Origin of the sequence: Bacteroides sp. RTP21281st1_H5_RTP21281_210402 (genome assembly GCF_040918965.1) — a bacterium.
In the GTDB taxonomy this organism is placed as follows: Bacteria; Bacteroidota; Bacteroidia; order Bacteroidales; family Bacteroidaceae; genus Bacteroides; species Bacteroides congonensis.
In genome coordinates, this window is sequence record NZ_JBCOWR010000021.1 from 1 (window position 1) to 57,671 (window position 57,671).

General features: G+C 44.1%; 59 protein-coding genes. 2 read left to right on the forward strand and 57 right to left on the reverse strand.

Going from position 1 to position 57,671, the window contains the following annotated elements:
- Positions 1-675 precede the first annotated feature (675 nt).
- The 10 genes from AB5443_RS21675 to AB5443_RS21720 form a co-directional block, all read right to left on the reverse strand.
- On the reverse strand, positions 676-3,000 hold the full coding sequence (locus AB5443_RS21675; protein ID WP_368114402.1) for a beta-galactosidase: 2,325 nt from the start codon (positions 2,998-3,000) through the stop codon (positions 676-678).
- A gap of 40 nt (positions 3,001-3,040) precedes the next feature.
- Positions 3,041-4,441, reverse strand: a complete 1,401-nt coding sequence (locus AB5443_RS21680) for a Gfo/Idh/MocA family protein (RefSeq protein WP_195408714.1) — start codon at positions 4,439-4,441, stop codon at positions 3,041-3,043.
- A 27-nt stretch (positions 4,442-4,468) separates the two neighbouring features.
- Positions 4,469-6,613 carry an alpha-N-acetylglucosaminidase gene (locus AB5443_RS21685; protein WP_368114401.1) on the reverse strand — a complete coding sequence of 715 codons (2,145 nt, stop codon included), beginning with the start codon at positions 6,611-6,613 and terminating at the stop codon, positions 4,469-4,471.
- Between the two features lie 36 nt (positions 6,614-6,649).
- Positions 6,650-8,230 carry a right-handed parallel beta-helix repeat-containing protein gene (locus tag AB5443_RS21690; protein ID WP_073347371.1) on the reverse strand — a complete coding sequence of 527 codons (1,581 nt, stop codon included), beginning with the start codon at positions 8,228-8,230 and terminating at the stop codon, positions 6,650-6,652.
- Positions 8,231-8,283: 53 nt separating this feature from the next.
- Complete coding sequence (locus AB5443_RS21695) at positions 8,284-9,960, reverse strand: right-handed parallel beta-helix repeat-containing protein (protein WP_073347370.1); 1,677 nt, start codon at positions 9,958-9,960, stop codon at positions 8,284-8,286.
- A gap of 21 nt (positions 9,961-9,981) precedes the next feature.
- A complete protein-coding gene (locus AB5443_RS21700) occupies positions 9,982-11,292 on the reverse strand; it encodes an IPT/TIG domain-containing protein (protein ID WP_229088309.1) in 1,311 nt (436 codons plus the stop codon).
- An 8-nt stretch (positions 11,293-11,300) separates the two neighbouring features.
- Positions 11,301-12,929 (reverse strand): IPT/TIG domain-containing protein, encoded by a 1,629-nt coding sequence (locus tag AB5443_RS21705; RefSeq protein ID WP_044654127.1) that lies wholly within the window; start codon positions 12,927-12,929, stop codon positions 11,301-11,303.
- Between the two features lie 37 nt (positions 12,930-12,966).
- Positions 12,967-14,835 (reverse strand): RagB/SusD family nutrient uptake outer membrane protein, encoded by a 1,869-nt coding sequence (locus AB5443_RS21710; RefSeq protein ID WP_368114400.1) that lies wholly within the window; start codon positions 14,833-14,835, stop codon positions 12,967-12,969.
- A gap of 21 nt (positions 14,836-14,856) precedes the next feature.
- On the reverse strand, positions 14,857-18,138 hold the full coding sequence (locus AB5443_RS21715) for a TonB-dependent receptor (RefSeq protein WP_368114399.1): 3,282 nt from the start codon (positions 18,136-18,138) through the stop codon (positions 14,857-14,859).
- A gap of 329 nt (positions 18,139-18,467) precedes the next feature.
- On the reverse strand, positions 18,468-19,448 hold the full coding sequence (locus AB5443_RS21720; RefSeq protein ID WP_277135279.1) for a FecR family protein: 981 nt from the start codon (positions 19,446-19,448) through the stop codon (positions 18,468-18,470).
- Between the two features lie 167 nt (positions 19,449-19,615).
- Here AB5443_RS21720 and AB5443_RS21725 point away from each other — a divergent pair, with 167 nt between their 5' ends.
- Complete coding sequence (locus AB5443_RS21725; RefSeq protein ID WP_195661635.1) at positions 19,616-20,173, forward strand: RNA polymerase sigma-70 factor; 558 nt, start codon at positions 19,616-19,618, stop codon at positions 20,171-20,173.
- Between the two features lies 1 nt (position 20,174).
- On the opposite strand, the gene AB5443_RS21730 is transcribed toward AB5443_RS21725, so the two are convergent.
- The 15 genes from AB5443_RS21730 to AB5443_RS21800 form a co-directional block, all read right to left on the reverse strand.
- On the reverse strand, positions 20,175-21,185 hold the full coding sequence (locus tag AB5443_RS21730) for an aldo/keto reductase (protein ID WP_277135277.1): 1,011 nt from the start codon (positions 21,183-21,185) through the stop codon (positions 20,175-20,177).
- Between the two features lie 33 nt (positions 21,186-21,218).
- Positions 21,219-22,706 carry an MBOAT family protein gene (locus tag AB5443_RS21735; RefSeq protein WP_073347364.1) on the reverse strand — a complete coding sequence of 496 codons (1,488 nt, stop codon included), beginning with the start codon at positions 22,704-22,706 and terminating at the stop codon, positions 21,219-21,221.
- The gene (locus tag AB5443_RS21740) at positions 22,693-23,610 is read right to left on the reverse strand and encodes an SGNH/GDSL hydrolase family protein (RefSeq protein WP_283140084.1); all 918 of its coding nucleotides are present in this window, start codon (positions 23,608-23,610) and stop codon (positions 22,693-22,695) included. The genes AB5443_RS21735 and AB5443_RS21740 overlap by 14 nt, the downstream gene beginning before the upstream one ends.
- Positions 23,597-24,997 carry an SGNH/GDSL hydrolase family protein gene (locus AB5443_RS21745; protein ID WP_277135284.1) on the reverse strand — a complete coding sequence of 467 codons (1,401 nt, stop codon included), beginning with the start codon at positions 24,995-24,997 and terminating at the stop codon, positions 23,597-23,599. Before AB5443_RS21745 ends, AB5443_RS21740 begins: the two co-directional genes overlap by 14 nt.
- A 115-nt stretch (positions 24,998-25,112) precedes the next feature.
- Entirely contained in the window at positions 25,113-25,406 is a 294-nt protein-coding gene (locus AB5443_RS21750) for a PG0541 family transporter-associated protein (RefSeq protein WP_022136803.1), read from the reverse strand.
- A gap of 30 nt (positions 25,407-25,436) precedes the next feature.
- On the reverse strand, positions 25,437-28,577 hold the full coding sequence (locus AB5443_RS21755) for an efflux RND transporter permease subunit (protein WP_073347362.1): 3,141 nt from the start codon (positions 28,575-28,577) through the stop codon (positions 25,437-25,439).
- A gap of 73 nt (positions 28,578-28,650) precedes the next feature.
- Positions 28,651-29,667 (reverse strand): efflux RND transporter periplasmic adaptor subunit, encoded by a 1,017-nt coding sequence (locus AB5443_RS21760; RefSeq protein WP_277135276.1) that lies wholly within the window; start codon positions 29,665-29,667, stop codon positions 28,651-28,653.
- Between the two features lie 33 nt (positions 29,668-29,700).
- Complete coding sequence (locus AB5443_RS21765; protein WP_277135275.1) at positions 29,701-31,047, reverse strand: TolC family protein; 1,347 nt, start codon at positions 31,045-31,047, stop codon at positions 29,701-29,703.
- Between the two features lie 56 nt (positions 31,048-31,103).
- Positions 31,104-31,751 (reverse strand): TetR/AcrR family transcriptional regulator, encoded by a 648-nt coding sequence (locus AB5443_RS21770; RefSeq protein ID WP_044654056.1) that lies wholly within the window; start codon positions 31,749-31,751, stop codon positions 31,104-31,106.
- A 352-nt stretch (positions 31,752-32,103) separates the two neighbouring features.
- On the reverse strand, positions 32,104-33,603 hold the full coding sequence (gene hutH / locus AB5443_RS21775) for a histidine ammonia-lyase (RefSeq protein ID WP_277135274.1): 1,500 nt from the start codon (positions 33,601-33,603) through the stop codon (positions 32,104-32,106).
- Entirely contained in the window at positions 33,600-34,229 is a 630-nt protein-coding gene (locus AB5443_RS21780) for a cyclodeaminase/cyclohydrolase family protein (protein WP_044654054.1), read from the reverse strand. Before AB5443_RS21780 ends, hutH begins: the two co-directional genes overlap by 4 nt.
- Positions 34,230-34,254: 25 nt before the next feature.
- Positions 34,255-35,529, reverse strand: a complete 1,275-nt coding sequence (hutI, locus tag AB5443_RS21785; RefSeq protein ID WP_044654053.1) for an imidazolonepropionase — start codon at positions 35,527-35,529, stop codon at positions 34,255-34,257.
- Positions 35,530-35,543: 14 nt separating this feature from the next.
- A complete protein-coding gene (gene ftcD / locus AB5443_RS21790) occupies positions 35,544-36,446 on the reverse strand; it encodes a glutamate formimidoyltransferase (protein WP_368114398.1) in 903 nt (300 codons plus the stop codon).
- A gap of 245 nt (positions 36,447-36,691) precedes the next feature.
- A complete protein-coding gene (locus tag AB5443_RS21795; RefSeq protein ID WP_277135273.1) occupies positions 36,692-38,689 on the reverse strand; it encodes a urocanate hydratase in 1,998 nt (665 codons plus the stop codon).
- A 123-nt stretch (positions 38,690-38,812) separates the two neighbouring features.
- Complete coding sequence (locus AB5443_RS21800) at positions 38,813-39,448, reverse strand: DUF6563 family protein (protein WP_195661640.1); 636 nt, start codon at positions 39,446-39,448, stop codon at positions 38,813-38,815.
- A 297-nt stretch (positions 39,449-39,745) separates the two neighbouring features.
- Here AB5443_RS21800 and AB5443_RS21805 point away from each other — a divergent pair, with 297 nt between their 5' ends.
- Positions 39,746-41,560 (forward strand): MutS family DNA mismatch repair protein, encoded by a 1,815-nt coding sequence (locus tag AB5443_RS21805; RefSeq protein WP_277135271.1) that lies wholly within the window; start codon positions 39,746-39,748, stop codon positions 41,558-41,560.
- Between the two features lie 45 nt (positions 41,561-41,605).
- On the opposite strand, the gene AB5443_RS21810 is transcribed toward AB5443_RS21805, so the two are convergent.
- The 32 genes from AB5443_RS21810 to rpsJ form a co-directional block, all read right to left on the reverse strand.
- On the reverse strand, positions 41,606-42,148 hold the full coding sequence (locus tag AB5443_RS21810; protein ID WP_022138338.1) for a hypothetical protein: 543 nt from the start codon (positions 42,146-42,148) through the stop codon (positions 41,606-41,608).
- A gap of 106 nt (positions 42,149-42,254) precedes the next feature.
- The gene (locus AB5443_RS21815) at positions 42,255-42,650 is read right to left on the reverse strand and encodes a hypothetical protein (RefSeq protein WP_022138339.1); all 396 of its coding nucleotides are present in this window, start codon (positions 42,648-42,650) and stop codon (positions 42,255-42,257) included.
- Positions 42,651-42,799: 149 nt separating this feature from the next.
- Entirely contained in the window at positions 42,800-43,303 is a 504-nt protein-coding gene (gene rplQ / locus AB5443_RS21820; RefSeq protein WP_044655934.1) for a 50S ribosomal protein L17, read from the reverse strand.
- Positions 43,304-43,306: 3 nt separating this feature from the next.
- Positions 43,307-44,299, reverse strand: coding sequence for a DNA-directed RNA polymerase subunit alpha (locus tag AB5443_RS21825; protein ID WP_004296325.1), 993 nt, complete (start codon positions 44,297-44,299; stop codon positions 43,307-43,309).
- 11 nt (positions 44,300-44,310) lie between these two features.
- A complete protein-coding gene (gene rpsD, locus AB5443_RS21830) occupies positions 44,311-44,916 on the reverse strand; it encodes a 30S ribosomal protein S4 (protein WP_167959808.1) in 606 nt (201 codons plus the stop codon).
- A gap of 116 nt (positions 44,917-45,032) precedes the next feature.
- Positions 45,033-45,422 (reverse strand): 30S ribosomal protein S11, encoded by a 390-nt coding sequence (gene rpsK, locus AB5443_RS21835; protein WP_004296327.1) that lies wholly within the window; start codon positions 45,420-45,422, stop codon positions 45,033-45,035.
- Positions 45,423-45,433: 11 nt separating this feature from the next.
- A complete protein-coding gene (rpsM, locus tag AB5443_RS21840; protein WP_004296328.1) occupies positions 45,434-45,814 on the reverse strand; it encodes a 30S ribosomal protein S13 in 381 nt (126 codons plus the stop codon).
- 33 nt (positions 45,815-45,847) lie between these two features.
- Positions 45,848-45,964 (reverse strand): type B 50S ribosomal protein L36, encoded by a 117-nt coding sequence (gene ykgO, locus AB5443_RS21845; protein WP_002558051.1) that lies wholly within the window; start codon positions 45,962-45,964, stop codon positions 45,848-45,850.
- Between the two features lie 8 nt (positions 45,965-45,972).
- Positions 45,973-46,191, reverse strand: a complete 219-nt coding sequence (gene infA, locus AB5443_RS21850) for a translation initiation factor IF-1 (RefSeq protein ID WP_002558052.1) — start codon at positions 46,189-46,191, stop codon at positions 45,973-45,975.
- Between the two features lies 1 nt (position 46,192).
- Positions 46,193-46,990: a type I methionyl aminopeptidase gene (map, locus tag AB5443_RS21855; protein ID WP_044655422.1), complete on the reverse strand. Its 798-nt coding sequence runs from the start codon at positions 46,988-46,990 to the stop codon at positions 46,193-46,195.
- A 15-nt stretch (positions 46,991-47,005) separates the two neighbouring features.
- Entirely contained in the window at positions 47,006-48,346 is a 1,341-nt protein-coding gene (gene secY / locus AB5443_RS21860; protein WP_004296330.1) for a preprotein translocase subunit SecY, read from the reverse strand.
- A gap of 4 nt (positions 48,347-48,350) precedes the next feature.
- A complete protein-coding gene (gene rplO / locus AB5443_RS21865) occupies positions 48,351-48,797 on the reverse strand; it encodes a 50S ribosomal protein L15 (protein ID WP_044655423.1) in 447 nt (148 codons plus the stop codon).
- Between the two features lie 32 nt (positions 48,798-48,829).
- Positions 48,830-49,006: a 50S ribosomal protein L30 gene (gene rpmD / locus AB5443_RS21870; RefSeq protein ID WP_002558056.1), complete on the reverse strand. Its 177-nt coding sequence runs from the start codon at positions 49,004-49,006 to the stop codon at positions 48,830-48,832.
- Positions 49,007-49,015: 9 nt separating this feature from the next.
- The gene (gene rpsE, locus AB5443_RS21875) at positions 49,016-49,534 is read right to left on the reverse strand and encodes a 30S ribosomal protein S5 (protein ID WP_004296333.1); all 519 of its coding nucleotides are present in this window, start codon (positions 49,532-49,534) and stop codon (positions 49,016-49,018) included.
- Between the two features lie 5 nt (positions 49,535-49,539).
- The gene (gene rplR, locus AB5443_RS21880; RefSeq protein WP_044655424.1) at positions 49,540-49,884 is read right to left on the reverse strand and encodes a 50S ribosomal protein L18; all 345 of its coding nucleotides are present in this window, start codon (positions 49,882-49,884) and stop codon (positions 49,540-49,542) included.
- Between the two features lie 21 nt (positions 49,885-49,905).
- Entirely contained in the window at positions 49,906-50,475 is a 570-nt protein-coding gene (rplF, locus tag AB5443_RS21885) for a 50S ribosomal protein L6 (RefSeq protein ID WP_044655425.1), read from the reverse strand.
- A 15-nt stretch (positions 50,476-50,490) separates the two neighbouring features.
- On the reverse strand, positions 50,491-50,886 hold the full coding sequence (rpsH, locus tag AB5443_RS21890) for a 30S ribosomal protein S8 (protein WP_004296336.1): 396 nt from the start codon (positions 50,884-50,886) through the stop codon (positions 50,491-50,493).
- Positions 50,887-50,937: 51 nt separating this feature from the next.
- A complete protein-coding gene (gene rpsN, locus AB5443_RS21895; RefSeq protein WP_044656440.1) occupies positions 50,938-51,237 on the reverse strand; it encodes a 30S ribosomal protein S14 in 300 nt (99 codons plus the stop codon).
- Positions 51,238-51,242: 5 nt separating this feature from the next.
- Positions 51,243-51,800, reverse strand: coding sequence for a 50S ribosomal protein L5 (rplE, locus tag AB5443_RS21900; RefSeq protein WP_004310886.1), 558 nt, complete (start codon positions 51,798-51,800; stop codon positions 51,243-51,245).
- Positions 51,800-52,129: a 50S ribosomal protein L24 gene (gene rplX / locus AB5443_RS21905; RefSeq protein ID WP_007747948.1), complete on the reverse strand. Its 330-nt coding sequence runs from the start codon at positions 52,127-52,129 to the stop codon at positions 51,800-51,802. The genes rplE and rplX overlap by 1 nt, the downstream gene beginning before the upstream one ends.
- Before the next feature lie 20 nt (positions 52,130-52,149).
- On the reverse strand, positions 52,150-52,515 hold the full coding sequence (gene rplN / locus AB5443_RS21910; protein ID WP_024988104.1) for a 50S ribosomal protein L14: 366 nt from the start codon (positions 52,513-52,515) through the stop codon (positions 52,150-52,152).
- Between the two features lie 2 nt (positions 52,516-52,517).
- Positions 52,518-52,787, reverse strand: a complete 270-nt coding sequence (rpsQ, locus tag AB5443_RS21915) for a 30S ribosomal protein S17 (protein ID WP_097677816.1) — start codon at positions 52,785-52,787, stop codon at positions 52,518-52,520.
- Positions 52,784-52,981 (reverse strand): 50S ribosomal protein L29, encoded by a 198-nt coding sequence (gene rpmC, locus AB5443_RS21920; RefSeq protein WP_005675431.1) that lies wholly within the window; start codon positions 52,979-52,981, stop codon positions 52,784-52,786. Before rpmC ends, rpsQ begins: the two co-directional genes overlap by 4 nt.
- Positions 52,982-52,986: 5 nt before the next feature.
- Positions 52,987-53,421 (reverse strand): 50S ribosomal protein L16, encoded by a 435-nt coding sequence (gene rplP, locus AB5443_RS21925; protein ID WP_007212073.1) that lies wholly within the window; start codon positions 53,419-53,421, stop codon positions 52,987-52,989.
- 23 nt (positions 53,422-53,444) lie between these two features.
- Positions 53,445-54,176 (reverse strand): 30S ribosomal protein S3, encoded by a 732-nt coding sequence (gene rpsC, locus AB5443_RS21930; protein ID WP_005675430.1) that lies wholly within the window; start codon positions 54,174-54,176, stop codon positions 53,445-53,447.
- A 5-nt stretch (positions 54,177-54,181) separates the two neighbouring features.
- Positions 54,182-54,592, reverse strand: coding sequence for a 50S ribosomal protein L22 (rplV, locus tag AB5443_RS21935; protein ID WP_004296344.1), 411 nt, complete (start codon positions 54,590-54,592; stop codon positions 54,182-54,184).
- Positions 54,593-54,628: 36 nt separating this feature from the next.
- Positions 54,629-54,898: a 30S ribosomal protein S19 gene (gene rpsS, locus AB5443_RS21940; RefSeq protein ID WP_008762037.1), complete on the reverse strand. Its 270-nt coding sequence runs from the start codon at positions 54,896-54,898 to the stop codon at positions 54,629-54,631.
- A 20-nt stretch (positions 54,899-54,918) separates the two neighbouring features.
- Complete coding sequence (rplB, locus tag AB5443_RS21945; protein WP_073347352.1) at positions 54,919-55,743, reverse strand: 50S ribosomal protein L2; 825 nt, start codon at positions 55,741-55,743, stop codon at positions 54,919-54,921.
- A gap of 5 nt (positions 55,744-55,748) precedes the next feature.
- Complete coding sequence (gene rplW, locus AB5443_RS21950) at positions 55,749-56,039, reverse strand: 50S ribosomal protein L23 (RefSeq protein WP_007747932.1); 291 nt, start codon at positions 56,037-56,039, stop codon at positions 55,749-55,751.
- A 16-nt stretch (positions 56,040-56,055) separates the two neighbouring features.
- Positions 56,056-56,682 (reverse strand): 50S ribosomal protein L4, encoded by a 627-nt coding sequence (gene rplD, locus AB5443_RS21955; protein ID WP_277135267.1) that lies wholly within the window; start codon positions 56,680-56,682, stop codon positions 56,056-56,058.
- Positions 56,682-57,299, reverse strand: coding sequence for a 50S ribosomal protein L3 (gene rplC, locus AB5443_RS21960; RefSeq protein ID WP_044655660.1), 618 nt, complete (start codon positions 57,297-57,299; stop codon positions 56,682-56,684). Before rplC ends, rplD begins: the two co-directional genes overlap by 1 nt.
- Before the next feature lie 18 nt (positions 57,300-57,317).
- Positions 57,318-57,623, reverse strand: a complete 306-nt coding sequence (rpsJ, locus tag AB5443_RS21965) for a 30S ribosomal protein S10 (RefSeq protein ID WP_002558075.1) — start codon at positions 57,621-57,623, stop codon at positions 57,318-57,320.
- Between the last annotated feature and the right edge of the window lie 48 nt (positions 57,624-57,671).

Here is a 57,671-nt window from a genome sequence, read left to right on the forward strand (position 1 = left end):
ATATATTAATAACCAATAATATAGAAAAGAAATAGCAAATAAGAATATAGTAATAAATATAATGCGTCTGCCCTGTTGCACTCCAGTACACAGGCTTGTGCACTCTAGTGCACATGCCTAGGCACTCGAGTGAACAAAGCTGTTTACTCGAGTGGAACAAGACAGATGGCTATAGAAAAACATAGCAATGATTAATCAAAAACATAGAGACAACAGGTGAACGACATAAAAACAAGCTATAAAACACAGGAAGTTGATAGGGAGTTGATAGGGAGTTGACAGGGTGATGGATGAGAAATGCGATAAAAAAGAGAAAGAAGCCATGAGAATTATGCTAAAGCCAATGAGAAACAGTTGAAATAGCTATGAGAAACACATGTTTTTTGAGGTAAAATGGCTGAAAAACAATGAGAAATACCGTTTCTTATTTTATTTGTCATGCTGATATATTACTGATTAACAAGAAATTGACTTATAAACAATGAGAACATGAGAAATGAAAATGAAAAATCGTTCCTAGTAGAGATTTAAGTTTTTCCGTAGTCTCCCGCTCTGCCTGAGCCTATCCAGTAAGGAAATAAACTCCAAACACCTACCCTTTCCGCACGCCAATCCCTAAAAACAAAGAGATTAAACGTGGAAAAGGGTAAATGTAATATGATTCAATCCGGCAATCTATTGGCGGAACAAAAAGAATTGCGGACGAGTATATAGCTGTATATCTTTTACTTTACCGGATAAGAACGAGCCTTCACGCACTTTCACCCGTAGGGCAGAAACTTTATATATCTCCTTCATGTCAATAATAATCTGATGAGGATGGGCAGAACCGACAGTCGGATCTGTATGCCAAAATGAGGAGACATCGCCATCGTATAAGTTCTCTCCTACTCCCAAATTTTTATCAGACAGTTCACTACTTACATAGACAACTTCCCATTTTGTCTTATCAATCGCCTGTCCCTTATCGTCCAATAACTCGACTTCCGAAATACAAGCCTGATTGTCATCGGTATAAGAAGAAAGCGTTTCAATGCAAAAATGGCGTAATGTTGTGGCAACGGGAAATTCAAATAGCTGCCAGTCATTGGATTCCTGTACGGTGGCTTTCAGCGCAATATCTCCCTTTTCAAGAATCGGAGTTCCCTGGACGATACGGCGTTGTCCTTGTTGGTAGTTCTTATCCACTCCCAGGCTGTCGAGTATGGGTTGGCCCAAACCTTGCAGGATACGGTTTCCGGTATCTTCCATTTCAAAGACAACGATTTCATTCTCCCCTTCTTTCAGCCAGGGGGCAGGCACGTATAAAGTCTGCTGCGGGCCGATGTTCCAAAAACGTCCGAGTGATTTTCCATTTACCCAAACAGCGCCTTTTCCCCATTGGCTCATATCGACAAAACAATCCCCTTTCTTTTGAAGGTTGAATACGCCCTTATGGAAAGCCGGAACTCCACGCACCGGTTCGCCGAAATTCAGTTCGGACACCTTTTCTTTATAAAGAGGCAGCGGAGTAATAGACCATCCGGTCAGTTTTTCATCTCCCCATAGCACTTGGTTTGTAATCCCTTTGCGGTTGAACTGTATATCAGGGCCGTAGTTGACGCGCCCTGTGTTTTCTACCAATATCTCCAAGACGGCAGGCGCCTGGGGAATATCCAATAGTACGTTATTCTGATTGTAACGGCGATCCAGGCTTGCCACCTGTTTTCCATTCACCAGAATCACGGCATAATCACGCAAGTCCTGTATGATCAGCTTTTGTTTTCCCGCCTTGTTGATGGCAGTCTGATAATGTATATATCCGAAATCAACGCCCAGGTCTTCCATTGAAAGTACATTTTCTGATTGAGTAGTCTGATGGAAAGCAGATTTCAGGGGAGCACTCTCTTTCAGTTCAATCGCAGCAAAGGACGTTGTCGGATTATCGGCAGGCACATCAGGCAATACGGTTCCTTCAGGCAGATATTTCTGAATCACTTCCCTGAAAGCATGATATTTGGGGTAACAGTTTCCCCATTCGCCCAAAGGCGCGTCATAGTCGTAGCTTGTGGGTTGCGGACGATAGCCGCCGGCTGTATTCGCCCCGTTCGTATACCAGAAGTTGGTTCCGCCATGAAACATATACATGCTGATGGATACGCCATGTCCCAACATCCAGTCCAGTTGTTCCGCCGGACGCTTATAATCGACCGTCGAATGATGCTGTCCCCACACATCAAACCATGCCGGATAAAATTCTGCCACGAAATACGGGCCACCCGGATGATATTTGTCTATAATCTTAAAAATATCTTCGCTGAATACACCGTTCAATGTCGGCAACGCCCCGTCGATATGTCCGGCCTCAACCTGTCCGCCACCGTCACAAGTAAACAACGGGACATTGAATCCCGCCTCCTTTATCATATCGCGGAGAGCAGCCAGATATTCCTTATCCGCATCGTAAGAGCCGTACTCGTTTTCCACCTGCACCATCAGTATGTTACCGCCATTGTTGATAGTCAGCGGAGCCAGTTGTTCGCCAAGCGCCTTGATGTACCGTTCGCAATATTGCAGGAAACGGGCGTCCTTGCTACGATAAACCATATCCTTTTCCTTCAGGAGCCAGGAAGGATAACCACCGAAGTCCCACTCCGCACAGGCATAAGGCCCCGGACGAAGTATCACATACAAATCCTCTTCCTGTGCGAGACGGACAAATTCGGCTACATCCGCCTGTCCGCTAAAATCAAACTCACCGGGTTGGCTCTCATGGAAATTCCAAAAGACATAAACCGATATGGTGTTCAGCCCCATCGCACGGGCTCTTTTCAGGCGGTCGCGCCAATATTCGTGAGGGATACGGGCATAATGCATTTCGCCACAAATCAATTGTACGTCTTTCCCGTCGATGTTGAAAGTTCCACCGTCCAGCTTGATACGTTCTTTGGGAGAGCAAGCCAGGAACAGGAGTGGAATTAGCAAACCGAGTAATGTCCGACAAAGTTTTTGCTTATTCATGGATATTAAATTGTTATATTCTTATTTTATCTTGTCATACCTATTGCACAAACGCATGACGGAATTTATTTATTTTATTCCATCCGCCACGCGTAAAGTCAGGAACGGCAACCGAAGCCGAACCATTTTCGATGGAAAGGCGGGTCAACTCCGCCATACAACACCATTCTGCCAAATCATATACATCCATATCCAACGGCAAACCGTTGCGCAGACAATACACCAACCGATAATCCATGATGTAATCCATACCGCCATGACCACCCACTTTCCTGGCTGTCTCTTCCAGTTCCCGGTGAATGGGGTGTTTGTATTTGTCCATTATTGCCTGTTTGGCTTCTTCGGACATGGAAGCGTGCGCGTTCAGGTTCTCATGGTTGGGGACGATATGAGTATCCACCTGTTCGGGACGCAGGCAATATTCTTCGACCGGGTATTTGCTGGCATATCCGTCTGTGCCGACCAATTGGTACATACGGCTATAGGGACGCGGTGTCATTACATTGTGCTGGATAAGCATCGTCTTGCCATTTTCCGTACGGATGACAGTAGTCGTCTGATCACCATTCTGGAAATCTTTCACTTCCTCGCCCGTTGTTTTTCTGATATATGCAGGCCCGTTGACCGCTTTGGTGTCCATAGCCACCAGTGTCTTCATCCTGTCTCCCCGGTGAATATTGAGCAACTGGCAAGCCGGACCGATGCCATGTGTCGCATATATGTCTCCCCGGTTATTACGATTGTAATCCATACGCCAGTTGTTCCAATAGGAAGTCCAGTATTCTTCAAGGTTATGGATATAAGCGCCTTCTACGTGCAGAATCTCTCCGAACACTCCCTGTTGCGCCATGTTCAGCGTAGTCAGTTCGAAGAAGTCGTACACGCAGTTTTCCAGTTGCATACAGTGCTTGCGGGTTCTTTCGGACGTATTGACGAGACTCCAAATCTCATCCAGTGTCATGGCAGCCGGCACTTCAATAGCCACGTGTTTGCCGTGTTCCATGGCATATACCCCCATTTCGGCATGATGCTTCCAGTCCGTAGCTACATATACAAGGTCTATATCATCCCTTTCGCATAACTGCTTCCATGAGTTTTCATCTCCATAATAAGCCGTAGCTTCGGGCAAACCGGCTTCTTTGAGAATATCCTGCGCCTTTTCCACGCATTCCCGGCGAATGTCGCACAAAGCCTTGATTTGCGTGCCCGGAATATGAGTGAAACGGGCAACTGCTCCCGGGCCACGCATCCCCAGTCCGATAAATCCGACCCGTACAGTGTCTATCTTGGGAGCTGTCAACTGAATGACATCTTCCTGCCCCGAAGGGCGCTCCATAGTAGCTACTACAAGGGGTTGTATAGTTCCTTTCTTCTGCCCGCAGCCGGAAAAGCCGACAAGCAGAAGTAGGGAAATCATTAAATTGAAATATATCCTGTTCATAACGTTCTTTCTTCTTACAAAAAAATATTAGCGGGTAATCTTATTTACAATCTCCGTCAAAGACATACGTGGCGCATCGTCTGCCATATGCAGGTTCTTTTCCACCCATTCGCGTTCCCAATGAAAATAATCGGGCGCTTGCGCTGTCTCTCCGCGAAGCAAGGCGCGCTGATAGTCAAAGTAAACCATCCAACGATCTTTGTAGTAGGTGTTCATCATGCCCGCCCATTCTTTATAGGCATAATCATGCAAATTGTCTTCCGTCGGTATGTGCTCGCCCCAATAAGTGATAAGCATCATCAGATTGTGGAAATTGTTCTTTTTCTCTGCGGCGGTATTACCTGCATCTTTCGCTTGCTGCTGCCAGGTGCTCAGGCGGAAGAACGGGTCTTGTGCCAATAGTTCGTTTTCGGTATCTATCATATCGAGGAAGCGGGATACTTGCTTTTCATACTTTTGCGTATCTTTCTCCTGATAAGCAGTCATTATAGCATTGAATACCGAATCGGCATCATTCGCTATCACTTGCCGCAGAAAGTGTATCAGGTCGATGCGATAGGTACGGACATCACTGAATTGGGGCATTGCCCTGGCAAACAGGAGTGCCGCTTTTCGATAAAGCTCCGTGTCGTATTTCTTAGCCAGTCTTCCCCAGGAAGAGACGGATTTGAGTTCCAACGCCGGACGCGCACATAAGATGTTTTCGGGCGGGCCTTCCTGATAACCGACTTCACTGCTATAAATGGATTTCAACATCATTTTCCAGGCAGTCCGTATATCATCGGTGATGCGTCCATAACGGGCTGTAATATAAGATTCCACCCATTGGTCTACATCTACGCGGTCTTTGTGCCACACCAATTCAAGCAACAGTTCATAGGTAACCGGGTTATTATTAATGCCTTCGGGCAAAATGCCTACTCCCTTCATATATGATGCGTATTCTCCATTCGAAGCACGGTGAACCTCATCGGCAAAACGTTGCAACTTTCCGTTGATGCCCGGCCTTTCGCCAAAGTTAGTGACGGTAGCCCAGATGAAAGGAGTTCCCTCGTAGCCTTTGCGAGTCTCCCAGTTGTTAGTGTTTTCGCCGAATAATTCCTGTACCAGTACGTAGCGTTTATCCAGTTTCTCAAGCAGTCCCGGCTTCGGGTTGTCCTGCCAGCCTTGCAATACCCAGACGGATTCCGGGAAGTATTTCTGCATTGTTTTCTGTATAGCCCGGCCTGCGTCACCCAACGCTACACCGTCCGTTGCTCCGCCTTCGTGAAAAGGATCGCCGGAGAAGAAACGGATATCCGCCCCATACAAACGGCGGGTTTCTTCATAAAATATTCCGGCTATACGGTCGAATTCGGGATCCGTCGGGTCGAGAATATCCGGCCTTATGAAAGCTCCCCAAGTGCCTTGGGGGATGATATGCGCCTTACTTTTGTTTTTCAGGTTGCTCGGCACCATTCCGTAGAATCCGGGCATCAACGGTTCGATGCCCAGTGACTTCATGCGTTTCAGCATTTTCTGTACGAGTTTCTTCCGGCTGTCTATCTGCGACTGGGGCATAGGGCCGCCCCATCCTTCGATATTTCCCATCAGCCACCAGGCATTATAGGCAGGGCCGGTGATAAACTCGGCAATCTCCTTTTCCGAATAGTTCATCCGGCGGAGCGTGTTTTGCCATACAGCTTCCGAGCCGTTGGCTACCAGCATCAGGTTAACGCCGTTGAGCGCCATCCAGTCAAGCTCCCACTGCCAGTCGTCCCAATCGTAGAAACTCATGGTATAATTAAAGGTACAGTAATTCAGCGCATAGCGATATATAGATGAGGTTTTGACTGTTACGGGTTGGTCAATGACCGGAAGCTCTGTTACGGGGGCGAGCTGGTCACCAAGATGCGACATACTGCGATGGCAGTAATACTTCAAGTACCAGTTGACACCGACTGCCGCCGCATTTGCGCCGGTAGCCTGAACCAGTAGTTTCTTATTTACTGTCTGCAATGTGAAGCAATCGCCGTCCGAAGAGGGCATTGCCTTGAACTGAATATGTTTACCCAGCCACGGAGCACGACGGGACACGAGTTCCCGCACACCGTCGAACGGAGCGGCATAGGTATGGGCTGCCGTACACAGCAACACAAAAAGAATAGCCAGAGAGTGTTTCAATATTTTCATGATTTGTATATTTGAACAAGTAAAAGGGCAGATACTTTATTGATCGGCACCTATATTAACAGAATGAATCTCACAACGCTTGTCACCGTCTATGTCGAACATTCCGATGACATATCCCCGATATACAAGACCTGTGCCGATGGCCGGCGAAGCGGATTTCAAGTGTAAGTCCGGTTGTCGCGTACGGGTGCTTTTCAGCAGCGGGTCTACATTGAACACCGATGTCCGGTCGCCGCTTGCGGCCTGCCAGGCGGAAAAGTCGGTATATTCTTTGCCGTCCCACATCCATTTATGGTTTTTCTTGTTCGGTGAGAAGTAGATATTGCCGCCGATAAAGTTATTCTTTCCCGAGGTGGTGTATTTGCGGATAAAGATGTCTCTGTCCGACAGGGCATAAATGATATTGTTGGCTATCACATTCTCCTCGCACAATTCGGACAGGCGGATTTCACCTTCACTGCTGTTGTCACGGTCGTTCACTTTCAGGTAGTTGTTTGTGCCGTCCAGTTGTCCGCCTTTCAGGTTGTTGTTGAACAAGGTGTTGTTCACCACATAGCAACTTTTGGTGCTCAGCCCGTCGAAACCGAGATAGGCTCCCATATAGATGCCGGTACGGAAGTTGTTGTACACGAAATTGTTGCGTACGATGCAGTCCTTGGTTTGCAGTTTGTAGCTTTCGCTGCACAGCCCGATTCCCCGGTCGCATTCAAAGACTTCATTCTGTTCTACAATCGTATTTCCGTTGCCGCACAGGTAGATGCCAATCGCTCCGCCATTGGATACGGACTGGCTCCAGTAATCCTGTGACTTTTCGTGCGTGCAGCGATATACTTTATTGCGGCGCACTATTCCGTTACGCGCATAGTTGACCGAAATATCGCCATGAGGATTCAGGTTATCTCCGCCTGCGATAATGATACCGATGTTTTCCACATCATGCACTTCATTATCCTGAATCGTGAAATCGACCACGTTGCCTGCCAGTGTGAAGGCTTCGCTTGTGCCGCTATGAATCTCGAATATCTCGCATTTTTCTATCAGCAGATTACGAATCGGGGTGTTGTCGTTATTACCTAACACCAGAATGGCATGCGCACTGCGCCAGTCACCTTTGGCATCGACCAGCGGGCAATCATTCTTTATGTCATATACTTTGCATCCCCGAAAGGTGATATTACCGGAAGTACCGCTTATATAGATACCTTCCGGGTCGGTGTTGTTCTCCGAATCATGGGCATGGCAGATATGCAGGTTTTCAAATTGCATATAGTCGATGCTGTTAAGCTGTACCAGAGCATTCCCCCACCCTTTGATATACAGTCCGGAACCGTCTATCCTGGCTGTCTCGCCGGGATAACTTTTCAATGTTATCATCTTGCCGGGTTTGCCCGAACGTGTAGGAACGACAAATTCGCCGTATGAGCCTTCACGCAGGAAAACGGTATCACCGGGATTGACACGTTGCAGCGCGTTGGCTATCGTCTTGAGTGGTTTTCTTTTACTTCCATCATTCGCATCGTTACCGGTCGGAGCTACATACCAATGGGCAGGGGTAGCTCCGCACGCCAACAAGCTAAATAGAAGAAAGCTAATGAGCGAGCAAAAACTTTTTCTCATTTCTATTTTGCTTTTAATTGAAAATCATTGAGTTTATTTATTTCATTGCACTGTCACTGATCGGCACCTATGCTGATCGTCGTTCCGCTATAACGTACGTCACCGTCAATATCATAGTTGCCAACGAAATAGGCAGCAATGAAATGGCCTTTCCCCTTTGCTGGCGAACCCGGCTGCAAATGCAGGTTGGGATTAGGAAGACTGGGACTCTGCAACAAAGGATCGACATTATAGATTGAATTTTCATCACCGCTGGCTTTCTGCCATGCTGCGAAGTTCGTGTATTCGACACCATCCCAGAACCACTTGTGATTGGCGGTAGTCGGAGAATAATAGAGGTTATATCCTATTTTATTCTTGCTGCCGGACTTGGTGTACTTACGGACGAAAATATCCCTGTCGGTCACTGCGTATATGAGGTTGTTCATGATTGTATTGTTGGTACAATTCTCCGCCAGTCGGATTTCACCCTCACTGTCCTTTTCGTCATTGATGTTCGCTGAATTATTGCTTCCGTTCAGTGCACCGCCAACCAGATTATTGTGGTAGAGGGTGTTGTTTACTACATAGCATCCGGACGTACCGCCGATGGTATAGCCGATATAATCGCCCAGATAAATGCCTGTACGATAGTTGTTGTAAACAAAATTATTACGCACGATACAGTCTTTGGTCGCCAGTACATCACTCTCACTTATCAGGCCGATGGCACGGTCGCACTCCCATACAATGTTCTGTTCGATGACGGTGCTTGCGCCTCCGCAGACATATATCCCGATAGCACCATAGGCAGCGGGGTTATTATAAACGCCTTCCCAGAAATCTTTTGAGACCTGATGGGAACATCTGTATACCCTGTTACGTCTCACTACTCCGTTACGTGCATAATTCACGGATATATCGCCGCCCGCGTTCAGGTTATCTCCACCCGCCACGATGATTCCGATATTTTCCACATCATGCACTTCGCAGTCCTGTATGGTGAAGCCATCCACATTTCCGGCGATGGTCAGCGTCTCACTCGTTCCGGTGTGTATATCATAGATTTCACATTTTTCGATGGTCAGGTTACGTATCGGAGTTCCGTTATCGTCGCCTATCACCAGGAATGCATGCGCACTACGCCAGTCACCGTTGTTGTGTCCCGCAAGGCAGGTACTTTTTATATTATAGACTTTGCAGTTACGGAAAGTGATGTCTCTCGATACTCCGTTGATATATACCCCTTCGGGGTCGGTGTTGACGTCCGAATTCGTAGCGTTGCAGATATGCAGATTTTCAAAGGTCATGTATTGGATGCTTTTCAGTTGCACCAGAGCGCTGAACCATCCTTTGATAGTCAGTCCGGTTCCATCAATCTTGGCCGTTTCGCCCGGATAGCTTTTTACCGTTACCAGTTTGCCTTTTTTCCCCGAACGTGTAGGAGTGACAAACTCATGGTACGCGCCTTCCCGAAGGAAAATCGTATCACCGGGATTGACCCGCAGCAATGCTTTGGAGATACTTTTCAGAGGACTTTCAACAGTACCGCTGTTTGCATCATTGCCTGTGGTAGCCACATACCAGCTCACCGGTTCACTGCCGGAAGGATCACCGGGATTATCCGGGGCACCCCCGCCATTGCCCCCTTGTTCGTTTCCCGGTTTGCCCGTAAGCTCCTTGTCGTCATTGCCACATGCACTAAGACCTATGAACAAGGCAAAAGCCATTAGAATCATTTTCTTTCTCATCTGTATTTCTTTTAAAGTTGTTTACTCGTAAACAATTTTTCTTATTACATTATTCTTCTTGTCATAGACATAAATCACACCATTCTTGTCGACAGCAAGATCCTGCGGGCCTGCGAAAACGGCTGACGAGCCATTCGCGTCTACATATCCTTCCTGAGTACCTCCTGCCACCAAGCGTACCGTCCTGTTGGTCATATCGAGCAAACGGATACTTTGGTCGAGATTCTCGCCGCCATTCCACGAACCATTACCGGCCACGTAAATATCCCCATTCGAATCAATAGCCAAATCACACGGATACGTAAAGAGGGCGTCTTCAAAAGCTCCGTTCAAATATCCTGCCGTACCCTTGCCTGTCAGAGTCTCCGCTTCCCAAGTGCCCGCTTTGAATTTGACTATGCCATTCAGTATCTGATCGGCTCCGTACAAATTGCCTTCCTTGTCCAAAACAAGTCCTCTGAAGTTACCGGTAGCAATCTGGGTAGAACCGTCTTTTGTCCATTTATATATACCGCTATTGGATGAGACAAAAATATCTCCGTTGTTCTTATCCACAGTCAGCATCCAAGGTTCAAAGTCAGTCGCGCCGAGTGTGGTAACCACGCCGTCAGGGGTTATTTTCCTGATTTTCCATCCGAATACATCGGTCATGATGATATTGCCTTCCGCATCACAATCCATACCATAGAGTCCGTTGAAGCGGGCTTGTGCTCCTGTCCCGTCTACGTCACCTCTGTTTCCGGCGAGTCCGGCCAAAGTGGTAACAGTCCCGTCGGGAGTAATCTTGCGGACGCAGTAGTTGACACAGTCACCTACGTACACGTTTCCATCATTATCGACACAAATTGAACCTTTTCTCCAGTCTTCGGCAGGATCTCCCTTAGCACCGTCGAAGAAGAACAACGCTTCGCTTCCAATGCCATCCTGGTATCCCGGTTCGCCATTGCTGCTACCGGCAAAAGTAGTAACTACCGCTGAGAACGAATAGGTGAATGCTTCAATGGTGCGGACGGGCTCGCGGTTGGCAACAGTAACCGTCAACACACCGTCTCCCAACTTAGGCGGAACAATAGCCATGATATTGTTCATGTTGCAACTCAGCACTTTTAAAGGGATGTTTCCTAAGGTCACCGAGATATCTTCCGGATTTTCCGAGAAGTTCTTTCCGGTAATAAGGATTTCCGTTCCGGCACTACCACTGGTCGGATAGAAGCGGTTCACTACCACCGGACTGCCGGCATCGTGCCCGTCGTCGTCCTTACAACTGCTAAACAGACTCGTACTGCATACCAGCAAAGTCAAAGTAATATATTGAATAATGTTCAGTTTCATAAGACTTATCATTTTTCTACGGTTGTTATTTTCTTTACACAATTATTCCGGCGATCCAGCACGTACACCGTACCATCCTTACCAACGCATACAGAAGAAGGAGCACCAAAGGCAGCGGGCAGACTCTCGATGGTAGAGTTGACACCTGCATAGGAGAGCACTTCGAAACTGCTGTCCGTATTGCCAGATGTTCCCGAACCGGCGAATGTGGAAACCATTCCAGTTTTCTGGTCTATGTAACGAATACTCTGGTCGGCACTGGCTGTCGAAGCTTCTGCCGTACCATTGCCTGCCACCAAAATATTTCCGTCCGGCGCAACAGCGATTCCCCACGGGCTGGTAAATGTAGCTTCATTGTACGCACCGTCGGAGTGTCCGCTCCGTCCGCTGCCGGCTATCACAATCGGGTCATCCCAACGATCCTTGACATATTTAATAATTTGATGGGTTCCGATATTCGTTACATAAAGATCTCCCGTTGTTTTATCTACGTCCATTCCGCCCGGGCTACCATTGCCTGTGACAATCACAGTACCATGACTACTCGGATAACCACCATAATCATTCAAGTCCTTCAGAAGAATATTGCCATTTGAAGTCATACTGTAAAGCCGGTTACTTGCCTCGTCAATCGCCAGGCTGACAGCTACCTGCCATCCCATATAAAGGGCTTTTCCATCCGGTTCAAAACATATGGTTGCCGAAGTCCAGTCATCACTGACATACATATTTCCTTTACTGTCAATTTTTATATCAGTGGGACGCATTACTGCGTTATATGAACCTGCACCGCCATTGTCCAATCGCCAGTTAAGCCCCCAGTCTACATCATTTTCCGTTCCTGTACCGGCCACTTCGCTAACAGTTCCGTCGGGCGTGATTTTACGAATACGCAAATTACCGATATCTGTCAGATATACGTTGCCATCGTCATCTACTGCGATACCACCCCGGCGATATTCCCAATCCGCACACATGATATTAAATTCGGAACTTCCCGGCAACGTGGTGATCGTACGCTCGAACAAGAGGTCTTTATATTCAAACTCGCCCGTAGAAAGCGTTCTTCCGTTGAAACTGATGATAATAGGCCAGGAACCGAAATCCGTTTCGGGAATAGTCACTTGGAAATAACCTTCTTCTGCCGTACATTCTGCCGTTATGCCATTATACGTTGCCGTCGGATTCTTGATTTCTGCCGGTAGGTTCTCTACATAGATGCGTACTTTCGTCCCTACTTTTCCGTAAGCAGGAGAAAAACCTGTGATGGCTGTTTTCTGGAAAGCAAAGTTTACTTCTGATTGAGCGGTCTTTCCTTTTGCATTGATGACAATAGGAGCTGTCCCTATCGCTTCATTATCGGGAACCTCGACCAATAACTGTTCTTCATTGGAACGCAGGATGGAGAGTTCCACTTCATTGATGGTCACGCTGATAGAAGCCGCATCCAAGGGGAACTGCTCTCCATTTATCAATAATTGCGTGCCGCCTTTTCCTGTATTCGGAGCAAAGTCATAAATAGAAAGCTCTCCGGAGCGGAGCGATAATGACTTTTCATCATCGTCCGTACACCCCCCGGTAAAAATGGCTGCTGTCAGAATAACAGCCATAGATATATAGTATGAAATTGTTTTCATTTTGCTATCTTATTAATTTTATATTATCGGGTAAATTCTACCATCCCGGATTCTGTACCAAGCCACGTCCGCGGTCAATCTCCGTCTGATAGATAGGATACAAGTACATCTTATTATCCCAATATCTGGTCTGCAAGATTTTACGTTCATAGAAACCTTCAAAAGCAAAGCCTTGTCCCTGATCGTCAGCAAGTACATTCATACGATAGATCTTGCGGTTTTCTTCTTTCTCATAAAGCAGGCGGCGGGCAAGTGTCCAAAAGCGGTCGCCTTCGAAAGCAAGTTCGATTTGACGTTCGCGGAGAATCCATTCACGCATCTTTTCCTTGTTTCCCAAATCCTGCGGGTAGGTAGCTGTAATATTCGGAATACCTGCACGGTCACGGATTTCATTAAAGTAGCTGATAATTTTGGAATCTTCAGGATTGTATTCATTCATCGCTTCCATATAGTTCAAAAGTATCTCAGCGTAACGAATATGGATATATGGACGATATACCGCCTGGTCATTACGGATACTGGAAGAGGTACTTACTTTCTTCGCTACATTGTATCCGGTAAAGTCAGTCATCTGCGTTCCTGCACCCGATGAACCGGAATAGTAATATTCTGCTCTTCCGAATCCATCCTTATTCTTGTCGGATGAAAAGAAGTTGCGGTCGTCTACGGTAATGGCAGAAAGTACAGGGCGTCCATTGTAATGTACGGAAGCATAGAAACGGGGCTCACGGTTGACGTACATATTCGATTCTCCCTTGCGGTATCCCCGGTTTATTTCATTACGGACTTTTCCGTATTCTGCGGGGTCGTCTTCTTTCGCGAATCCTGCTTCGGTATAGTTCTCATCATCATTGATATCCAAGCCGTCACGAGTCAAGAATGCATCCACGATATTTTGTGTCGCATTCTGCATGCTATATCCGCCGTTTTTCGGGTTGCAGCGTTTGTCGTATCCCCACTGCCAGTCTCCGGATTTATGCGTAGCGAATATGACTTCCGCATGATTGCCGGACATAAATAAATCGCGGAAAGACAAATAAGGGTCAAAAGTTCTATCACCGCTTTCCGTATTGCGGTAGAGGTGATAAATACCCAAATCAATCACATCTTCGGCAGCCTCAGCGGCAATCCGCCACTTTTCGTTATCCTTGGTCTGCGGTGCCAGCAGTTCGCCATCCTTATTCTTGAAATCCTTAAAACGGGGATTTCCATTCCAAAGTTCACTGGCTGCCAGTAAACGTACTTGTGAGATAACGGCCAAGGCGGCGCCTTTCGTAGGACGTCCCAGGTATGCCGTAGAAGTCCATACCTCAGGAAGTTCGTCCAACGTAGATTCCATCAGTCCACAAACATACTCCACACATTCTTCAAAGGGACGACGCACGTATTTATTAAAGTCTTCGTCCTGTTCGACGGGCTTATCAAAAATCACAAACGGGCCGTACAAGCGTAAGATGTTCCAGTAGAACCATCCACGCAGGAAACGTGACTCTGCCTTGTATTGTATCTTCAGGTCTGTGCTCAGTACGCCTTCGGGAACACGGTCTATATTCTGTTCAAAAATAAGCGCTTTCTGGATACCCCGATAAGCGGCATTCCATTTATTATCTCCCAGTGTATTGGAAGGGCCCCAATTGCCTTCCACCATCTTACGGACATTCGTATTGGAGAATACACAAGAGCTTTCATCGGCAAAGCCAAATACGACCGGGTCATCCGTAGATAACCAAATGTATCCGTAGATATTATATAAGTAAGATTCTGCATCTGTACGGGTTTCCCAGATCATATCCGATGTTTTCAGATTCTCAGGCTTCTGATCCAGATAGTCACAGGAAGTGACTATTCCCATCACGCCAACAGATAATAATCCGGCAGCCAATATACGGTTAAATATTTTTTTCATTGTTTTCATTGCTTGATTAGATTAAAATGAAACTCTCATTCCCAAGGTCACCATGCGTGATAGCGGATATTTCGCGCCATTAGAGCCAAGTTCGGGATCCCACAGTTTGAATTTGGAGAAGGTCAGCAGGTTTTGTCCGGACAAGTAGAAATAGAGGTATTCTATTCCCTTGTCCATCAGTCTCTTATTCTCAAGGGTATATCCCAACGATGCTTGTTTCAGACGCAGGTAGTTACCGTTTTTCAGCCAGTGTGTACTATTTACATAGTTATTGTCACTGGTACTGGCATTGGCGGTCATACGCGGATACCATGCATCTGCACGCGGATTGTCTTCTGTCCAGCGATCCAGTGCCTTGGTAATAACGTTACTCGGGTTCAGTCCCATGCCGGTGAAAGGTACGATACCTACTCCGCCTGCTCCCCAATCGCCATTGCCTGTGTCCATAGAGCCACCATTAGCCATAATGGATACATCGGATACACCCTGGAAGAACAGGGACAGGTCAAAGTTATGATAGTTGACGTTGAAACCCATACCGTAAGACCAGGAAGGGAACCAGGACTTGCCCAGATAACATTGGTCGTTGGCATCAATCACATTGTCGTTGTTGAGGTCTTTGTATTTGATGTCACCGGGAGCCAGTTCACGCAATTGCTTCGGACTGTTTTCAATCTCTTCCCAACTCTGGAAATAACCGTCGGCTACATAACCGTAGTATTCGCCATAACGGGTTCCTTCACTCTTCTGATAAGAATATTGCATATCCGGTTCGTCACGGAATACGATTTTGTTTTTACTGTAAGTCACGTTACCATACAGGCGTAATCCCACTTTGTTATTGATACGGGTCTGATATTCGAGGTTGGCGTCCAATCCCTTATTATCCATCTCACCCATGTTAGCGTAGATAGCGGCATCAAATCCTGCCATGCTCGGTAAAGAAGAACGCTGAATCAGAATGTCTTTACGTCTTTCCCAATAATAATCCAGTGTCAGGTTGAGTTTGCCTAAAAGCATCATTTCCAAACCGATATTTGTTTTATAAGACTTTTCCCAAGTCAGTTTGTTTGAGCCTAGAAGAGTCTCCCTGATACCATATACGAGATTACCATTCGGACCGAAGCCGTAGTTATTTCCGCTTCCGAACTGGGTAAAATAGGCAAAACGGTCGCCTGTTCCGCCAATGTTATCATTACCTACAATACCATAGGAAGCGCGCAACTTTAATAAATCAACCGTATGAACGATGTTTTGGAAAAAGGGTTCATGCGAAATCACCCATCCTACGGAAGCGGCAGGGAAAAAGCCGAAACGGTGTCCGGGAGCAAAATTCTCCGAACCGGTATAGGAACCGTTTATTTCTGCCAAGTAGCGGTCTTTATATCCATAACCCAAACGGGCGGCAACGGCCTGATTACGGTAAGGGATAGATGCAATGGCACTTCCGGCGGTAGCAATCATACGGTTACGCATATTATAGAGCACCATTCCGTTGATGTTGTGTGAACCGAATGTGCGGTCATAGGCTATATTCGCTTCGGTATAGATTACCCTTTCTCCGGTATCACTGTGCTCGTAATAGAGTTCGTCGGAACCTTCTTTGATAGGTTTCCCGAAGATAAGTTCTCCATTGCCGTCACGTTGGTTGGCATACCACAAGTCCACTCCTCCCGTACGTTTGTTATTAAATTCACTATAACTGTCGAATGAAAAACGTACATAGGCCGAAAGACCTTTGGTTATGAAATCTAATTTCTGATTGACTGTAAATACGGATTGCAAGGCAGGACGGAAGGTATCGGTATAACCTGTGTTCTGCACTTCATTCATCGGGTTGGAACCTGCATTGGCAGGTGGGCCGGCCCAACGTCCGTCCGGATAGCGGACAGGGAAAGCAACCGGTGAAGTGGAAAATGCTTCGTACCAAAGTTTACTGGAACTAATGCCCGGATAACGTGAATCGACCATGATGGCAGATAAGTTCATCTGCAATAAGGTGGTTTTCGTTATATTCACGTCTACATTGCTACGGAAGTCATAACGTTTATAATTCAGGTTAGGATTATAGCCGTTTTCATCCTTTACGTTGTATTGTCCGCCTTGATTATAGAAAGAAGCTGACAGGTAATAACGAACCAGGTCGCTACCGCCACTGATATTCAGATTGACATTGGATACGGAAGATACTTTCTTATAGATCTGATTAATCCAGTCTACATTCGGGTATAAGTAGGGATCCAATCCGCTTTCGGTCTTCAGTATCTGCTCGCGGGAATAAACTTCATTCAATCCTGAGTTTCGACGGCTTTCATTATAAAGCATCATATAGTCCGTACCGCTCAACATTTCAGGTACTTTGGTGAAGTTTGTAAAGCCTGTCTCTGCCTTGATAGAGATTTTCGGTTTGCCGACTGTTCCGCGCTTTGTAGTAATAATCATTACGCCGTTAGCACCTTTCGCACCATATACGGCAGTGGCGGAAGCGTCTTTCAGCAGAGAGATGCTGACAATGTCTTCCGGGTCGATATTGTTATAGGCACCCCCATAAGTGGAGTTTACGTCGTCACGCTGTACACCGTCTACAATAACCAGTGGAGAAGTGTTTCCCGTGAAAGTACCGATACCACGGATAGTAAAGGTCGAGTTATCGTATCCCGGCTCACCGCTGGATTGCACGGAGATGATACCTGCCACCTTGCCTTGCAAGGCGTTACTCAGATTTGCGACCGGAGTTTTCAGGCTTCCTATATTCACCGAAGCTACCGAACCTGTCATCGTCACTTTCTTTTGAGCACCATAGGCAACTACCACAACTTCTTCCAAACTTGAAGTCGCTTCCTCCAAAGAGACATTAATAGTAGTCTGATTACCTACTTTTACAGTCCGGGGTTCATATCCCATAAAGCGGTATTCGAGTGTTGTCTGACCATCGGGCACTGTAATCATATAAAATCCGTCGATGTCAGTAATCACTCCGGTAGTGGCATTTAATAATTTCACACTTGCTCCCGGAATTGACTCACCGGTGGTAGTAGTGACGTTTCCTTTTACGGTACGCGATTTCTTCGTGTCGGCTGCATTTTCTTCTTTCGCAGGAAAGAGTAATATTTGCTTGCCCTGAATTTTCCAGGAAATTCCTTTGCCTTTAAAAGCCTGTTCCAGCACGACATCTATTGACTGTTTCTTTGCTGAAACGGTAATGCGCTGATTCGCATTTAGTTGATTATCTTTATAAAGGAATGAATACCCGCTTTGGGTTTGAACGGCTTCCACAAACTGTTTCAGCGTAACGCTTTTCATGTTTAAAGTCAACAATTCTGACTGTTGTGACCATGACTGGACAGGTACAAAGAAGAGTAGAAATAATATTTGCCAGGTACATAGTCTGAGCTTCCCCAAAAAGGATGAGGGCAAAATAAAACCTCTCACTCCCTTTGGGATTGAAATATTTTTCATAAATTTGCAATTTAAAATTAATAAAAGGTAGAGTTAATTTTAATCTGAAGAGGATTGGAAAACGGGAATTTTCCGATCCTTTTTTTCTTTTTTCAAGTGGTGTTCATCATTTTTCTTTTTAGGGTTAGCAATTTCTTTTTCAGTTTATCATACTATCAGGCTGCCTATCTCTTTTATTTCGGAGTCACTAAGTAAGTGCCGTCCGGTTGTTTCTGAAAACGAATAGGAGTAATCAAATCAATCGTCTCAAAAATATTCTCTAAAGACTGCTCTATGTCAAAACGTCCTGAGAATATTTCCTCTTTCAATCCCTCGCCTTCAATGCGAATCTCCGTATGGTAACGCTTGCTCAACATAAACATCACATTATCCATTTTCTGGGATTCGATATTCATATATTTATCTTTCCAGGTAGTGTAGAGCTGAAGATCGACATGGCGCACTTCAATGCCGGAGTACTGCTGGACACGCCCCATCTCACCCGGCCTTAAAATCACCCCGTCTTCTGTCTTGTTACGCTCATTCAGTTTCACGGAACCGGATTCCAATACAACTTCCGCCGTATTCTCCATTTTGGATACCCTGACATCAAAGCGGGTGCCAAGTACCATTACTTCTACAATGTCCGTAACTACCTGAAAGGTTCTTCCATTATCTTTCTTCACATCAAAGAAAGCTTCACCTTCGAGGTATACTTCACGGTTGCGTCCCGAAAGTCCATCCGGATATTTCAAGCTCGAACCGCCACCCAGCCAAACTTTGGAATTATCAGGAAGTGTAAACAACAGGGCTTCTTTTCCCTGATTCATCACAATCAGCATATCCGGTTTTCCCAAAAGCTGATAGCCCAAAAGTCCGCCCAACACAAACAAAACGGCAATACTGGCAGCAACGGCACAACGGCGGATGATTAGTTTCAGCCGAGGTTTCCTGTCTGTCTTCATGCCTGTTTCTATCTTACTCCAAGTTCGGTTCATGGCTTCTTCTGTCTGATGGGTATCCATGTGCACCAGCGAGTCTTCCACCAACCGGGAAGCACGCTGCAAAGAGGAGTCCTCTTTCAACATCTGTTCCAGTGCCTCTTCTTCCTCTTTATTTAAAGAATGGTCTGTTCTTTTAGCGAGCAAGTCCCATATTTTACTGTCTTCTTTCATCGTTCTACAAATATTATTAAGCGCTTCTATTAATAAAGACAGAAATAAAATAAAAAATACGTAGTTGAATTCAAATAAAAAGTTACTTTTGCAAATAAATATTGTTAATAGACGCTTCTACATTTCTATTATTTTATTGTAAACACCTTATAATCAAATTCTTGAATATGTTACACAGAGAAGATGACATTAGTTGTCTATTACGTCAAATCAGTGAAGGTAATGCTTCTTGCTTTGAAAAAATGTATAAGCGGTACTTCAAGAAGTGCTATTCCATTGCGTTATATTTCGTCCAATCCGCTTCGGTCGCTGAAGATGTGTTGTCTGAGGTATTTCTCACTTTGTGGGATAAACGTCAGAACCTGAAAGATGTGAAGGATTGGGATTCTTATTTATTTATCACAGTCAAGAACCATGCTCTTTCATTTTTGGAGAAACACCGCCAGTACAATCTAAGTTCCATCAACCAAATCGTAATAGAAATACCCGGAAATGATCTCACTCCGGAAGAGAAACTGCTGAAAAAAGATATGGAGGAGAATATGCAACAGGCCATCCAGCAACTACCCGAAAAAACAAGAATCGTTTATTGCATGGCGAAAGAGGAACTTATGAGTTATAAACAAATCAGCGAAGCACTGGACATATCCGAAAGAACTGTCAATACACATATGACCAATGCTATTCGCAAATTAACAGCAAGCCTGCAAAAGTATTTTAAGTAAGTTAAATCATCCGGGCTAATATTTGCTCTATTTCAACCAAATCATCCGGTGTGAAATCCAAATGTTCCAATGCTTTTAAATTATCTGCTAATTGATTCACGGAACTTGCCCCCACAATGACCGATGTCATTCTCTCGTCTTTCAGTATCCATGCCAATGCCATTTCTGCCAAAGTTTGCCCACGACGACGGGCTATTTCATTTAACTGCCGGGCAGCCTCTATCTTTTCAGGAGTAACTTGCGAACGCTGAAGGAAACCGGAAGAGCGGGCGGCTCGCGAACCTTCAGGGATACCGTTCAAATATTTGTCAGTCAGCAAGCCTTGCGCCAAAGGGGAAAAGGCGATAAAGCCGGAACCGAACTCAGCAGCCAATGGAAGGGTTTCGGCTTCCACCGCACGGTCGAACATACTGTAACGGTATTGGCTGATAAGACAGGGTACACCTGCTTTTGCCATCATTTCATAAGCTATGCGGGCTTGTTCGGGGGGATATTTGGATATGCCGATGTAGAGGGCTTTGCCTTGCTTCACTATATCAATCAATGTTTGGATGGTTTCTTCTACCGGGGTTACTCCATCATAACGATGGCTATAAAAAATATCGAAGTACTCCAGACCTGTACGGCGGAGACTTTGGTTGACACTTGCCATCAGGTTCTTGCGGGAACTACCGTCACCATAAGGGCCTGCCCACATTTCATGTCCGGCTTTGGAAGAGATGATCATTTCATCCCGATACCCCTGGAAGTTCTCTTTCAGGATTCGTCCGAAGTTGGTTTCCGCACTTCCGGAAACAGGGCCGTAGTTGTTTGCCAAGTCGAAATGGGTGATACCCTGATCGAAAGCGTACTTAATCATGTCGGTTGCCACATCGAAATCGTCCACACTACCGAAGTTGTGCCATAGTCCCAAAGAGATGAGAGGTAATTGCAAACCGCTTTTGCCACAATATTTATAGGGCATATGTTCGTAGCGGTCGGCAGCAGGTTGATAATTGAAAGAGTTTTCCATAAGGCAAAATTGTTAGTTTTCTAATATAGTCCGTTAGAACTGGAAATAAATAAACGGTTGAATCTCCGAGCTTTTCATTTGGATGACGAGGTAAATCAAGCCTGTCATCAGCAATGCTTTCCCTATGAAAGGCAGGCGGATTACTCCACGGCACACGGCATTTTCCCAACTATCGGGCGCAAAATGGAGCATGAAGCCGAGCAGCATTAAAGCGAACACGCGCCAGTAACCTTCTATCAACTGCGGAAAAAGTTGGGGACGGAAAGTGGTGAATAACTGTTTCAACATATCCATCGAGTTTTGAAAATCAGCATTGCGGAAGAATATCCAACAGAAGCATACGAAATGGAAAGTGATGATAACGCCGAATACACGACGCCAGCCATGGCTTTGCTCACCTTTCTTGCGCCCGGTGATTGTCATCCACATTTTATGCAATGCCAAAGCTACACCGTGGAAGGTTCCCCACAGTACGAAATTCCAGGATGCTCCGTGCCATAATCCACCAAGAAACATGGTGATTATCAGATTCAAGTATTGACGGAACTTTCCTTTCCGGTTTCCACCTAAGGAGATGTATAGATAATCTTTCAACCAACTGGACAGCGATATATGCCAACGACGCCAAAATTCGGTAATGGAAGCGGATTTATAAGGAGAATTGAAGTTCAGGTTGAAATGGAATCCCAGTAGCAGGGCGATGCCGATAGCCATGTCACTATATCCTGAAAAGTCGCAATAAATCTGCAAAGCATACCCGTAAAGCCCCATCAGGTTCTCGACTCCCGAATAGAGGGTAGGATTATCGAAGATACGTTCTACAAAGTTGATGCTGATATAATCGGAGATAATGGCTTTCTTGAAAAGACCGGAAACGATCAGAAAGATTCCGCGTCCGAACATCTCCTGTGAAACAAATAAGGGTTTCCGGATTTGTGGGATAAAATCGCGGGCACGTACGATAGGGCCTGCCACCAATTGCGGGAAGAAAGATACATAAAAGGCATAGTCCAAAAGATTGGTCAATGGTTTTATTTCTTTTCGGTAAACATCGATGGTGTAGCTCAATGACTGAAAAGTGAAAAAAGAGATGCCGACAGGCAGGAAGATGTCGAGAGCGGTAAACTCTCCACCCATCAATGAAGCGATCACTCCACCCAGGAAATTGGTATATTTGAAATAGACAAGAAGTCCCAGATTAATACCCAAGCTCAAAGTAACCAATCCTTTACGCTTCCAATGTCCCTGGGTACGATCCATCAGTTGCGCAAGGAAGAAGTCGGCAACAGTGACTATGGCAAGCAGGAAGAAATACGTGCCACTACTCTTATAATAAAAGTAATAGGAAAAGAGGGTGACAAACAGGATACGGGCAGTGTATTTATGTTGTAACAACACATACACTACCATGAAAGCAGCGAACAGCCAAAGGAAGATACCGCTGCTGAATATCATCGGCGCTTGCGGGTCGTAGGTAAGTACCTCTTTTAGTCTACTGAAATCTATATCAATGGGAAACATAGTCGTTATATGCTTTTATGATGGCTTGGTATAATAAATTTCCTTGAAGGATATATCCTTCGGGTAAATAATGTACATGATCGGGACGCATCAATTTGGCTTCCGTCCAGTTGGTACAAGCACGACGCTTGCCGCCGACTACATCGTACATATCCCACACCAGCAGGCGATTATTTTTAGCATAGCGACGAATCGTCTCTGCGGCTATCGCCGTGCGGGGATTAATGGCATAGGTACGTCTGCGCCTTCTTTGCCGGAAACTTTCATATGAACCCGGTGGAGTAGTGAGAAGAATAGGCACGTTGGGAAGACTGTCGCGCAGGAGTTTTACCAGTTCATCCATCTGATTATAGTGCACATTCATATTATAACGCCGGTTATGGCTTTCATTCGTTCCGAAAGAAAGAATCAACAGTTCGGGTTTCAAGGCTGCGATTTCGGCGATACGGTCGGGATGGGTAAAGGTGAGACAGGTGGCTCCGTTCACTCCTTTGTCTATGTAGGAGACAGTTCCGAAAGTCTCGGTCAGGCGGGTTCCGGTAGTCTGTGGATAGATATGCCCACGTACATGACTGTCGCCGATATGAACGATGCGGACTGTATCTTCGGACAATCCGGCACGCACTTGGCGGAGATGCTCGAATACGGGAGACAACAGGGCTATGCTGTCGATAATCTCATTCCGTCCGGTTTCACGGAAAGCTGTCGGGAAGAAGATTTGCGCGGAAATGGTATCGTTCGCCCAGGTCATTTCACGCAAGGGCTTGATTTTCTTTAAAGTCTTGCTTAATGGCGGGCAAGCAGGAATACGGTCTTGTGCAGTTGCTTCCGGCACGAAACAGGGGATGTTCAGGATTACAGCCCAAACAAATAGAATGACAGGCAGCAGGTTATTCTTTCTCATAAGCTCTCCTCCTGTCGTGTTGTTCTTTACCATATATCAATGTCTCATAAAGCAGTCCTGCCAAGTGTTTGCCACCCCGGAAGTTGATATGCGTATAGTCGTAGTTTGCCATAGACGGTTTGGCATGGACAAGTTTCGCCATACTACCTTCACCGCCCATTGCTTCGAACATATTCCAAAAGGCGATACCGCTTTCGGCGGCGATATTCTGTTGATAACGGATCAGGTTCTTGACACCCGGCATGGTGCGAAGTTCACCATTCTCGTTCTTGTAATCACGGTCACCGACACTTAACAGCAAAATTCCGGCTTGTGGAAAGCACGTTTTCAGATGGTCGATGGCGGTAAGTAGTCCTTTCTGGTAGTTATCGTAGTTACGTCCGCGTTCGGTAGCGACGTTCAACCCGTATTCAAGAATAATCAGGTCGTAGGGACGCTGACGGTTAAATTCCTTCAACATTTGTTGCGGGATGCCACGCAGGGAAAGACCGGAACTGCCACGCAAGGAGAAGTTATCGAGAATGATTCCTTTCTTTCCGTCCATTGCCAAGCCATAAAAGAGTGTGGAGTCGGCACGGTCTACCGTCCAACGGATAGAGCCGATGCGCCCGTCTACCTGAACTTCCTGCAAGCTGCCGGAAGGTGGCAGAGCGTAGCTTCTACTGTCTCCTTTGTTCACACGGGCAGAGAGGTGGACGGAATCTCTATTATAGAAGAAAATAGAAGCGCGCTGACAGGTATCAAGCAATGAGGCGTATTTGCTCTGTCCGCGCAGTTCTACATAAGCCCCATTTCGGGGAACGAAATAATGACCGGAGATGCCTTGCTTTTTCCTGTCAAAATAGACGCTGTCCGTCACTGCGTGGCTCGCCCATCCACCGAACATATGCCGCACCGTAGGACGGTAACCGCTTGTCATGGAAGTGATGGTGACAAAACCTACTCCACAACCGCCGAAACGTTTCTGAAGCATTTCTCGTAAGTCGGCTGTAAAGATGTCCGCTTCGATAAAGGAGTCACCGAATACGGCAATACGCACTAATTTATCATCGGATGATTCGGAAGTTGCAGAAGAGACCCGGTCGAGGGCTTCGTAAAAAGGAGCCATGCCACGATGGGTGGAGTCGCTGTAATCTTCGATACAGGTCATACCCGCCCGACAGGTATCTACAAAAACCGATTTCACCACAGGCGGCAGAGGAATACTGTCCGAATCGGCCACGGCTGTATCTGTACCCGGATAGCGAATATCGCTCAAAAGGTCTACACGCCTCATCGTGTGTCCGTCTATGGTGATGACCGGAAGCCAATGAAGCCCCAGCAGGGCTGCAAAAACAATCAGTACAAACCACAACGAATATTTCAAATAATTCTTTATAATCTCCATAATGTTCCAAAATCCCAAACGACCGCAAAGATAGACAAAAGCCATAAAAAGAAAGGAGAATCTACATTATTTATGAGATTCTCCTTTTCGTTTTATTTATCTGCCGAACCGAATATCAAATGGTCCGTTCAATGTTCCACACAAATGCACGCAAGCCTAATTGCTCGGTTTGCAAGTCCATCTTATGCAAGATATCCAACAGCGGGTCAACTTTACTGTCGTCTACAACGGTCAGGATGGACGAACACATACTCGGCCAGGCATGGCTTCCGAAATGAGGGTCGCCTGTCTTCGAGCCGCGTCCCTGTACTCTCTCGAGATATGTGAAACCACGGCAACCCAAACGGTCGAGCAACGCAATGATTCGTTCGTAATAAGCCTGGTCGAATGTTATCAATACTGATTTCATATTTCTTAGTTGTTATTTCTTAATGATATCCTAATTATTTTCCTGGTAATAAAGATCCAGTTCACGTTGACGACGGAGTTTACGACGCTGGTTCTTGATTCCTGTTCCTGCGAATACACAATATAAGGTAGGAATCAGAATCAAAGTCAGAACGGTTGATACCGTCAGACCACCAATTACGGCAATCGCCATCGGGCTCCACATCTCGGAACCTTGTCCGCCGGCTATTGCCATCGGAATCATACCGAGAACGGTGGTAGCAGTAGTCATCAATACCGGACGGAGACGGCTCTTACCGGCCGTCACTACGGCGTGCAACACCGACTGACCGCGCTCCCGACAGAGGATGATGTAGTCGATAAGCACAATACCATTCTTCACCACAATACCAATCAACATGATACCTCCCAACAGACTCATGACACTCAATGTGCTGCCCGTGAAGAACAATGCCATCAAGACACCGCTAAACGCAAACGGCAGTGAGAACATGATGATGAACGGATAAGTCAGAGACTCGAACTGCGCAGCCATCACGATGAATACGAGAACCACAATCAGAATGGCGAGTGTACCCAAGTCACGGAACGAATCCTGCTGATCTTCGTACGAACCGGAAATCTGAATGGTCACATCACCCGGCAGGTGCATCTTGTCAATAATCTGGTTACCGGAAGCAACCACATCACCCAACGGAGCACCGGAAATTACGGCGGACACCGTCACGATACGTTCGCGGTCTTTACGCTCGATGGTAGGCGGAGCAAAACGTTCTACTACCTTTCCGACGTCTTTCACACGGACGGACTCACCTTTGCTATTGTAAATAAGAATGTTCTCTATACTTTCAAGACTTGTACGATGTTCGGGCGCGTAACGCACTTTGATATCATACTCGTCTCCATCTTCACGATATTTGGAAGCGACGGCACCATTGATACGGTTACGGAGATAGTTACCGGCAGTTGCCAGGTTCAGTCCGTGCATCGCCAGTTTCTCGCGGTCGAAGTCTACCTGATATTCCGGCTGGTAGTCGCTACGGCTGATGTTTACTTCGGTTACGCCTTTCACATTCAGCAACTCGCGTTTCAGACGGGCTGCCACGCTATCGGTCATTGCCATGTCGTATCCGTACACTTCGAAGTCAGCACTGGCTTGGGCAGACATACCTGTATTGCTACCACCGAGAATTACCTGCGCCTTACTGAATTCAGGATAGGCTTTCAGGTCAGTACGCATCTCGTCGCAGACTTTTTCGAGCGTGATGTTACGATCGCCCGGATCCACCAGACTGATGTTGAACGAGATAATATGCGAACCGTTGTCCTGCATGGAAGCCCATGTATTGTCCGAGTCGGCTTGTCCCACTGTATAGTTACATACTTTCATAATGCCCTTATACTTGGTCATCCACTGGTTGGTCAACTTCTGCGAAAGTTCCTGTGCTATCTCTTTTCTCGTACCGATAGGCAACTCCAGTTGCACTGCAATACGGGCGTTATCCTGCGCTGGAAAGAACTCTGTACCAATACCTTTGGCACACAGCAAGCTGACAGCGAAGAAAGCGATACATCCCAGAACGATTATCCAACGATGACGCACTGCCCAGTTCAGCATCTTCGCATACCAGGTGTCGAGTCCGTCCAATGTTTTTTCAATCGGGGTAAAGAGTAGTTTAAATGCTTTCGACTGCTTCTTCTGCAAACGTAGCAACTGCGAACAGAGCATCGGCGTCAGTGACAAAGCCGCCACGGTGGAGATAAACATGATGGCACACATCATCCAACCCAACTGTTTGAAAAGTACACCGGACATACCGCTTACCATCGTCAACGGGAAGAATACGGCAATCATGGTCAGCGTAGAAGCAATAACGGAAATCGCCACCTCATTCGTTCCATGCACGGCCGCCTGTTTCGGGTCGGAACCGCGTTCGATATGTGTCGTTACGTTCTCAAGTACTACAATCGCGTCATCCACCACCATACCGATAGCGATAGAAAGGGATGAAAGCGAGATAATATTAATCGTATTTCCACTGATCGCCAGGTAAATGAATGAAGCAATCAACGAAAGCGGAATGGTGATACAGATAATCAACGTCGCACGCCAGCGTCCCAGGAAGAGGAATACGACTAATACTACGAACAGCAAGGCATAGGCTACGGTTTCCGTCAAACTGTCGATAGTGTTCAAAATGTTATCGGACGTATCGACGATAACACCAATCTTCACGTCACTCGGCAGGTTCTTCTGAAGTCTCGGCAGTGCATCGGCTACTTTCCTGGAGATTTCTACCGAATTGGCTCCCGACTGCTTCTGAACAACAATCATGGCACCCTGCACACCGTTATTATAGGTTTCCTGTGCACGCTCTTCTACCGTATCCACAATCCGGGCTACGTCACGCAAAAAGACATTCGCCCCATTGTGCGTACCCACCACGACATCTGCCAACTGGCTGGAGTCATCAAATTCTCCTTCGACACGCAATGAGTATGTCTCACTGCCGATATCGAAGTTACCCCCCGGAATGTTCTTGTTCTCGGCTCCGATAATGGAGCTGATTGTTTCGATGGTCAGGTTATAGGCTTCCAGTTTGTTGGGGTCGCAATATACCTGTATCTCACGTTGCGGCGCACCACTGATGGACACCGTTCCAACTCCCGGAATACGTGCCAGAGGGTTAACCACACGGTCGTCCAATATCTTGTAAAGCGCGGACTGGCTCTCATTCGCCTGTACGGAAAGCAACACGATAGGAATCATGTCCGTACTGAACTTGAAGATAATCGGGTTCTCGACATCATCGGGAAGCTGTGAGCTTACCATGTCGAGCTTATCGCGCACATCATTTGTGAGGACGTCAATATCATTACCAAACTCGAACTCCAATGTAATCAATGACATATTTTCGGAAGAACGAGAGGTTATATGTTTCAGGTTGCTCACCGCGTTCAGTGTATTTTCGAGCGGGCGAGTCACATTATTTTCTATATCCGAAGCACTTGCGCCGGGATAAGCGGTCATTACCATGATCGTGTTTGTATCAATGTCCGGATACAGGTCGATAGGCAATTTGGACAAGGAGAAAAGACCAAAGATCACCACTGCCAGGAAGCAGAGCGAGGTCATAATCGGTTTCTTAACCGCACCTTCGTATAAACTCATTTCTTTAGGGATTAATTTGTTAGTGAACAGTGATTGATGAAAAAACGCCAATCACTAATCGTTAACCGTTTATTTATTTCTCAACTTCTACTTCTACGCCGTTCACCAAACGTGCCTGGCCGGCAACTACAACTTGAGAATTATCGGGCACACCGGATTTCAACTCGTACTCCGCACCCATACGTCTACCTAACTCTACTTTATTATAAGATACTTTACCATCTTTATAAACGAACACATAACGGTCGCCGGAACCTGCCTGCTTTACGATAGCCAAATCAGGAACGACCACGTTGTCGGCCGTACCGAAGTTCAGTGTAGCACGGGCGAACATCCCGGGACGTACACGCTGATCCCTGTTATCCAGTTTGATTTCGACCGGGAATGTGCGGGTAGTGGCATCTATCGTAGGATAAATCAGGCTGATCTTTCCTGTAAATGTCTCGTCACCATATACATCGAGTTTCACATCGACAGGTACGCCTTTCTTCACTTTGGTAAAGTAAGTTTCGGAAACATTGATAAGGAGTTTCACCGGAGTGATTTGTTCTACTACCAGTACAGGGTCACCGCCACTGTACATATCGCCGTTATCATAGTTGCGTGCAGTAACTACACCGTTGATAGGACTCAGCAAAGAGGTGTTTTCCACCAGATTCTTGTAAGCTGTCTTCTTCACGTCGAGTTGCATCTTCGAAGCATCCCACTCCGACTTGGACGCACCGCCTACTTTATAGAGTTCGTCGATACGCTTGAATTCTATCTCCTGATTATCTAGTTGCAGCTTTGTCTGTTGCAGGTTGGCCGCATCCATTTCCACTAATTTCTGTCCTTTGGATACGCGGTCGCCCACTTCTACAAAGATACGGTCGATACGCACGGGAGATGAAGGAGCGATGTTGTTTTTCGCTTCCGCTTCTACCGTTGCCGTGTAATCCTGTATCTGGTCTACGGGACGTGCCGTTACGTCTGCCAGTTTCACGATGGGTTTGTCTTCCACCTGCTCCGTGGCAACTTTATCTTTTCCACCTGTACATGAGCCCATAAATACAGTTAACAATAGGGCTGCCAATTGGATACTTGTTTTCATATTCCTTAGTTGTAATTTTTTAGTTGTCTATCTTTATTCTTTTCCCAATACTTGGTCGAGGTCTGCCTTAGCAACCAGATAATCATATATGGACTGATTGTAAGTGAGTTGTGCCTGAGTCAGTGATACCTGCGAACTGTTGAGTTCGAGCACCGTGCCTTTACCTACATCATAACGTTTTTCGGCAATGGTCACCGCTTTCTTTGCCTGCATCACGTTTTCCTTATTGCTGACTACCTGTTCTGTACTGGCAGCCATATTGTTTCGGTAACTCACGATCTGCATATTCAACTGTCTTTCCGTGTCGATACGGTTCCAGTCCAACTGGCGCTGCTGAATACGGGCGGATTTCACTTTCGTAAAGTTGCTTGCCTTATACAAAGGGATGCTAAGGTTGAACATCAGGCTTGAACTGTTACTCCATGTATAATCGAAGAAGTTGATATTCGGATTATACAAAGACTGATAGTTGTAGGAGAAGCTCATTGACAGGGTCGGCATGAAATTCGTTTTCAAGGACTTTACGTTCTTCTCCAGTAACTTCATGTTCAGTTCCAACTGCTTCATGGTGGTATTGTTGTTCAGATTAACCTCTTCTTCCTTCAACTGATTGGCAAACATAGCCATCTCGTAATTAGTCAGATTATCATTAATCTTAATCTCCACATCGGCTGTAATGCCCATCAATACCTTGAGCTGCAACTTAGCGAGAGTCACTGCGTTGGCTGCCGCAATCAGGTTCGGTTTGATGCTGCGCATCTGCACATCCGCACTGATTTTATCGTATTCGCTCACAGTCCCCTGCTGATATTTGGCGTTGACAACATTGTAATTGTCTTCTGCCAATTTGTAGCTTCCCTGAAGCACTTCGTAGCTGTCTTGCGCAAGCATCAACTGATAGTAGGCTTTGCTTACCTGATTCACCAAATCCAGTTTGGAAGCACGCGACTTCTCCACTGCCAGTTCAATATCCGTCTTTGTCATTGACATGGCGCGATATACACCCGGCACGAACAAAGGCAGATTTATGCTCAATCCGGCATTGGCGGTATTCGTACCGTCCTGTCCCATCTTGAACGACATATCATTCAATTTCATTTCGGCTGCCTTGATCGTATGATCCACAGACCCTGCGATACTGGCTTCCGGCAACAGACTTTGCCACGCTTCCTTGCCGGCAACTTTCTTTAAAGCGATTTCTTCTGCCGCCACTTTCATTGTCGGATTCTCATCCAAGGCAATTTCCAAGGCTTTTTCTAAGGTTAAGGTTAGCGTATTCCCCGCTGTCTGCGTTTCTTGCGCTTTTGCAAAACCAAATGCACAGAGCACTACAGCCATCAAAAGAATCTTCTTACCTGTCAGTCTTTTCATTTTGTTCATAAAACTGGTTTCTAATTTAAATCTTTAATTGTTTGTCAACAGAACCTCATTCTTCCTTATTCTACAATGCGGTTCTTACGGTATTCTTGTATGAAATCTTCCAGTACCTTGGCTCCTTTCTCTGTGGAGATGCCGCGGATATAGGTAAACATGATAGACTCGTACACTTCTATAAATGGATATTCATTGCAAATGTCCGTATTCAGCAGCACATCAAACTGCTCGCGTACCAACAAATTGACAATGGCAAAATTCACGTCCGAACGAAAGATGCCCTGATCGACTCCAACCTTGAAGAAGGACATCGTTTTCTCCGAATCGCTGTCCTGACGGGCTCTCATCATCTCATACACCTTCGGGTATTTCTTGATGTCCTCAAAAAAACGCTTGTTAGTCTTATGGAACACCTCGATGCTTTTCTGAAATACCGCAAGTATCACTTCGAGCACGTTGTGCGACTCCTCAAATATCTGCTGCAAATACTTGTCCCTGTCTGCCTGTGCCTTCAGTATGCATTCCTTCAGCAATGATTCTTTGTCCGAAAAAACTTCATAGAGTGTACGTTTGGATATACCCAATGCAGCCGCAATGTCGTCCATCGTAATACTCTTGATGCCTTTCGAGGTGAAAGCTTCCGTTGCCGTCACTACGATTCGTTCTCTTAACTCTGCTCTTTGGGAAGCGTCTTTTCCATGCTCTGTCATCGTTCGTTCTTCTTAATTGTTTTAATGCAGTTTTCGTTTTTTCTTCATTCACAAAGGAAAAACGGAACAAAGATATATAGAAAACTCAATTAACAAATCTAGTTTCCTTGTATTTATAATCCATTTGAGAATTATTATCATTCTGCAGACTGATATGAAAACAAGTGTTAAGAGGAAATACGGAACAAATACACGGCAAAGATAAGAAGTAAAGGAATAAGAAGTAAAGTTTTATCGCTATCAGAAGGGTTCTGACCGATAAAGGCCGGATAAATGCCGATGAAATTCGACGCTTACCCGGCCATAACAGTCACCCTTATTAACGAAAAACGAAAAAGGGATGGGTTTATGGTTAATATTCAATTTGGTTCCTTTTCAGGAAGGCGACTGTTTTATGTATCTCCTTGTACATCACGATGTCATCTTTCACAAAAGGTACTTCTTTCCTGTATGCGTGAAGGAAACGTTCCAGTACGGGAGACGTTTTTAGCGGGCGACGGAAATCGATGCCTTGAGCGGCGTTCATCAGTTCGATGGCAAGGATATGTTCGAGGTTGTCCATTACTTTATATAGCTTGGTGGCAGCATTGGCACCCATACTCACATGATCTTCCTGCCCGTTGGAAGAGACGATGGAGTCGCTTGATGCGGCATAGCAGTACATTTTATTCTGGCTGACCATTGAAGCGGCGGCGTATTGGGGAATCATAAAGCCAGAGTTCAGGCCGGGATTGGCTACCAGAAATTCGGGGAGTCCACGGAGTCCCATAATCAGTTGGGAAACACGGCGTTCGGAAATATTTCCCAATTCGGCGAGAGCGATGGCAAGGAAGTCATAAGAGATGGCAAGCGGTTGCCCATGGAAGTTTCCGCCGGAGATGATCCGGTCTTCGTCGGGGAAGATGGTGGGGTTATCGGTGACGGAGTTGATTTCCGTCAGCAGGACGGAAGCGACGTAGCGGATGGCATCTTTCGTGGCACCATGCACTTGCGGGATACACCGGAAGGAATAGGGATCTTGCACATGTTCTTTGTGACGTTCAATCAATTCGCTGCCGGCCAGTAGTTTGCGGAAGGCTTCGCCTGTCTCAATCTGTCCCCGGTGAGGGCGGATTTGCTGAATACAGTCCATAAACGGGTCAATACGGCCGTCGAAGGCTTCGAGGGAAAGGGTGGCAATCAGGTCGGCTTTCTTCGAAAGGCGGAAGGCTTTGAGCATGGCGAATACGCCGTTGGCGCTCATAAACTGGGTGCCGTTCAACAGGGCGAGCCCTTCTTTGCTCATTAGCTTGACGGGTTCCCAGCCAAATTCGTCGAGAACGCTGATGGCTTCGCATTTCTTTCCTTTGTAGTAGACATCGCCGACACCGATCAGGGGAAGGAAGAGATTGGCCAGTGGGGCGAGGTCGCCGGATGCTCCGAGAGAACCGCGGTCGTAGACAATGGGCATGACGTCGTTATTGAAGAAATCGAGGATGCGCTGCACGGTAATGAGTTGAACACCGCTATGTCCGAGGGAGAGGGCGTGGGCTTTGAGCAGCATCATTAGTTTGATAATGACGGGGCGGATTTCTTCACCTACGCTGCAAGCATGGCTCTTTATCAGGTTTTCCTGGAGTGTGCCCAGTTCATCGGAGGAGATGTTTTTGGTACATAAGGAGCCGAAGCCTGTTGTAATGCCATACAGGGGTTCTTCGGAAGAAGCTATCTTACGGTCGAGGTAATCGCGGCATTTCTGAATGCGCAACTTTGCTTCGGGAGCCAGTTCCAGTTTCAGGTTCTCGTTGATAATCCGTTCGATGACTTCGAAGGTCAGTTCGCCGGAACCGACATGATATACATTTTTACTCATACGCGCAAATCTTGGTTAACGGCATCCAGTATTTCTTTCTCTTTCTGACAGGCGGCTTGCTCTATCTTATCGGCTTCGGTTTGCAGTTGCAGGACAAATTCCCGATCTTTGAGCGAACCGAGGTTGATGCGGACATTCAGCAAAGCTCCGAGGACGGCGGAACGGGCAGACATCATGGCGACACAGGCATCTGTGACGGCGTTGCGGTTGCCGAGGTGGACTACGTCTGCAATGATTGTCATCATGTCCAGGGCTTTTCGGGCTACTTCCAGGGGAATGAGGGCGGCCTTTTTAGTTGCTTCCTGAATGGCGGCGCTGCGGGCGGCTTTTTCTTCATCGGTCGCTTTGGGGAGTTTGAAGCAGGCAAATACTTCGTTATAAGCTTCGGAGTCTTTGTCAATGAGTGCGATAAACTCGTCAAGCAGGCGGAGGGTGATGGTTTGGGCGTGTTGCATCAGTTCTTCGCTGACTTCGTAGCCTTTTTTGCCGACGGTAAGCCGGGCTACCATTGTGGTGAGAGCGGAAGCTAATGCTCCGTTCAGCGCGGCAATACTGCCACCACCGGGCACAGGGTCACTGCAAGCCACTTTATCTAAGAAATCTTTTACGGTTAAATCTGCTAACATGGTATTCTGTTTTTTTAATTGGTTATTAATTGACGGGGTATAGCATACCGCCTTTTATGGTCATTATTACACTATTCATTCCTATATAGTAAGGTAGAATGTGATAGTTTGCGGAGTTCAGGACGACAAAGTCACCTTGCTTGCCGACTTCAATGCTGCCGATACGGTCGGCCCGGTGAAGGGCGGCAGCTCCGTTCAAGGTCAGGGCGGTGATGGTTTCTTCTACGCTCAGTTTCATGTAGATGCATGCCAGGGCGATAGTCAAAGGGATAGAACCTGAGAAACAGCTTCCCGGATTGAGGTCGGTGGCAAGAGCTACGGCGCAGCCGGCGTCGATCATTTCACGTCCGCGTGCATAGGGTTCTTTCAGGGCAAAGGCGGTCAGAGGCAGCAGGGTGGCTACTACACCGGTATCTGCCATTGCACGGATTCCGGCATCGGAAGCGTGTAGCAGATGGTCAGCCGATAAGGCACCCAGTTCGGCTGCCAGTTCAGCGCCGCCGAGGGAGACTATTTCGTCAGCATGGAGTTTCAGCAGGAAACCCTGGTCTTTGGCGGCTTGGAGCAGGCGGCGGGATTGCTCGATGGAGAAAACGCCTTGTTCGCAAAAGACATCGCAACATTCGGCGAGTTCGTTCTCACGGATAACCGGAAGCATTTCACGAATCAGGAAGTCGATGTAGTCGTCACCTCTTTCTTTGTATTCTTCGCTTTTCCCTTTATATTCTCCAGGAAGGGCATGGGCACCGAGGAAGGTGGAAACGATGTCGACACGTTTATGTTCGTCATTGTTCAGGCTACGCATTATTTTTAGTTGCAACAGTTCGGTTTCACGATCCAGACCGTAGCCGCTTTTTCCTTCTACTGTGGTCACTCCCATCGTACTCATCTTCTTCAGGAAGCTTTCGGCTGTCGAACGGAGTTTCAGGAAGTTCATTTTCCGCGTCGCTTTCACGGTACTGGCAATGCCGCCACCACGTTCCATGATGGACATGTAGCTTTCGCCTTTCAGACGCCAGGAGAATTCTTCGGAACGTTCACCACCGAATACGAAATGGGTATGGGAATCGACAAAGCCGGGCAGCAGGCAGTGCCCGCGGGCATTGTAATGCCAGTAGTGCTGATAGTAGCCGTCGCGGTCTTCACCACGGTTCTCGCCGACGTAGGTGATGATGCCTTTAGTTACTTCCACCGTCCCGTTTTCTATGATTTGCAGTTGCGACATTTCTTCCCCTTTACGGGCGGAAAAGCCGATAGGGGTGACGATGCGGGCATTGAATATAATCAGGTTTTCACTCATATAGTTGTTTTTAATTATTCCATGATGCGTGCTTCCAGAACTTGCTGCATGGAGAAGTTTTCCAGTCCGAGGTAGTAGGATGCTGTGTCAATCAGGGCTTCCATCGGTACAAGACCGATTATCTCGCTGCCGACAATCGTGACGCCATAACGGCGGGCTTCGATACGTGTTAATTCAAAGGCACGGTAGAGGGCGGTACGGGTGTAATCGGTCATGTTGATGGATACTTGCGTTATGTTCCGTTCCTTCAGCTCTACTCCCATCGCCTTGACATAGCGGAGTCCACCGTTGATGTGGCGGATATTTTTGGCTATCTTGGTAGCTATTTCGAGATTGTCCGTACTTAGGTTGATATTATAAGCGACGAGCGGCATACGGGCTCCGATGGCTACGGTTCCAGCAGTGGGGTGGCGTTCGGCGGGGCCAAAGTCCGGTTGCCATTCGGGAAGTTTTATCTTTTCGGCCATTCCTTCAAATTCACCTTTGCGAACGGAAGCGAGATTTTCGCGGTGTGGCGCGGTGGCGGATTTTTCGTATAGAAAGACCGGAAGGTTATATAGTTCGGCTACGCGAGCGGCAACTTCTTTTGAAAGTTCGACGGCTTCTTCCATCGTAGTGTTTTTAATGGGAATGAAAGGGACAACATCCACTGCTCCCATACGGGGGTGTTGTCCTTTATGATGGTTCAGGTCTATCAGACGGACAGCAATTCCGATGGCTTCAACCACTGCGTCACGCAAGGCTTCCAGTTCACCGACGAGGGTGACGACCAGACGGTTATGGTCTTCATCGTTGCTGTAATCGAGTAGCTTTACGCCTGCCTTGCCACGGAAAGGAGCTACTATCTTATCTATTTTCCCTAAATCGCGTCCTTCACTGAAATTGGGGACACATTCGATGATTTTATTCCAACTCATGATAAATATTTATGTTATAGGTTACATTTACAGGATAACTATAGGTTTTATTCAATTATATGCCTTATTTAATTCAACTACATGTATTGTTTAATACAACCACATGTATTATTGGGCTCAATTGCATATTTTACTTCAAACGCCTACATCTTCGGGTAGTTCCGTATATTGTGGGAACTTATTCTCTTATCTTATGAGAATTTACTCCCGCAATATGAGGGAACATTTTCCCATATTTTGTGGGATTACTTCACCGTAATATCTGAAACTATTTTCTTTATTAATTCTTCGTCAGCCAAATAGGGCAGTGTTATCTGATAGTCTCCGGCGTGGGATTCGTTGAATACTTCACTAGTTTCTATTGCATGCGGATTACGTGCCCAGGAGCGTCGGGCTACACCGCCCATTACATCCCAAAGCATGGCGGAACGAAGTATTTCATCCACCCGTTCGCTACCATCGCATACCATACCGAAACCACCGTTTATTGCTTTACCAATACCGACTCCGCCACCATTGTGCAAAGCTACAAGACTCATTCCACGGGCACAGTTTCCGGCAAAGCACTGCACTGCCATATCTGCCATCACATTGCTTCCGTCTTTTATACTCGATGTTTCCCGGAAAGGGGAATCCGTGCCGCTCACGTCATGGTGGTCGCGTCCCAACATGATAGGCCCTACTTCACCACGACGAACCATTTCATTGAAGCGGAGTGCTATGTTCATTCTTCCCACAGCATCCTGATAAAGGATGCGTGCCTCTGTTCCTACTACCAACTGGTTCTTTTCCGCATCACGTATCCAATTATAATTATCCAAATCCTGACCGCGTCGATTGACGTCGATACATTCCATGGCTGCATGGTCTGTCTTTATCAGGTCTTCATGTTTTCCACTCAGGCAAACCCACCGGAACGGACCGTAACCGTAGTCAAAGAGTTGAGGTCCCATAATGTCTTCTACGTAACTCGGCCAGATGAATCCGTCTTTCTCGTCTACACCGTTGCGGGAGATTTCTTTTACTCCGGCGTCATAAATCGCTTTCATAAAGGAGTTTCCATAGTCAAAGAAATAGGTACCTCGTGCTACCAGCTTTTTGATTACTTCGAAATGACGGTGCAAGGAGATATCCACCAAACAGCGGAATTGCTCGGGAGATTCGTGAAGAAGTTGTGTACGCTCTTCAAAAGTCAGTCCGGCAGGGCAATAGCCGCCTTCGTAAACGGCATGACAAGAGGTCTGGTCGGATAATAGTTCAATGGAGATATTCTTTTGTTCGGCATATTCAAGCAGGTCGACTACATTGCCATGATAGGCTATTGAACAGGGTTCGCGACGCTGCATCGCTTCGTTTGCCATCCGGTATGCCTCTTCCATATCTTGCGTGACGTGTCCTACCCAACCTTGGCGATAACGTGTTTCAATACGGGAACTGTCTACTTCGGCTATTATGGAAGCGGCTCCGGCTATCTCGGCAGCTTTAGGCTGCGCTCCGCTCATTCCGCCCAAACCGGAAGATACAAACAGATGTCCCCGCAAATCTTTGTCTTGTGGAATACCGAGTTTCAAGCGCCCCGCATTGAGCAGGGTATTAAATGTGCCATGGACGATTCCCTGCGGGCCGATGTACATCCAACCGCCGGCTGTCATCTGACCGTAATTAGCTACTCCCATCTGGGCGGCAATGTGCCAGTCGTGCTGATTATCGAATTGGCCGATCATCATGGAGTTCGTTATAATGACGCGGGGAGCGTCGGGACGGGAACGGAAAAGCCCTAAGGGATGACCGGACTCTATGACCAGGGTTTGTTCCTGGGTTAGTTCTTCGAGATATTGTTTAATCAGGCGATATTGCATCCAGTTTTGGCAAACTTGTCCGGTCTCACCGTACGTGACAAGTTCGTAGGGATACAAGGCTATATCAAAGCAGAGATTATTGTCAATCATCACTTGAAAGGCTTTACCTTCCAGGCATCGACCGCAATACTCATCTATTGGTTTTGCTTTCAAATCGCCTTCAGGACGAAAGCGGTATCCGTAAATCCGTCCGCGAGTACGCAGTTCTTCCATAAATTCGGGGGCTAACTGCTCGTGCCATTCAGAGGGGATATAACGCAAAGCGTTTTTTAGTGCTGTAACTGTTTGAGCCGGAGTAAGTGTGTAACCACGGTCGGGAGCTCTCCGGATACCTTTTACAAAACCCGGATAAGACGGTAGTGTGTTGCCAAGAGTCATCTTCATACTAAAGCAGAATTAAGGATTACAAACTGTAAGTAATACAGCTGTATAACTCTTCGCAAGATAGAAAAAAAGAAGATAAAAGACAAGAAAAACTTCACTTTTCTTGTCAGAAAGTTATTATTTCTATTTATCCCGCAATTCCAGCAAATATTTAAATGTATGCTTTGCCTCCGGGCTGTCATCTTTCAAATAGGCTTGTTTCAATTCGGGGTATTCTTTTAATAATTCAAGCATCTTGTCTTTGTCCATGAATTCAATCTTTCCTGTCTCGGCATTCAATTCATAGCAGACACGTTTTGTGATCAAGCTCGAAGCTGCAAGGGCGTCACCGATATTTCCACCCAGCTTCACATCATCGTCTTCTACAAAATTTCCACCGACAACAGAGCCTAAAGGCACGGCACAGAAATAGATTTTTTTATCTAACTGGACAGCCGGAGCATACCAAGCTCCGAAACGCAGTTTTTTATATCGCAACTTACGGCAATTCAAATATAAATCACCTTTTTCATCGCGCACAGCAAAACAACGCTTTTTCAACCGCCGTCCCATAGACTCGTCATCACCTGCCGTTACCCGGTAATCGGCACCACCGGTCAGCACAATCTGATTCCGGGAACGCTTTTCTACCCGCAGTACGGCAACGGTATCGCCATCTTGAGCAAGCAACTCTTTCAAGTTGGAATAAATTATGTTTTGCGCAATTAACGGAAGGCTAATCACGCTCATCAGCAACAATAAGATACATCCTTTCTTCATAAGCCATCCTCCTTTCCTTGCTAAACGCATTTTAGAGTGGAAAGTTATAAATTTTAGCGGATAAATGCAAGGGGGAGTACAGAAATATCGAAAAAAAAGGAACTGGAAACCAATATTTGCTTCCCTGATGCACTTTCTCCATATGCATTATCAGGCGATATATTCGGATAATTATTGTCGAATCCATATTTTAATCTCCTACCGTTAATAAACAGTAAATCTGCTCCCGACTAAAACAAGCTGCTATCACGAGCGTTGTGAATTATATTACCTTTGCGAAAAAGTATTGAATTTGTCATGGAAAAACTGGAACAGATTATCGCTACATATCAACAGATTATTCAAAAAGCAGAGTTGGATCTGCAAAGTGCCCGGAAACGTATTTATTACATTAGTCTATTACGATTGGTTTTATTCGTCGGTGCCATAGCCGGCGCAGTCACTTTCTGGGCTGACAGGTGGCTGTATATCTCTGTATTTGCCATCCTGCCTTTTATCCTATTTATATGGTTGGTAAAACGTCACAACTTTTGGTTTCACCGGAAAGATTTCCTGAAAAAGAAAATAGTAATCAACGAACAGGAGTTGAGGGCTATCCAATATAATTTCTCTGATTTTGAAGACGGTGAAGAATATATTGATTCGGGACATCTCTATACTTTCGATCTGGATGTATTCGGGGAACATTCTCTTTTCCAGTATATTAACCGTACATCAACACCTGTCGGCAAACAGCATCTTGCAGATTGGTTCAATAGTCATCTGGAAAATAAGGAAGCCATTGAACAGCGCCAGGAAGCTATTCGCGAATTATCCACAGAACTGGAATACCGGCAACAAATCCGTTTACTTGGATTACTTTATAAAGGAAAGCCCGCTGATACTACCGAAATTAAAACATGGGCCGACAGCCCAAGTTATTACCGAAAGCATACGTTATTACGTATTATCCCGATAACGGTAAGTATCATCAATCTCGTATGTATAAGTCTTGCCTTTTCAAGTATTTTGCCTGCCAGCGCCGCCGGCGGGGTATTTATTAGTTTTGTCATATTCAGTTCTGTCTTCTCCAAAGGAATTACAAAACTGCAAACGACTTATGGTGAAAAGCTGCAAATCCTCTCCACATATGCCGATCAGATTCTTCTTACGGAGAAAAAAGAGATGCACAGCCCTATATTGCAGCAATTAAAAGCGGAACTTACCAGTCAGAATCAAACAGCTTCGCAGGCTGTCCGCCAGCTTTCCAAATTAATGAATGCACTGGATCAACGGAGTAATTTGCTAATGAGCACTATTCTCAACGGACTTATATTTTGGGAACTACGTCAGGTTATGCGAATTGAGCAATGGAAGGATACGCATGCCAAAGACCTTCCCCGCTGGATAGAAACGATCGGGGAAATAGATGCTTACTGCTCGCTGGCAACATTCGCATACAATCATCCTGAATATATTTATCCGAAGATTTGCTCCCAGTCTTTTCATTTACAGGCTAAAGGACTCGGTCATCCTTTAATGGATCGGAGCAAATGTGTGCGCAATGGAATAGACATCGACAAGCGTCCTTTCTTTATTATTATCACCGGAGCGAATATGGCAGGTAAAAGTACTTATTTACGTACCGTAGGTGTAAATTATCTCTTAGCATGCATTGGTGCTCCTGTCTGGGCGGATCAAATGGAGATATATCCGGCCCGACTTGTCACCAGCCTTCGTACCAGTGATTCATTGACCGACAACGAATCGTATTTCTTTGCCGAGCTGAAACGGCTAAAGTTAATCATAGATAAGTTGGAAGCCGGAGAAGAACTCTTCATCATCCTGGACGAAATTCTGAAGGGTACAAACTCTATGGATAAACAAAAAGGTTCTTTTGCACTCATCAAGCAGTTTATGAACATGAATGCGAATGGCATCATCGCAACTCATGACCTTCTATTGGGAACTTTAATAGATTCTTTCCCACAGAATATCCGGAACTATTGTTTTGAAGCAGATATCACAAATAATGAGCTTACTTTCTCTTATCGGATGAGAGACGGAGTTGCGCAAAATATGAATGCCTGCTTCTTAATGAAAAAAATGGGGATAGCCGTTATTGACGACTAATCCCCATCCTTATGTATGAAAATTAAAGTTCAGTTTTAGTTCACATTATCCCTGCTTGCTTTTTGAAAGAAAAGCTACCACAGCAGAAGCGCCGTCATTCGTAAAATACTGCACGGACGTTATCGGCTGATAATTGTAAGGCACAAACTGGAACAACTGTACGGCTGCAAACTTCTTGTCTTCAGAAAGTATCACGTCCATACGTATATTGCCGCTTGACTCGCTCTTAATAGCCGAGTCGGTAGAGAATGAGCCCGAATTAACTATATTTGTCAAAGAGTCCATATGCTTCAAATCAAAGAAGATGCTCTGCTCTTTAGCCACGCTTCCGGTAGGTAAATAAACGACTTCCTTAGATTTCCAGAAAAAACGGAAAATTCCCATCAGGAATAGTCCGGTTCCAAGAACCATTAAAGCCATGCTGACAGTAGATGATTTGTCTTCCAGTTGAAAAGTGGAAGCGAATGCTAAAATCCCCACCAATAACATGACAGAAGAGATAATAACTCCGGAAACACTGGTACGTTTAGCGATATCAGGATGTGAAGATGCAAAAATAGTAGCATCAATAACTTGAGTAGTTGCCATAATATTTAAAATTTAATTTATTAGTAAAAATATAAAGATAGTAAGGGTTACCAGTATGCGGATTATACCAGTAATCATAAAAGAAATAATACCAATAAATTAACTGCTAAATAATAATATGCCTTAGAGTAAATACATAGTATTCACTCGCTGGTTGGCAATAATAGGAAGTTGTTGTGTTATAAATCCGCCCTAAATGTTGGGAAAGTGAATTATCACGTTCAGCACCGCATTGCCGCAAATTCCTCAATGTAGTGAAGTATTCTCCAAGCTGTACACGTTGGATACGCGCCACGGATATTTGATGACTCTGCAAATTTGTCAGTTCAGCCACAGGTGAACAAGGAAACTCAGGAGCACTGATCTGTCCATGTTGTTTCATTGAATAGGTAACAGCATTCTCTGTCTGCTCCACTGTTTTTTCAGTGAAAACATTGCCTGCAATCCCGTGAAGGGCAACTGTCAGCAACAGAAACAATATTACCTTTATAAATTTTGCCATATTCTCCTGCAAATATAACAGATTCCACTTATGAAAAGTTCATTCGGGGTATCTTTTAATTTATCTTAGGATAAGTAAACAGGCTCGTAACAAAAAAGGCCATCCCTTTCGGAATAGCCTTTTTTATATCTATAAGAATAATTGTTGAATTATTCTGCTGATTCTACTTTTGGTTCTTCAACTTTCGGAGCTTCAGTTGCAGGAGCTTCAACAGCAGCAGGAGCAGCTTCGGCACTCTTCTTAGAACGACGAGTACGAGTGGCTTTCTTAGCAACTTTTTCTTTAGCCATGTTTTCATTGTAGTCAACCAACTCAATGAAGCACATTTCAGCGTTGTCCCCCAAACGGTTACCAGTCTTGATGATACGAGTATAACCACCCGGACGATCAGCAATCTTAACAGAGATTTCTTTGAACAGTTCTGTTACTGCAATCTTATCTTGCAAGTTGCTAAATACAACACGACGAGAGTTCGTAGTGTCTTCTTTAGACTTAGTAATCAAAGGCTCAACAAACTTCTTCAAAGCTTTTGCCTTTGCAACAGTCGTAGTGATTCTTTTGTGCTTGATCAAAGAGCAAGCCATGTTAGATAACATAGCACTTCTATGAGAAGCAGTACGACCTAAATGATTGAATTTTTTATTATGTCTCATTTTTTATTCTTTATCCAATTTATATTTAGAAATGTCGGTTCCAAACGACAGATTCAGACTTTCCAGCAAATCATCAAGCTCGGTAAGCGATTTCTTTCCGAAGTTTCTGAATTTCAGCAGGTCAGTTTTGTTGAACTGTACCAAGTCGCCAAGAGTTTCTACGTCAGCAGCCTTCAAACAGTTGAGGGCACGAACTGACAAGTCCATATCAACGAGCTTAGTCTTCAACAGCTGACGCATGTGCAATACTTCTTCATCAAACTCTTCATTGCCGTCAGTATCGTTACTTTCAAGCGTGATCTTCTCGTCAGAGAACAACATGAAGTGATAAATCAGAATTTTTGCAGCTTCTTTCAGCGCTTCCTTCGGATGTATAGAACCGTCGGTACTAATTTCAAGTACTAGCTTTTCGTAGTCAGTCTTCTGTTCTACACGGAAGTTTTCTACAGCATACTTGACATTACGTATCGGTGTATAAATAGAGTCGATTGGAATTACATTAACATCCGTGCAATACTCGCGATTTTCATCGGCAGGTACATAACCACGTCCTTTGTTAATTGTAATATCAATCTGCATAGTTGACTTAGAATCTAAATGACAAATAACTAATTCCGGATTTAACACTTCAAATCCAGTCAAATACTTACCTATGTCACCTGCTTTAAATTCACTGGAATTCTCGACAGTGATGCTCACTTTTTCGCTCTCGAACTCTTCAACTACTTGCTTGAATCTTACTTGTTTCAGATTCAAGATAATGTTGGTAACATCCTCTTTTACTCCAGGTACACTAGAAAATTCATGCTCCACACCGTCGATTCTGATGGTAGTGATAGCAAAACCCTCTAATGAAGAAAGAAGGATACGGCGTAATGCATTACCTACGGTAATACCAAAACCCGGTTCCAACGGACGAAATTCGAATTTACCGAATCTGGAGTCCGCCTCCAACATCAATACTTTATCAGGTTTTTGAAATGCTAATATCGCCATGAAATTAATTATTATTTAGAATACAATTCAACGATCAAATGTTCTTTAATGTTCTCAGGAATGTCTGCTCTTTCAGGTATGTGCAACATTTTACCAACCTTTGAAGCTTCGTCCCATTCCAACCATGCATACTTGCTGTGATTGAAACCAGCGAGAGAGTTAGCAACAACTTCCAAAGATTTAGATCTTTCACGAACACCAATCAATTGACCCGGTTTTACTGCATATGAAGGAATGTTTACCACTTCACCATCTACAGTAATGTGCTTGTGACCAACCAACTGACGAGCAGCAGCACGCGTAGGAGCAATACCCAAACGGAATACTACGTTGTCAAGACGGCCTTCCAGCAATTGAAGGAGTACCTCACCAGTAATACCTTTAGCAGTAGCTGCTTTTTCAAACAAATTGCGGAATTGTTTCTCTAAAACTCCATAGGTGTATTTAGCTTTCTGCTTTTCACGAAGTTGCACACCATATTCAGAAGTTTTTCTTTTTCTAGAATTACCGTGTTGTCCGGGAGGGTAGTTCTTCTTTGATAAAACTTTATCAGCTCCAAAGATTCCTTCTCCGAATTTACGGGCGATTCTTGATTTTGGTCCAGTATATCTAGCCATTTCTTTTTAAATATTTAATTGTTTATTCATGAACTCAATTTGTTGCAGCCGCGATTACAGAGAGAAATTAATGTAATCCAAAAACAAAATCAAGATCATTGTAAGTTAAAGGTAAATTAAACTCTACGTCTTTTTGGAGGACGACAACCATTATGTGGAAGCGGAGTTACGTCAATGATTTCAGTAACTTCGATGCCAGCACCGTGGATAGTTCTAATAGCAGACTCACGTCCGTTACCTGGACCCTTCACATATGCTTTTACCTTTCTAAGGCCAAGATCGAATGCAATCTTTGCACAATCCTGGGCAGCCATCTGTGCTGCATAAGGAGTATTCTTTTTAGAACCTCTAAATCCCATTTTACCAGCAGATGACCAAGAGATGATCTGCCCTTCACTGTTTGCAAGAGAAACAATAATATTGTTGAAAGATGAATGAACATGCAACTGTCCATTAGCGTCTACTTTCACATTTCTCTTTTTAGCTGCAACTGTTTTTTTTGCCATATCAACAATTATTATTTAGTAGCTTTTTTCTTATTAGCAACGGTTTTCTTTCTACCCTTACGAGTACGTGCATTGTTCTTAGTGCTCTGACCTCTTACAGGCAGACCAATACGGTGACGTACACCACGGTAGCAACCAATATCCATTAATCGCTTAATGTTCAATTGGATTTCAGAACGAAGATCACCTTCTACCTTATACTCTGCACCGATAATCTCACGAATCTTAGCAGCTTGATCATCTGTCCAGTCCTTAACCTTCAGATCTTTATCTACACCAGCTTTATCTAAAATTTTTGCTGAACTACTGCGACCTATTCCATATACATAGGTCAACGCAATTTCACCTCTTTTGTTCTGAGGTAAATCTACACCAACTATTCTTATAGCCATATACTAAATTATTTTTTTTGCAAAAATAACAAATTATCCTTGACGTTGTTTATACTTAGGATTTTTCTTGTTAATAACATACAAACGGCCATTACGTCTAACGATCTTACATTCTGGCGTGCGTTTCTTTAATGATGCTCTTACTTTCATATCTTATTTTATTTATATCTAAATACAATTCTTCCTTTCGATAAGTCGTAAGGAGACATTTCGACTCTCACTTTATCTCCCGGCAGGATCTTGATGTAATGCATCCTCATCTTGCCTGAAATATGTGCGGTAATCTCATGCCCGTTTTCTAATTCAACACGAAACATTGCATTCGACAATGCTTCAACTATAACTCCATCTTGTTCTATTGCAGATTGCTTTGCCATATTATATTGCTTTATCTCCTAAAACTTCTTCTATGAATTTGAATGATGACAAAATATCAGCTTCACCAGCTCCTACAGCTACCGTATGTTCAAAGTGTGCAGCACACTTACGGTCTCTGGTCCTCACCGTCCATCCGTCACGTTCCATAATCACTTGCCGGTCACCCAGTGTTATCATCGGCTCTATCGCTATGCAAAGGCCTTTTTTCATCAAAGGTCCATATCCTCTCTTACCGTAATTGGGAACTTGAGGATCTTCATGCATTTCATGACCAATGCCATGACCTACAAACTCACGCACTACACCATAAGAATGAGACTCACAATATTGCTGGATAGCATATCCGACATCTCCGATTCTTTTGCCTTGCACTGCATTCTGAATGCCAATATATAACGCTTCTTTAGTAACCTTCAACAAATTACGAACTTCTTCGTCTACCTCTCCTACACAAAAAGTATAAGCAGAATCACCACAAAAACCATTCATATAAGTTCCACAATCCACAGATACGATATCACCTTCTTTCAGGACAATATCGTTTGGGATTCCATGCACCACCTGTTCATTTACAGAAGTACAGAGAGATGCGGGAAACGGTTCCCCGTATTGATTCGGAAATCCTTTGAAAGTTGGAGTTGCTCCGTGATCTCTAATGAATTCTTCAGCAACTTTATCCAACTCACGTGTAGTTACACCGGGCTTCACCAGTTTGGCAACCTCTGCCAAAGTCTTTCCGACCAGCAGGTTGCTCTGACGGAGCAATTCTATTTCATCTTCTGTTTTAAGAAATATCATTTCTAATCTAAAGAATTAATATGCCGCTACACCAGCGCGTCCTTTAATACGACCTGACTTCAACAGACCATCATAATGTCTCATCAACAAATGACTTTCAACCTGTTGCAGTGTATCAAGAACCACACCTACAAGAATTAACAAAGACGTACCACCGAAGAATTGAGCGAAACCGGCTTGTACTCCGAATATACCAGCAAATGCAGGCATAATGGCAACCAAAGCCAGGAAGAAAGAACCCGGTAAAGTAATACGAGACATAATATCATCAATATACTCTGCTGTTTTCTTTCCCGGTTTAATGCCAGGAATAAAACCATTGTTTCTCTTCATATCCTCAGCCATCTGAGTCGGATTAATTGTAATTGCAGTATAGAAATATGTAAATAATATAATCATTACCGCAAAGACAAAATTATACCAGAAACTTGTATGATCTGTAAACGCATGCAAGAAACCGCCTGCATCATTTACATTGGAAAAACCGATAAATGTAATAGGTATAAACATGATTGCCTGAGCAAAGATGATAGGCATTACACCAGCAGCATTCACTTTCAAAGGAATGTACTGTCTTGCACCACCATATTGCTTGTTACCTACAATTCTCTTAGCATACTGTACAGGAATCTTCCTTGTACCCTGCACCAAAAGAATAGCAGCGCCAATCACTAACAATAAGAATACGATTTCAATTATAAACATAATCAGACCACCACTCTTATTTGCTACTCTTGATACAACCTCCTGCAACAGAGCATCAGGGAAACGGGCGATAATACCGATTAAGATGATAAATGAAATACCATTACCAATACCTTTATCAGTAATTCTTTCACCAAGCCACAAAATAAACATACTACCTGCTGCCAAAATAATGGTAGAGGTAACCATAAACAGAGTCCAATCTAATGAAGCATTTAAGGAAGGGCCAGCCTGCATTTTAAGATTGAGCAAATAAGAAGGGGCCTGAACTAACAATATAGCGATCGTCAGATAACGAGTATATTGATTCATTTTTCTTCTGCCGCTCTCACCTTCGCGTTGCAGCTTCTGGAAATACGGTACAGCGATTCCCAACAACTGGATTACGATAGATGCAGAGATATAAGGCATGATTCCTAATGCAAAAATAGAGGCATTAGAAAATGCTCCTCCAGAGAACATATTTAACAAGGCTAAAAGGCCTTCACTTGTTTGTTCGTGCAATTTTGCCAACATAGCCGGATTGATACCCGGTAATACGACATATGATCCGAAACGGTAAATTGCCACAAACAATATGGTGATGAGGATCCGCTGTCTCAGATCCTCAATCTTCCATATATTCTTTAATGTTTCAATAGCTTTTCTCATTGAATCAGAGTTTTACTACAGTTCCACCAGCAGCTTCGATAGCAGCAGTTGCAGTCTTAGAGAATGCATGAGCTTCTACTTCCAGCTTGTTAGTCAGAGTTCCGTTACCCAATACTTTTACCAACTGATTTGAAGAAATAAATCCTGCTTCGATAAAGTCGTTAACACCAACTTTTGCCAAGCTCTTAGCTTCAGCAAGTTTCTGGATAGTATCCAAGTTGATTGCTTTATATTCTACACGATTGATATTCTTAAAACCAAATTTAGGAACTCGACGTTGAAGAGGCATCTGACCACCTTCAAAACCGATTTTCTTAGAGTATCCAGATCTTGATTTAGCTCCCTTATGACCTCTTGTAGAAGTACCGCCTAAGCCAGAACCAGTTCCACGTCCAATTCTTTTTCTTGTCTTAGTAGATCCCTCTGCAGGTTTTAAATTACTTAAGTTCATATTGTAATTTCGTTTTATTATTCAATAAATGATTACTTAACAATGGTAACCAAGTGTTTTACCTTATCTACCATTCCAAGAATTGAAGGAGTGCTTTCGTGTTCAACCACGCGGTTCAGTTTACGAAGTCCCAGTGCATCAAGAGTTCTTTTCTGATCAGCCGGAGCACCAATTCTACTTTTAACTTGTTTAATCTTTATAGTTGACATATCTCCTCCTTATCCTCTAAATACTTTTTCAACACTAATACCTCTGTTCTGAGCAACCATTCTTGCATCACGCATTTCGCTTAAAGCTTCGATTGTAGCTTTAACAAGGTTATGCGGATTTGAAGAACCCTTTGATTTTGCCAAAACGTCAGTTACACCAACACTTTCCAAAACAGCACGCATAGCACCACCGGCTACAACACCAGTTCCGTGAGATGCAGGTTTGATGAATACTTCAGCACCACCAAATCTAGCTGATTGTTCATGAGGAACAGTACCTTTCAAAATAGGTACCTTCACCAGATTCTTTTTAGCTGACTCAACACCTTTAGCGATAGCAGCTGTTACTTCACCTGCTTTACCAAGTCCCCAACCAATGATACCTTCTTCGTTACCTACAACAACGATTGCAGAGAAACTAAAAGTTCTACCACCTTTGGTAACTTTAGTAACACGATTAATAGCAACCAATCTATCTTTCAGTTCTATATCGTTAGTAATCTTAACTCTATTATTAACTCCTGCCATAATGATTAAAATTTAAGTCCACCGTTACGAGCAGCATCAGCTACTTCTTTTACTCTCCCATGATACAAGTAACCATTACGGTCGAAAACAACAGTAGTTATACCTGCTTCCTGAGCCTTTTTAGCAATCATCTCACCAACTTTAGCAGCTTGTTCTTTTTTAGCAACCTTCTCAGTCACACCTAAAGAAGAAGCAGCAGCCAGTGTCTTACCAGAAAGATCATCGATAATCTGGACATAAATTTGCTTGTTACTTCTAAATACACTCATACGCGGACGTTCAGTAGTACCTGAAATCTTATTGCGTACGCTATATTTGATCTTAACTCGTCTTTCTATTTTTGTTGTCATAATAATCTAATTTTATATGATTTACTTAGCGCCGGCTGATTTACCAGACTTTCTACGAATTACTTCGCCAACAAACTTAATACCTTTACCCTTATATGGTTCAGGCTTACGGAAAGAACGTATTTTAGAGCAAACTTGACCAAGCAACTGTTTGTCACACGATTCCAATATGATAAGAGGATTCTTATTTCTTTCAGACTTAGTTTCAACCTTTACCTCAGCAGGCAATTGAATGAAAATATTGTGTGTATAACCTAAAGCCAGTTCAATGATGTTACCTTGGTTAGAAGCACGATAACCTACACCGACAAGTTCCAACTCTTTCTTATATCCTTCAGATACGCCCACAACCATGTTATGAACCAATGAACGATACAAACCGTGGAAAGCATGTTTCTGCTTCGGGTTATCAAGCATTTCTTTATCGTTTTCTGTTAAAGTCACGTGTCCATCTTCAATGGCAACATTGATAGCAGGATTCACATATTGGCTCAATTCGCCTTTGGGTCCCTTTACGGTAACCACATCATCCTTCAGAGTGACTGTCACTCCAGCAGGAATACTAATGGGTAATTTTCCTATTCTTGACATTCTAATTCCTCCTAATTAATATACATAACACAAGACTTCACCACCGATCTTCAGTTCTGCAGCCTCTTTGTTAGTCATTACACCTTTGGAAGTAGATATTATAGCAATACCCAGCCCATTAATAACACGCGGCATATCTTTATAACCAGTATACTTACGCATACCCGGAGAAGATATTCTTTCTAATTTTTTGATTGCGTTAACTTTGTTAACAGAATCATACTTCAAGGCAACCTTAATAGTTCCTTGAGGACCATCTTCTACAAACTTATAGTTAAGAATGTAGCCTTTTTCAAAAAGAATCTTAGTGATTTCTTTTTTCAAGTTCGAAGCGGGAACTTCAACAACTCTGTGCTTAGCACCAATCGCGTTCCGCAACCTCGTCAAATAATCTGCTATTGGATCAGTCATATAAAATAAATTAAATTAATCAGGACTTCCCTGACAATATTTAAACAATAATTACCAGCTTGCTTTCTTTACGCCTGGGATCAGTCCGTTAGATGCCATTTCACGGAATTGAATTCTTGAAATTCCGAATTGGCGAATATAACCTTTAGGACGACCAGTCAGTTTGCAACGGTTGTGCATACGAATCGGATTAGAATTCTTCGGCAACTCTTGCAACTTCTGTGCAGCTTCGAAAGCGTCAGCAGGATCACCTGTTCTAACGATTTGCTTCAAAGCAGCTCTTTTTTCGGCGAATTTGGCTACTAATTTAGCACGTTTTACTTCACGTGCTTTCATTGATTCCTTTGCCATATCTATTAGTCTTTTTTAGCGTTTTTAAAAGGTAAACCGAATTCCTTCAGCAATGCATAACCTTCTTCATCTGTTTCCGCAGAGGTTACAAAGGTAATATTCATTCCGAGAATTCTTGTAATACTATCGATATTTATTTCAGGGAAAATAATTTGTTCCTGAATACCAAGGGTATAGTTACCTTTACCATCAAACTTACTTTCGATACCTTTGAAGTCACGGATACGAGGAAGAGCTACACGAACCAATTTTTCAAGGAATTCGTACATTCTTTCACGACGTAAAGTTACCATAACGCCAATCGGCATTTTTTTACGCAACTTAAAGTTTGCGATATCTTTACGAGAAATGGTAGCTACAGCTTTCTGACCTGTAATAGCTGTCATTTCATTGATTGCAACTTCAATAATCTTCTTATCGGCAACAGCCATACCTAAACCCTGATTGATAACAATCTTCTTAAGTACGGGTATCTGCATTGTAGAAGAATACTGGAACTGTGATTTCAATGCAGGTGCTATACGCTCTGCATATTCTTTCTTAAGACTAGCAGTATTACTCATTACTTAATCTCCTCTCCTGATTTTTTAGAATAACGCACTACAGTTCTTTTACCTTCCAAAGAACTTACTTTTCTCCCAATACGCGTTGCTTTACCAGTTTTTGGATCAACCGGGTTCAAGTTTGAAATGTGGATAGAAGCTTCCTGCTTCACAATACCACCTTGCGGATTCTTTGCATTCGGTTTTGTGCTTTTAGATACCATGTTGATACCTTCTACAAATGCACGTCCTTCTTTAACAAGAACCTTCAATACACGACCAGTTTTGCCCTTATCTTCACCAGCATTTACGTAAACTGTATCGCCTTTTTTAATATGTAATTTACTCATTACTTAAATCTTTTACAAAATTAAAGTACCTCAGGCGCAAGTGACACAACTTTCATGTTAGTAGCACGAAGTTCTCTTGCTACAGGACCGAAAATACGACTTCCTCTAATTTCACCTGCATTATTCAACAACACGCAAGCATTATCATCAAAACGTATATAAGAACCATCAGGACGACGGATTTCTTTCTTTGTACGTACAATCAAAGCCTTTGATACTGCACCTTTTTTAACATCACTAGAAGGGATAACACTCTTCACTGAAACAACAATGACATCCCCCACTGAAGCGTAACGACGACGTGTACCACCCAAAACGCGGATACACATAGCCTCTTTAGCTCCACTGTTATCACATACTGTAAGTCTGGATTCTACTTGTATCATAATTACTTAGCTCTTTCAATTATTTCTACTAATCTCCATCTTTTAGTCTTGCTCAAAGGACGAGTTTCCATGATGCTTACAGTATCACCGATATTGCATTCATTCTTTTCATCGTGAGCATGGTACTTCTTCGTTTTGCTAACGAACTTACCATATATAGGGTGTTTTTCCTTAAATTTGGCTGCAATTGTGATAGTCTTATCCATCTTATTGCTCACAACAACCCCTGTTCTTTCTTTTCTTAAATTTCTTGCTTCCATCAAGCTGATCATTTATTGTTAAGTTCTCTTTGGCGTAACTCAGTTTTCATACGCGCAATAGTCCTGCGTAATTGTTTGATTTGAGCAGGATTTTCCAAAGGAGAAATAGAATGATTGATAACCATTTGGTCATAATTAGCTGTTTCTGCCTCTACTCTTTCTACTAAATCACTAGTAGTCATTTCTTTAATTTCTGCAATTTTCATAACACTTACGCATTTTGATTTTGAATATCATAATCACGTCTTACGACAAACTTCGTTGTAATAGGAAGCTTTTGAGCAGCTAAGCGCAATGCTTCTTTCGCGATTTCGTAAGATACTCCTTCAGCTTCAATAATGATTCTACCTGGAGTCACAGGAGCCACAAATCCTTCCGGAGCACCTTTACCTTTACCCATACGTACATCGGCAGGTTTTCTAGTGATCGGTTTATCCGGGAATATACGGATCCAGATCTGTCCTTGACGTTGCATATATCTTGTTACTGCAATACGAGCAGCTTCGATCTGACGGCCTGTAATCCACTTAGTCTCCAAAGCCTTTATGCCAAAAGAACCAAAGGCCAGCTGATTGCCTCTCTGAGCAATTCCTTTCTGACGGCCTTTTTGTTGTCTTCTGAATTTTGTCTTTTTCGGTTGTAACATAGTTTCCTAAAATTCAAATTCGTTTAGCGATTATTTTTCTTTCTTTTGAAGTTCTTTCCGCCGTTGTTTCCACCATTGTTTCCACGACCACTTTCTTTGCTTTGTGTAAAGTTCGGAGCTAATTCTCTCTTACCAAATACTTCACCTCTACAAATCCAAACTTTGATACCCAGCAAACCTACCTTAGTCAATGCTTCTGCATGACAGTAGTCGATATCAGCTCTGAAAGTGTGCAACGGAGTTCTTCCTTCTTTATACATTTCAGAACGAGCCATTTCAGCTCCATTCAAACGTCCTGAAATCTGAATTTTGATACCTTCAGCACCCATACGCATTGTGTTTGCGATAGCCATCTTGATGGCACGGCGATAGGCAATTTTACCTTCTACCTGGCGAGCGATGTTGTTAGCAACAATCACAGCATCCAGTTCAGGTCTTTTCACTTCAAAGATATTGATTTGAATATCTTTGTCGGTAACCTTCTTCAACTCCTCCTTTAGCTTATCAACTTCTTGGCCACCTTTACCGATAATAATACCCGGGCGAGCAGTACAAACAGTAATAGTAACGAGCTTCAGCGTACGTTCAATTACGATTCTTGATACACTTGCCTTTGCAAGTCTTGCATTAAGATATTTACGGATTTTGCTATCTTCCAGCAAAGAATCACCGTAATCATTTCCACCATACCAGTTAGAATCCCATCCTCTGATAATTCCTAAACGGTTGCTTATTGGATTAACTTTTTGTCCCATCTACCTTAATTTTGATCTTCGTTATTACTTTTAGCACCAACGAACAATGTTACGTGATTTGAACGTTTGCGAATTCTATAACCTCTACCCTGCGGTGCCGGTCTCATTCTTTTGAGTGTAGCGCCACCATCAACAAAAATCTGTGTTACGAACAACTCGCCACTTTCTGCTTTACGTTCGTTTTTCTGTTCCCAGTTAGCAATTGCAGAGCGAAGCAATTTTTCCACTCTTGCAGCAGCTTCTTTTGAAGAAAATTTCAAAACACCAAGTGCTCTGTTCACTTCCATACCACGGATCATGTCTGCAACCAGACGCATCTTACGTGGAGAAGTAGGAACATTTTGCAATTTTGCAAAATACATGGTCTTAAGGGCTTCTTTTCTCTTTTCAGCCGATATTTTTTTTCTTGCTCCCATTATTATTTATTACTTTATTATTTCAAATAAATCCTGTTATCTTTTCTTGTTACCAGCGTGTCCTCTGAATGTACGAGTTGGAGCAAATTCGCCCAACTTGTGTCCTACCATATTCTCGGTAACATAAACAGGAATAAATTTATTTCCATTGTGAACTGCAACTGTATGGCCTACAAAATCAGGCGAAATCATTGAAGCTCTGGCCCAAGTCTTTACTACGACTTTTTTGCCAGATTCATTCATGGCAAAAATTCTCTTTTCAAGCTTTACGTTAATATATGGACCTTTTTTTAATGAACGACTCATAGTTTACTCAATTAATCAGATTACTTTTTTCTTCTCTCAATAATGTACTTAGATGATTGTTTCTTAGGAGCTCTAGTCTTAAGTCCCTTAGCGTACAATCCCTTACGTGATCTTGGATGACCTCCTGAAGCACGTCCTTCACCACCACCCATCGGGTGATCAACCGGGTTCATAACAACACCACGGTTACGAGGACGGCGTCCTTGCCAACGAGAGCGTCCAGCTTTACCTGAACTTTCCAATCCATGATCAGAGTTACCTACACTACCGATAGTAGCTTTACATGTGCTAAGAATCTGTCTTACTTCACCTGAAGGCAACTTGATTACACAATACTTACCCTCACGAGAAGTCAACTGTGCAAAGTTACCAGCCGAACGAACCAGAGCAGCACCCTGTCCCGGACGTAATTCGATATTGTGAATCACAGTACCCACCGGAATGTTTTGAAGAGGAAGAGCATTACCAATCTCTGGCGCTGCTGTTTCACCTGACATCAGAGTCGTGCCAACTTGCAATCCATTGGGAGCAATAATATATCTTTTTTCTCCATCAGCATAGAATAACAAAGCGATACGAGCCGAACGATTCGGATCGTATTCAATTGTCTTAACCACTGCCGGAACACCGTCCTTATTTCTCTTGAAATCAACAATTCTAATCACCTTTCTATGACCGCCACCCATGTAGCGCATAGTCATCTTACCTTCGCTGTTACGACCGCCAGATGATTTCTTACCATATACAAGAGACTTTTCTGGTACTGATGCAGTAATTTCCTCGAAAGTACCAATAATTTTATGTCTTTGCCCCGGTGTTGTGGGCTTAAATTTACGTACTGCCATTTTTATTAAATATTGCTATAAAAATCAATAGTATCTCCTTCTTTCAATGTCACGATTGCTTTTTTGAATGCATTCGTACGACCATTGATGATACCTGCCTTGGTATAACGGCTCTTATTTTTGCCAGCATACTTTACAGTATTCACATCAACTACAGTAACATTATAAAGAGCTTCAACTTCCTTCTTAATTTCCAGTTTGTTAGCATCAGGACGCACAACAAAGCCGAAACGATTCAGCTTATCAGTGATTGCAGTCATTTTTTCTGTTACCAACGGTTTAATAATAATTCCCATTATTTAAGCCTCCTTTTTAAATTAAGATATTGTCAATAGCCTTCAAAGAGTTTTCAGTAAGCACAACAACTCCAGCATTCAATACTCTGTAAGTATTTAATCCTGAAATAGTCTGCACATTAGCACCCTCGATGTTACGAGCTGACAAATATACGTTTTTATTTGCTTCCGGTAAAATTACAAGTAGCTTTTTATCGGAAACTTTAAGATTTTTTGTCATTGCAACGAAATCCTTTGTCTTCGGAACTTCGAAATTGAAATCTTCCACAACAACGATTGCATTGTTTTGAGCTTTATAAGACAAAGCGGACTTACGAGCCAATGTCTTAACTTTTTTATTCAACTTGAAGAAGTAGTCTCTTGGTTTCGGGCCGAAAACACGTGCACCACCAACGAGAACCGGTGAATTCATATCACCACGACGTGCTCCACCGCCACCTTTCTGACGACCGATCTTACGAGTAGAACCACTGATTTCACTTCTTTCTTTTGACTTATGAGTACCCTGGCGCTGGTTGGCCATAAATTGTTTTACGTCCAGATAGATAGCGTGGTCGTTGGGCTCAATTCCGAAGATAGATTCGTTTAACGTAACCTTTCTCCCAGTGTCTTCACCTTTAATGTTATATACGTTAACTTCCATTATTTCTCAATTAATACGATTGAACCTTTGCAACCCGGGATAGAACCTTTGATCAAAAGAAGGTTATGCTCCGCGATTACTTTTAATACCTGCAAGTTTTGTACAGTGACTCTGTCACCGCCAAGTTGTCCACCCATGCGCATTCCCTTGAATACTTTTGCAGGGTAAGAACAAGCACCGATAGAACCCGGTTTACGAGCGCGGTTGTGTTGTCCATGAGTAGCCTGACCTACACCACCAAAACCATGTCTTTTTACTACACCCTGGAAACCTTTACCTTTAGAAGTACCAACAACGTCAACAAAGTCAGCGCCATCGAACAATTCTACAGTAACTGTATCACCCAGATTCAATTCTGTTTCAAATTCTTTGAACTCGGCCAAGTGTCTCTTCGGTGTTACTCCAGCTCTTTTGAAATGACCCATCAACGGTTTAGTTGTATGTTTTTCCTTTTTGTCCTGGAAACCCAACTGAACAGCTGCATAGCCATCTTTCTCTACGGTTTTAACCTGAGTAACAACACAAGGACCTGCTTCGATAACAGTGCATGGTACATTCTTACCATCGGCACTGAAAACGGATGTCATTCCGATTTTTTTTCCTAATAATCCTGGCATTTCACTAATTTTTAATTATCAAACTTTAATTTCTACTTCCACACCACTCGGTAACTCCAACTTCATCAGAGCGTCCACTGTCTTAGCTGTTGAGCTATAGATGTCGATCAATCTCTTATAAGAAGAGAGTTCAAACTGTTCACGAGACTTCTTGTTAACGAAAGTCGAGCGGTTCACTGTAAAGATACGCTTGTGCGTAGGAAGAGGAATTGGACCACTAACAATAGCACCCGTAGCCTTTACGGTTCTTACAATCTTCTCAGCTGATTTGTCAACCAAGTTGTGGTCGTAAGATTTCAATTTAATTCTAATTTTCTGACTCATTATATTTTAATTTTAGATAGTTATAAATAAGATAAAGCGGCAGGCTAA

What these genes read in the sequence shown, in the direction of transcription:
- AB5443_RS21675 (WP_368114402.1), bottom strand. Translation starts at nt 3,000, where the DNA reads ATGAATAAGCAAAAACTTTGTCGGACATTACTCGGTTTGCTAATTCCA.
- AB5443_RS21680 (WP_195408714.1), bottom strand. Translation starts at nt 4,441, where the DNA reads ATGAACAGGATATATTTCAATTTAATGATTTCCCTACTTCTGCTTGTC.
- AB5443_RS21685 (WP_368114401.1), bottom strand. Translation starts at nt 6,613, where the DNA reads ATGAAAATATTGAAACACTCTCTGGCTATTCTTTTTGTGTTGCTGTGT.
- AB5443_RS21690 (WP_073347371.1), bottom strand. Translation starts at nt 8,230, where the DNA reads ATGAGAAAAAGTTTTTGCTCGCTCATTAGCTTTCTTCTATTTAGCTTG.
- AB5443_RS21695 (WP_073347370.1), bottom strand. Translation starts at nt 9,960, where the DNA reads ATGAGAAAGAAAATGATTCTAATGGCTTTTGCCTTGTTCATAGGTCTT.
- AB5443_RS21700 (WP_229088309.1), bottom strand. Translation starts at nt 11,292, where the DNA reads ATGAAACTGAACATTATTCAATATATTACTTTGACTTTGCTGGTATGC.
- AB5443_RS21705 (WP_044654127.1), bottom strand. Translation starts at nt 12,929, where the DNA reads ATGAAAACAATTTCATACTATATATCTATGGCTGTTATTCTGACAGCA.
- AB5443_RS21710 (WP_368114400.1), bottom strand. Translation starts at nt 14,835, where the DNA reads ATGAAAAAAATATTTAACCGTATATTGGCTGCCGGATTATTATCTGTT.
- AB5443_RS21715 (WP_368114399.1), bottom strand. Translation starts at nt 18,138, where the DNA reads ATGAAAAGCGTTACGCTGAAACAGTTTGTGGAAGCCGTTCAAACCCAA.
- AB5443_RS21720 (WP_277135279.1), bottom strand. Translation starts at nt 19,448, where the DNA reads ATGAAAGAAGACAGTAAAATATGGGACTTGCTCGCTAAAAGAACAGAC.
- AB5443_RS21725 (WP_195661635.1), top strand. Translation starts at nt 19,616, where the DNA reads ATGTTACACAGAGAAGATGACATTAGTTGTCTATTACGTCAAATCAGT.
- AB5443_RS21730 (WP_277135277.1), bottom strand. Translation starts at nt 21,185, where the DNA reads ATGGAAAACTCTTTCAATTATCAACCTGCTGCCGACCGCTACGAACAT.
- AB5443_RS21735 (WP_073347364.1), bottom strand. Translation starts at nt 22,706, where the DNA reads ATGTTTCCCATTGATATAGATTTCAGTAGACTAAAAGAGGTACTTACC.
- AB5443_RS21740 (WP_283140084.1), bottom strand. Translation starts at nt 23,610, where the DNA reads ATGAGAAAGAATAACCTGCTGCCTGTCATTCTATTTGTTTGGGCTGTA.
- AB5443_RS21745 (WP_277135284.1), bottom strand. Translation starts at nt 24,997, where the DNA reads ATGGAGATTATAAAGAATTATTTGAAATATTCGTTGTGGTTTGTACTG.
- AB5443_RS21750 (WP_022136803.1), bottom strand. Translation starts at nt 25,406, where the DNA reads ATGAAATCAGTATTGATAACATTCGACCAGGCTTATTACGAACGAATC.
- AB5443_RS21755 (WP_073347362.1), bottom strand. Translation starts at nt 28,577, where the DNA reads ATGAGTTTATACGAAGGTGCGGTTAAGAAACCGATTATGACCTCGCTC.
- AB5443_RS21760 (WP_277135276.1), bottom strand. Translation starts at nt 29,667, where the DNA reads ATGAAAACAAGTATCCAATTGGCAGCCCTATTGTTAACTGTATTTATG.
- AB5443_RS21765 (WP_277135275.1), bottom strand. Translation starts at nt 31,047, where the DNA reads ATGAACAAAATGAAAAGACTGACAGGTAAGAAGATTCTTTTGATGGCT.
- AB5443_RS21770 (WP_044654056.1), bottom strand. Translation starts at nt 31,751, where the DNA reads ATGACAGAGCATGGAAAAGACGCTTCCCAAAGAGCAGAGTTAAGAGAA.
- hutH (WP_277135274.1), bottom strand. Translation starts at nt 33,603, where the DNA reads ATGAGTAAAAATGTATATCATGTCGGTTCCGGCGAACTGACCTTCGAA.
- AB5443_RS21780 (WP_044654054.1), bottom strand. Translation starts at nt 34,229, where the DNA reads ATGTTAGCAGATTTAACCGTAAAAGATTTCTTAGATAAAGTGGCTTGC.
- hutI (WP_044654053.1), bottom strand. Translation starts at nt 35,529, where the DNA reads ATGAGTGAAAACCTGATTATATTCAATGCCCGCATCGTCACCCCTATC.
- ftcD (WP_368114398.1), bottom strand. Translation starts at nt 36,446, where the DNA reads ATGAGTTGGAATAAAATCATCGAATGTGTCCCCAATTTCAGTGAAGGA.
- AB5443_RS21795 (WP_277135273.1), bottom strand. Translation starts at nt 38,689, where the DNA reads ATGAAGATGACTCTTGGCAACACACTACCGTCTTATCCGGGTTTTGTA.
- AB5443_RS21800 (WP_195661640.1), bottom strand. Translation starts at nt 39,448, where the DNA reads ATGAAGAAAGGATGTATCTTATTGTTGCTGATGAGCGTGATTAGCCTT.
- AB5443_RS21805 (WP_277135271.1), top strand. Translation starts at nt 39,746, where the DNA reads ATGGAAAAACTGGAACAGATTATCGCTACATATCAACAGATTATTCAA.
- AB5443_RS21810 (WP_022138338.1), bottom strand. Translation starts at nt 42,148, where the DNA reads ATGGCAACTACTCAAGTTATTGATGCTACTATTTTTGCATCTTCACAT.
- AB5443_RS21815 (WP_022138339.1), bottom strand. Translation starts at nt 42,650, where the DNA reads ATGGCAAAATTTATAAAGGTAATATTGTTTCTGTTGCTGACAGTTGCC.
- rplQ (WP_044655934.1), bottom strand. Translation starts at nt 43,303, where the DNA reads ATGAGACATAATAAAAAATTCAATCATTTAGGTCGTACTGCTTCTCAT.
- AB5443_RS21825 (WP_004296325.1), bottom strand. Translation starts at nt 44,299, where the DNA reads ATGGCGATATTAGCATTTCAAAAACCTGATAAAGTATTGATGTTGGAG.
- rpsD (WP_167959808.1), bottom strand. Translation starts at nt 44,916, where the DNA reads ATGGCTAGATATACTGGACCAAAATCAAGAATCGCCCGTAAATTCGGA.
- rpsK (WP_004296327.1), bottom strand. Translation starts at nt 45,422, where the DNA reads ATGGCAAAAAAAACAGTTGCAGCTAAAAAGAGAAATGTGAAAGTAGAC.
- rpsM (WP_004296328.1), bottom strand. Translation starts at nt 45,814, where the DNA reads ATGGCTATAAGAATAGTTGGTGTAGATTTACCTCAGAACAAAAGAGGT.
- ykgO (WP_002558051.1), bottom strand. Translation starts at nt 45,964, where the DNA reads ATGAAAGTAAGAGCATCATTAAAGAAACGCACGCCAGAATGTAAGATC.
- infA (WP_002558052.1), bottom strand. Translation starts at nt 46,191, where the DNA reads ATGGCAAAGCAATCTGCAATAGAACAAGATGGAGTTATAGTTGAAGCA.
- map (WP_044655422.1), bottom strand. Translation starts at nt 46,990, where the DNA reads ATGATATTTCTTAAAACAGAAGATGAAATAGAATTGCTCCGTCAGAGC.
- secY (WP_004296330.1), bottom strand. Translation starts at nt 48,346, where the DNA reads ATGAGAAAAGCTATTGAAACATTAAAGAATATATGGAAGATTGAGGAT.
- rplO (WP_044655423.1), bottom strand. Translation starts at nt 48,797, where the DNA reads ATGAACTTAAGTAATTTAAAACCTGCAGAGGGATCTACTAAGACAAGA.
- rpmD (WP_002558056.1), bottom strand. Translation starts at nt 49,006, where the DNA reads ATGTCAACTATAAAGATTAAACAAGTTAAAAGTAGAATTGGTGCTCCG.
- rpsE (WP_004296333.1), bottom strand. Translation starts at nt 49,534, where the DNA reads ATGGCAGGAGTTAATAATAGAGTTAAGATTACTAACGATATAGAACTG.
- rplR (WP_044655424.1), bottom strand. Translation starts at nt 49,884, where the DNA reads ATGACAACAAAAATAGAAAGACGAGTTAAGATCAAATATAGCGTACGC.
- rplF (WP_044655425.1), bottom strand. Translation starts at nt 50,475, where the DNA reads ATGTCAAGAATAGGAAAATTACCCATTAGTATTCCTGCTGGAGTGACA.
- rpsH (WP_004296336.1), bottom strand. Translation starts at nt 50,886, where the DNA reads ATGACTGATCCAATAGCAGATTATTTGACGAGGTTGCGGAACGCGATT.
- rpsN (WP_044656440.1), bottom strand. Translation starts at nt 51,237, where the DNA reads ATGGCAAAGGAATCAATGAAAGCACGTGAAGTAAAACGTGCTAAATTA.
- rplE (WP_004310886.1), bottom strand. Translation starts at nt 51,800, where the DNA reads ATGAGTAATACTGCTAGTCTTAAGAAAGAATATGCAGAGCGTATAGCA.
- rplX (WP_007747948.1), bottom strand. Translation starts at nt 52,129, where the DNA reads ATGAGTAAATTACATATTAAAAAAGGCGATACAGTTTACGTAAATGCT.
- rplN (WP_024988104.1), bottom strand. Translation starts at nt 52,515, where the DNA reads ATGATACAAGTAGAATCCAGACTTACAGTATGTGATAACAGTGGAGCT.
- rpsQ (WP_097677816.1), bottom strand. Translation starts at nt 52,787, where the DNA reads ATGATCAGCTTGATGGAAGCAAGAAATTTAAGAAAAGAAAGAACAGGG.
- rpmC (WP_005675431.1), bottom strand. Translation starts at nt 52,981, where the DNA reads ATGAAAATTGCAGAAATTAAAGAAATGACTACTAGTGATTTAGTAGAA.
- rplP (WP_007212073.1), bottom strand. Translation starts at nt 53,421, where the DNA reads ATGTTACAACCGAAAAAGACAAAATTCAGAAGACAACAAAAAGGCCGT.
- rpsC (WP_005675430.1), bottom strand. Translation starts at nt 54,176, where the DNA reads ATGGGACAAAAAGTTAATCCAATAAGCAACCGTTTAGGAATTATCAGA.
- rplV (WP_004296344.1), bottom strand. Translation starts at nt 54,592, where the DNA reads ATGGGAGCAAGAAAAAAAATATCGGCTGAAAAGAGAAAAGAAGCCCTT.
- rpsS (WP_008762037.1), bottom strand. Translation starts at nt 54,898, where the DNA reads ATGAGTCGTTCATTAAAAAAAGGTCCATATATTAACGTAAAGCTTGAA.
- rplB (WP_073347352.1), bottom strand. Translation starts at nt 55,743, where the DNA reads ATGGCAGTACGTAAATTTAAGCCCACAACACCGGGGCAAAGACATAAA.
- rplW (WP_007747932.1), bottom strand. Translation starts at nt 56,039, where the DNA reads ATGGGAATTATTATTAAACCGTTGGTAACAGAAAAAATGACTGCAATC.
- rplD (WP_277135267.1), bottom strand. Translation starts at nt 56,682, where the DNA reads ATGGAAGTTAACGTATATAACATTAAAGGTGAAGACACTGGGAGAAAG.
- rplC (WP_044655660.1), bottom strand. Translation starts at nt 57,299, where the DNA reads ATGCCAGGATTATTAGGAAAAAAAATCGGAATGACATCCGTTTTCAGT.
- rpsJ (WP_002558075.1), bottom strand. Translation starts at nt 57,623, where the DNA reads ATGAGTCAGAAAATTAGAATTAAATTGAAATCTTACGACCACAACTTG.